The sequence below is a fragment of the Paenibacillus sp. NRS-1781 genome (genome assembly GCF_050467745.1).
In the GTDB taxonomy this organism is placed as follows: domain Bacteria; phylum Bacillota; class Bacilli; order Paenibacillales; family Paenibacillaceae; genus Paenibacillus; species Paenibacillus terrae_A.
The window spans coordinates 1-55,786 of sequence record NZ_JBITPI010000055.1 but is presented as its reverse complement, the minus strand read 5'-3'; the positions used below and the strand labels follow the sequence as shown (position 1 = coordinate 55,786).

Sequence of the window (55,786 nt, the reverse complement as noted above, 5' to 3'; positions counted from 1 at the left end):
ACGCTGCCTTCCGCAAGATTCGTCGCTTGCACCGAGCGCGCCGCCAGCTTTTCCGAGGTGATGCTTTCCGCTTGGAGCGCACGACCGGATACGCTATCCGGGGCCAGATGTCTCGTAAGCACCGAGGAAGCCTGTAAATGAACCGAGGTGACCGCTCCCGCTGCCAGATGTGTCGAATCCACGGCCGCCACAGCCAGGTGGCTGCTTTGTACGGCTTCATCTGTAATGTGCCCGGACTGCACTGCATGGGCAGATAGCTTGGTGGAGGTTACACTTTCCTCCGCCAGTTTGTCAGACGTAACAGACTCACTTTGCAAAGTATCGGTCGATATCGCCTGTGATGCGATATGCTCGCACTGAATGGTTCCGATGTGCAAATGGTGCGACTGGATGGACTCCGGTGCGATATGCACGGACTTCACCGCTCCCTCTGCCAGCGCTCTGTCCTGTACCGCTCCAACTGCCAGATGCCGGGGGTGTACGGCCTGCGCAGACAGATGCGGAGGACCGACGCTGCCTTCTGCGAGGTTCATTCCTTGTACCGAGCGCGCCGCCAGCTTTTCCGAGGTGATGCTTTCCGCTTGGAGCGCACGACCGGATACGCTATCCGGGGCCAGATGTCTCGTAAGCACCGAGGAAGCCTGTAAATGAACCGAGGTGACCGCTCCCGCTGCCAGATGTGTCGAATCCACGGCCGCCACAGCCAGATGGTTGCTTTGGACCGCCTCGTTTGAAATGTGCCCATACTGCACTGCATGGGCAGACAGCTTGGTAGAAGTTACGCTCTCTTCCGCCAATTTGACAGAGGTAACCACTTCATCCTGTAAGGCCGAGGTCCCCACGGCCTGGAATGCGATATGCTCGCCCTGAATGACTCCGTTTTGCAAATGCTCCGATTGGATGGATTCCAGTGCAATATGCTCGGACTTCACCGCGTTCTGAGCCAGTGCAGTTTCCTGTACCGCTCCGGCTGCCAAATGCTGGGTGTGTACCGCTTGCGCAGCCAAATGTGCAGGACCGACGCTGCTTTCCGCCAGGTTGGGCGCTTGCACGGACCGAGCCGCCAGCTTCTCCGAGGTGACGCTTTCCGCCTGAAGTATATGACCGGATACGCTATCCGGGGCGAGATGCTTGGTCAGGACCGATGCAGATTGCAAATGGTTGGAGGTGACGGATTCAGGAGCGAGATGATTCGTTTCCACCGCTTCAACAGCCAGATGATTGCTCTGTACAGCTTTATCCGTGATATGCCACGGCTGCACGGAACGTGCGGACAGCTTGGAGGAAGTTACGCTGCCCTCTGCCAATTTAGGAGCTGTAATCGCCAGATCATTAATTTTATCCGTAGCTACGCTCTCTGGCGACAGTTTCAGCGAGGTTACCGCATGATCCTGCAAATGATGGGAGTACACCGCTCCACTCGCCAAATGCCCTGTTTGAACAGCACCTTCACCCAATATGTCTGCGGTAACAGACTGCCCTTGCAAGGCCGAGGTTCCCACACTTCCGTTCCCGATATGTTCACTCAGCACAGAACCCACGGCCAAATGCGCCGAACGAACGGACTCAGTCTGTAATGCCTTACCACCCACACTTTTGTCCGCCAGATGGTTTTCACGAATAGCCCCGGACGCAATGTGTACATCTGCAATTTCTTGAGGCGCAATTTTATTTCTGGTTACCGCCCCTGCGGCAATTTTGCTTTCCGTAATCGCTTCGTCAGCAATTTTGTCAGGCTTAATAGCGTTCGAAGCAATGTGATTTTCCTTGACCGCCTGATTCGCCACATGGTGATCCAGAACTGCGCCCTTCCCTAATTTCTCGCTCGTGACAGCCCCAGACTGTAAATGATGCTCCGTAACTGCACCCGTTACAATATGATTTTCCCGAATAATTTCCGACTGAAGATGTAATGAAGAGACCGCCTCTGGAGCAAGCTGAGGGCCTTGTATAGCCGCTGTGGCAATATGTCTGGTAAGTACCGCCTCATCGGCGATTTTGTGCGGTAAAATGCTTTGATCCGATATTTTGGATGAAGTCACGGATTGATCGACAATTTGCAGCGAGCCTACAGATTGATCCGCCAACTTGTTGGACTGGATACTCCGGTCTGCCAAATGACGAGCTGTCACTTGACCCGTTCCAAGCTGCTCTTCCCCAATGGAGCCGGGACTCAGATGCTTTCTTTCAATCACTCCAGCCTGAATATGCGCACTGGTGACGGCCTCATACTCCAGATGACGCCCACTGACAACTCCTTCTTCCAGTTGTTCCTTGCCCACAATTCCGTCGGAAAGCTGCTTGCGATTAATCGAACCGGGTGCCAGATGCCGGGCAATGATGGCATGCTCCGTTAAATGTGCACTTTCAATGCTGCCAGCCTGAATTTTAGAGCCATCCACAGCCCCATCTCGCAGTTTGGAGGTGGTCACAGACTGATCCCCAAGCTTGGAGCTGTCGACGGCCTCATTGGCCAAATTGTTAGATTGGATTGTGCCGCTGCGAATTTTATCAGAGGTGATCGCCTGATCCTGAAGCATTTCTGAAGACACAATCCATTGCTTAAAGTGTCGGCTTTCAATCGAGCCATTCGCGATATGATCGCTGCTGATAATCTTATCGGCCAGCTTTTCCGGGGTGATGCTGCCATCACGAAGCTTCTCACCGCCAATGGAACGATCCTGCAACTTGCTGCCTGCCACCGATGCGTCCGACAGATGCTCCACCGTAATGGAATCCGGGGCAATTTTCGAAGATGTTACTGCACCGTCAGCTATTTTAATGGTATGAACAGCATAATCCGCCAGAGTTTCCGTTTGGACGCTCTCTTGCTTCAGCTTGCTGGAATCTATGGAGGCGGGAGCGATCTTCTCCCCGGTTACAGCCAGATCACTTAAATCGTCTGTATAGATGAAAGCATTGTTTACATGTGGCGCCTTTTTATTGTTCAATATTTCTTCGACGTCAATCGCCTCAAGCAATGGCTCTGACGGGGACTCAGACAGGGACTCAGACAGAAGCTCAGGCTCTTCGGGCACATCCATCAATACTTGAGTTTCCTCTGCTGCACCTGCATCCTTATTCTCCGTGTCGTCCCCGATTGGGTCTTCGTGCTCGGCAATGATCTGTAGCTCCGCCTCCTCAACCATTGGGGGAGGCGGAGAAGCAACCTGATGAAGTCTTGCTTCTGTCTCCCACTCCGCAGGCTGTGGCTTTAAGCGCTGTATCATACTTAATTCATTCATATCCGGGTCAATTACACGATAGAGCGGCTTTTTGCTTCTGGTGGTTTTTCGGCTCTTGTTCTTCAAGCAGCTCTCTCCCTTCTCATATTTATCGTTACGGCATCATATGCAGACTCTTAGGCACTTGCCACCCTGCAAACGGGATTCACTATTGCCCAGATAAGGGTCTATAAAATCCACGTTTGAAAAAATATTATTAAAAGTTAAAATAGTAAGGGTGAAGATTGCTACAAGAAGAGAGGAATTACAATAATATGATGATCAAACCAAGAACACGCGGCTTTATCTGCACCACTGCTCATCCGGTGGGGTGTGCCCAACATGTTCAGGAGCAAATTAACTATGTGCAAGCCCGTCCTGCTATCGAGGGACCTCGCAATGTGCTTGTGATCGGGGCATCTGCCGGATATGGCCTGGCTTCCCGCATCACGGCTGCATTCGGAGCGCGGGCCAATACCATCGGCGTATATCGTCCCAGTAATGCTACAGCTACACGGACAGCATCGGCAGGCTGGTACAATTCCGCTGCATTTGAAAAGGCTGCTCAGGAAGCAGGGCTTAAATCCTTTAGCGTGACAGGGGATGCCTTCTCGGATGAAATCAAAGCCAAAACAGTGGAAGTCATTCGCGAAGAGCTGGGGCAAGTCGATTTGGTCATTTACAGCATCGCTTCCGGTCGTCGCACGAATCCCCGTACAGGTGAAACGTTTAATTCCGTGCTCAAACCTATCGGCAAGCCGTACACCAATAAAACAGTCAACTTCCACACTGGCGAAGTGAGCAGCGTTACACTGGAACCTGCAACAGAAGAAGAAGTACAGGCGACTGTAGAGGTTATGGGCGGCGAAGACTGGCAGTTGTGGATCGAAGCCCTGCGTGAGGGCGGTGTGCTGGCTGATTCTGCGACCACCTTCTCCTTTTCGTATATCGGCTCAGATATTACCCAAGCCGTCTATAGAGAAGGCTCGATCGGAAGTGCAAAGAATCATCTGGAAGCCACAGCACAACAGCTGAACGCTCAGTTGAGAGCCACAGGCGGACGCGCCTTCGTCGCAGTCACCAAAGGACTGGTCACTCAATCCAGCTCTGCTATACCAGTCGTACCTCTGTATATTTCCGCTTTGTACAAGGTAATGAAGGAAAAAGGATTACATGAAGGCTGCGTGGAGCAGAGCTACCGTCTGTTTTCCGAGCGTCTCTATGCTCCAGAAACTCCTGTGGATGAGGAAGGACCTATTCGCATTGATGATTGGGAGCTACGAGAAGATGTGCAGGCTGAGGTAGCGAAAATATGGGACGAGCTGACGACAGACAACATCTACGAGCTGTCTGATCTTGAAGGATATCGCCACGAATTTTTTAAGCTGTTTGGCTTTGAATTTGAGGGTGTGGATTACGAGGCTGACATTGACCCGATCGTGGATATCCCTGCCGTTCGCTAAGTCATTCTAGTACCGATATTGTTATTATGTTAGAAAAGCAAAAAGCTGTTCTCCGACAGATGAGTATTCATCTCTGCATGGAGGACAGCTTTTGTTTGAAGCAAACATTGCAATTTTAAAATTCATTTGATATTGTACAAGTAGGCATAGCAAAATCCCTCTTTCCAATAAGAGGGTAATCACAGTTGGACAAGTCCTACCTTGCCTGACCGTACTTATTTGCTTAGCCTATTACATCCCACTCAAAAGGAGATGAACAACATGGCAAAAGACGTTATGTGTGAAGTGAATTCATGTACACACTGGGCTCAAGAAAATAAATGTAGCGCAAGCTCCATTTATATCGTAAGCAACAGACCTACAGACACTCACAAGTCCGAAGAAACGGACTGCAAAACCTTTGAAGCAAAATAAGGTTGGTTATTTCTGTAAAGCATTGGTTTACCCTAAAGGAGCCCCTAGCCGGGTTCCTTTTTCTTTTTACATTTTAGCAAGAATGAGAATTATTATCAAGTCCTTTTTTAACAACTGAGGATAAAATAATAACACGGAGGACAAAAAAAGAAGCGTCGCTCTGAACGATTCGCTTCTTGTGCTTGATTTTTTGTAATTGTTCCTGCTTGGTTGGCTTCATTCGCACATGCTGTGATATCTCGCCATAATGACCATTGGTTTTGCGGCTCTGTGCAGAGCAGTAGTTTCCGGCGCGCTTCGCCTTGCTTAGCGCTTTTTGTGTTTGAGTACGTGCCATATGACTTTCACTCTCCTTGATTGGACTCCATTCATCATAGCATCTGGAATCCCCATCGTGAAGAGTACAAGTGTATGAGCTCACTGATTTCATTAAATGTCGGAAAAAGGATTGGACTCGCCACTTGCGGCTGCCAAAACAACAACGACGATTATAAAAATGATGATCAGCGCATAGATCAGCGTCCCGATAATGCTGCATACCAATCCGGCAATAGCCATACCCCTGCCCTGTTCGCCATGACGGTTAATTTCCTTCAGGGAAAGACTGGACAAAATAATACCGATGATGCCGATAATGAACCCCAGATAGGGAATGACGACAGCTAGAATACCGAGCACCATGGAAGCAACAGCTTTACTGTTTGTAGGCGGAAGCTGTGGGGGCGGATTAAATGGGGCGTTATAACCATTCGTCTCCTGAAAAGGATCGGACGATTGGGGGTCTTTGTATAAATTACTCATTTGTCTGATTCAACTCCAATATGTAAAATAACAATATATACGTTCTAGGGTACCACAATCTTACAAATCAGGACAGTACTTATTTTTTAAAAAAATATTTATCTTTTAAGCCGTATGCAGCTATTCATTAAAATTCACAATACGTTTTACCGCAAAACAGTCGCTTTGCAGAGCGGACTGAAACATTCCACCCATTCGGATCGTCTATAGAGTAAATTTCAGAAAGGGGATTTGTTCTATTATGCGGAAGAATGGAATCTTGTTTTTGATTATCGTGCTGATGTTGATAACAGCTTGTAGCTCTAACGCTGAAAAAATAGTTATTTCTCAAAGTGGGCAGGGGCAGGATAAAATAATACTCTACAAACTACAAAAGGACGCCACACTGCAACAACAAACAAAAAAAGATGTAATTGCTACATTTAATGATACTTCGGACACTATGATATTGATCAATGCAATGAAGGAATCTGAAAAGATATCAGGAATAGTTAATACGGATTCTCCAAATTACGAAGCTACATTCCAAAAAGATGGAACAAAAGATTCTTATTATTTATGGATTAACAATAACGATCCAACCAGCAATGCTATGTATGTGAATAAGGACGATACTCATACTACGTACAAGATATCAGTCAACTCCACAAATTCGATAAAAAAATTACTTAAGGGAATTAAAGATTAACTAAAAAGGTCTGTTCTTTGGGTTTAAATAAAGAACAGACCTTTTTTGGATTTTATTTTAAAACATATTTTTCCAATACTGATTTTCGGAATTGTTCTTTGGAGTCTTGTTTATCCACCGATGAGCTAGGAGATTGAGATGAGGGTTCAATAGTAAACTTTCCGAGATCCATATTGATTACGCTATACTGTCCTTGTGTATTTTTCTTGAGAAAAATAATACTTTTTTCATTTTGCTTTAATTCAGTATAATCCTCATAGGCTATTTTTTTCTTGCCTTCGGCATCATCAATATAAGAAATCGGCTCCACGATAGACAATGGCTCTTCTACGTTTAATGCTGCCCCTTCGGGTGATTTAATCACTTTCTCAATTTTTATATTCGTAAGTGTATAAAGGTCTTGTATCGTACCATCATCAAAGCTTGTAACGATATGTTGTCGATCATCAAACTCCTGCAAAGGACTCCCTATCACAATAAGCTCTGCATTGGAGTCCAATTCGCTTACAGTTTTATAATCAATATAAGAAGCTTCTAACGAAATTTTGGGAGTATTTAATTCTGAAAATTGTGGAGAAGCATTGGTGGATGTAAAAAAAAGACTCCCTGAAGCAATCAGTCCCCCTACTGCTAATACAGAAATACCCAACTTTATTTTTTTATTAAAAGTCATAATAGTGCCCCTTCCTTAAATTAGTTATTATGCTAATTAGTTTCCCCACTTAGCAATTAAGGATTGCTTGTCATATGCTTGAACACCGATCGACTGAATACCTTGTTTCATAACAGAGCTGCTAGAAGTGGATGGATGCGCTTGAGATAACGTATGGCCAATCTCATGGGTTGCGTTGGAGGTTTTTTGTGCGGAATTCATACCGGAGGCCTGCATCTGGTTATGATAAATCACCACCGTGGCATATGCCCAGCTATCACTTACACCTCCTACACCACCAGATGTTTTATACGGTGTTGTCAATCCCAATAAACCAGATGTAGCTGTAGAACCGACATAATATCTGTCTGGAGTCCCACTTGTCGATGTCGTTTTACCAATGTTTACTGATCCAGATGCAGCGTTCCAATCAGAACGTGCGGTATCATAGGCACTGGTATAGCCATTCGTAGAAACAGAGGAATCATAATATGCATTAAAATTGGCTGAGCTTCTCCCTCCAGTAAAGCTAGTTGCAAAAGAAGTGGAACTAATAGAAATCACGGCAATAGATAATATTCCGACCATGGAAAAAAGTTTTTTCTTGGAAGCTAATAGTTTTTTCAAGGTTAGCACCCCTTTTAGGAAATTTGGAAATCTTACTATCATTCCTGACGTAACAGAAAACCACTACATCATCGGCAGCACTTGCTACACTACTAATATACAGTCTATCTTTACAGCAATCTACCATTTAAACAAAATTTTTCATTATTCGACATCAAATTGATTCTTTATTCCTACTTGAAATTCATCAAAATACTGAAATAGGAATACGATAGAGACACCCGAAAAGAATTGAAGAAGAATTTCGTGACCAGAAGTGTGATCAAGCAATCTAGAAATAGTGAATTGTAAGAAAAATACATGAATACATAAGCACATTTCGAGGTGATCGGGCATACAGTATTTTACCTATTACTGATAAAATGCGCTCCATGAGAGCATCCTGCCAAGGAGGTCGGAGCTATGGTATATCGTGCAACATCCCACAGAAGGTGTTCGCCTCACAAACGCTTAAATGCTGACATGCTCAGGAAAATATCCGCTGCCATGCTGCCATTTTACAAAGCTATTGCCACCCGCCGTACTTTTGCAGTCCAATGGTCACGTGCTGTGGTGCATGGCAATTTGGATCGGATGAAGGCCCTGCTCTGCTCGGTAGCGCCATTTGCCGCCAAGCAAGGACTGGGCACGAACGGCATCGGCTATTTTATCTCCTTTTTGGCCCAGCCACCGAAGCTGTATTATACAAACGGAACGACGATTCCACCCGGTACGGTGCAGTTTACATTTGAGCCGAGGGTTCACCGCGCCATCGCCAGAGACGTTTTTCCGCTGTATCTCGAATTGGCACGCAATTCATGCTTTGCTTCTGCTTTAGCCAAAGCCATCAACCGGAAAGACCAGCGTTCGGTTGCTCTGATGATCCGCAGCTTGATTCCATCCACTGCACTGAAATCCGTACAAATCGAGGATCATGGCTTTGCGTTGCTTTTTAAGTATCCTTACAGTAAATATCCATACCGAAATCTGCTCATTCAGGAGTTTTCTTAAAAAGGTCACTACAGTCGTTACAGATGTTTTTGCTTGAGCTGATCAATCAGCTCTTTCCCCAACTGTATAGCCATGTCCGTCAACATTCGGATTTCTTCCTTCGTTACATGATCCATATGCGCCCCGCAGCAAATTGCAAAGTTACCCGCAAACTCTTTTCGTAATCGAACGGCAATTTCTTCGGTAATATAAAATTCCTTGTGGGCTTGCAATTGAACGGTTTGGATCGGCTCCAGTCTGGCTCCTGCTGTAATCGTTCCCAGATGGGGCTGATCGCCGCCGGAAATAAGTACGACTATGTCCTCTCCCATAAAATAGGCATCCAGCACAAGGCGGATACGCCCGCTTTCCTTTTGCAAATGAATCATATGATTCTCTCCTGTCTAAAAAATAACATGTGAATAGATTCACTTTATGTGTTTCTATTCATTCTATCGCTTCCAAAACTGTTCCACAATTCAAAAAGACCCACAGCAGACCTCCGTAAATGGTGGCTTGCTGTGGGTCTTCTGTTGTTATTTTAAAAGGAACCTTCCGTGCATCTTATTAACGGATCGTGATGGTATGCGCAGCTTTACCGCTTGCGCCATTATTATCCGTCACCGTCAATTCCACGGTATACGTTCCGGCTGTGGTAAATTTATGCTTTACCTTGGAACCGGACGCTGTATCGCCATCGCCGAAGTTCCAGCTATAGCTGACGATTTCACCGTCTACATCACGTGAGGCTTTTCCGTTAAACGGAACGTTCTTGTTCTTCTTGGCTGAATCATTCGCCTGAATGATTGCAACTGGTTTCTCATTAGAGGTCGGCGGATTCGGATCAGGGTCCTGCCCTCCACCCTTCGTTACATACAATCTTCCGGGTGCTTCCGTCTCCACTTTATTTCCTGCTGCATCCTTTACCCGGATCACGATGACTCCACCCTCCAGGCTCAGAGAAGAGGAAGTGAAGTAAGTTCCTTCATAATGACCTGACGAGGTTTCGTTTAACGGAATTTCGTTTCGGGCCAAGCTGGTCAGATTGAAGGGCAATTCCACGCGGAAGGATGCCTCCAATCCAGACGCACTATCGAAGGATACCTGCACCGGTTGCCCTGGAGTGATACGCACATCCTTAGCAGGATTAATGTTTTCCAGCTTCGGCAAGGCTGTATCGACATACACCGAACGGGTAACCGTCGTTACGTTCTCCGCAAGATCTTTTGCAGTCACCGTAATCTGATTTTCCCCTTCATTGATAAGCAAGCGCTTGTTAAAGCTGCCGTCGCTTCCAAATTCGGCTGGCTCCCCGTTAATCGTCAAGTCGGTGAGGAACTCGTCGTACACCGTACCTGTTACACTGACGACGCCCGCATTTGTCCGGGCTCCTTCATCTGGCGAAGTCAAGATCAGTCCCGGTTTAGTCTGGTCAAGTATAACGACCACAGGCTCGGAACGATCTGTTACTTTGCCGTATACCGCCGCCTGAACACTCAGTGGATTGGAACCCGGCTGAAGATCGACTGCCAGACTGAACTGGCGATCCTTCACCTTGGTTGTGCCCGCCAGTTCATTACCGTTAAAGAGCTGGATGTCCGCCCCGTCTGCCGGGGAAGTACCTGTAACGGTAATTGTCTCTTCCTTCGTATACGTTGCCTTGGTCGGTGTTGTAATCGTTGGGGCATTAACCGGATATCTGACCATCGCCCGGATCATGTAATTGCCCTCAGTCTCCGGTGATTGACTCCATGCGCCGCTTACACCTTGCCAGCTACGAAGCGCATTCGGTCCACTCTCGTCTGTAGCAAGACCCGGGGACTGCGTGCCTGCGCTAGGCTGCGTATAGACGATATAGAAGTCGCCTTGAACCGTAACGGGTTCAGGGAATTGTACCGTCGTCCACTGTGTCTCATCCCTAACGGCTGTACCGTCAAATGGACCAGCCAGCAGACGTCCCGGTGCGCCTGTCGCACCAGATGCATCATAGACGGAGTATTGGAACGCCGTTCCTCCCGGATTCGGGAAGGCAGAGTTCCAGAACAGAAGCGACGCTCCTGTCACTTGAGCCACCTCTGATTCAGGTGTCATTCTGACTGCCCAGGAGTTGCCTGCCGCGTTAAAGGCTCTGGCATTTTCTCCAGTACCGTCATCATAAGCGATGCCCCCCTGGAAGCCGATAAATGGCTTCAATGCGACATTCGCTTCCACACTGCCGTTCGGAGGTGCTGTGACCGTGACACTGTCGCTGTAATAATTTTCTGCTGCAATGGATAATGTATATGTCCCTTCCAGCACATCCAGCGTAAATTCTCCAGCCTCATTGGTTTCTATCGTAGCAATGCGTGCATCCTCCAGCACCAGTACTTTCGCTTTTCGGATCGGTTCACCGGATTGCTTATCGGTAATGACTCCGTGAATCGTACCATGAGGTACCGCTTGGAGACTAAAGTTCGCTCTGATGACTTTATTATTCTCAATCGTGACCTGCTTCGTTTGCGGCTCATAGCCATAGGCTTCAGCCTTCAGCGTATAATCGCCAGCTACGTGAATGAAGCTGTATTTACCTGTGGTCGGATCGGTTTTCACCGAACGTCCGGTTTCCAGTACGGTAACTATGGCGCTGGCAGGAAGACTTTCGAGACCGACACGTCCACTGTCCACTGTGGCTTCCGTCGGCTTTACTTTTTCTTGGAATTCACTCTTTTCGGTGCTTGTAATTTTGTACAGCGGGAATTGTTCTTCCGCTTTTTCCAGTTTGATATTCGACTCAGGTACTACATCCTTGGTCACTGTCGAGGCCGGAATGCCCAGCACACGGAAATCGTCAATGTACCAACCGTTTTTGTTCACACTGTTATCCGATTTCAAGCGGAAGCGAATTTGAATCTCATTGCCGGTATAGCTATCCAGATTGTAGTAAACTGGAGTCCATTTTTTCCCATTGGTGTTATGAGAGAATTTGCCTAGCTCGGCCCAGGTGTCGCCATTATTTTTGGACACTTCCACATAACCGAAGTCATAGCCGGACTCAATTTCAAACCAGTGGTTGAAGGTCAGTGTTGCGTTCCGCACACCATTCAAATTTATTTTTGGAGAAACCAGCGAAAAGTCAGCTCCGCTCTCATAGTTACTATCGAGATCGGTTGCCCATACGTTTGGTCTCGATACTGCACTTTCTGGTCCCACTTCTGTGGGGATGCCACGTTCCCATTCATCCTTGGTACCAGAATGAGTCCAGCCATTATCCGAGTTGCCATCAAACGAATCGCTATACAGCGTATCCGGCACATCTACTCTCAGTGAAGCCTCATTCGACTTGGCTCCCTCGTTACCACTGTAATCCTCGGCCGCCACTGCATAATGATAGGTCGAGCCGCTGACCGTGATCGTATCGGTGAAGGTCAGTCCAGAGGTTGTACCCAACGAAGTGTAATTGCTGCCCGATTGGGTGGAGCGATACACCTTATACTGCTTCACGTCTTCATCGGATGAAGCATTCCAGGCCAGCGAGACGTTGCCAACTGTATCCGCTTCGGCAGTCAGATGACTTGGCGCGGCAGGTGCAACGGTATCCGGCTCCTGAAGCGACAGATCGTCGATATACCAGCCATCTTTTACAACTGTATTATCACTTGTAAAGTTGAACAGAAGGTATACCTTCTGACCTGCAAATGCTCGCAGATCGAGATATTGTGTTTTCCAGCCGTTGCTGGTGCCTGTAAATGATAATACCTGCTCAAATGCATTCTGATTGTTGGTGGTGGCTACATACACCTTGCCGAAATCAGAATTGTTTTCGATATCGTACCAATGCTTGAAGCTGAGCAACGCCCCTTTGGGGCTATTGGTCAGATCAATCGGAGGAGCGAGGAAATAGCTGTTAGAGTTGGGCGCATATTTGCCTTCGAGATTGGTCGCGAGGACCTTCGTTCCCGAATATGCACTTCCGGGGCCGCTTACCGGGGTTCCCCATTTCCAGACACTACCTTGTCCACCAACATTGATACCGGCAATATCCTTTTCAAAATCCTGTGTGTAGCCAGGTTTGACGCCTTTGGAGACATTAACCTTGTACACTTCGGTTTCAAAACCGTTATTGCCGTAATCATTCACTCGAATATAGTATTCCAGACCGGCGCTATCCACCAGGAAAGTCGGGATGGACGCTTGGTATGTACCGTCTTTGCTGTCGCCGGAGGTCCGTTCCAACGGAATATATACATAGTTTGACGTACCCGCTGTTTTGGCAAAGGCCTCAACTGCTGTCACCCCGACATTATCCGTTACATGAGCAGTCAGAGGTATGTCAATGCCCTCGAATGCCGCAGCAGACGGTGTATGCTCCAGAACAGGCGCTTCCAGATCCTCTCCACCTGTTACAACTTTACCGGATACGGAGCCCAAGCCCTGAACGACAGAGCCGACTGCATCCAGTGCATTAATAACACCATGTCCGTAGCCATTGTTCGGAGAGGTCGGATATGTGCTATCCGTGCGTGGTGTAGCTGTATTTTCCAGAATCTCTTCCAGCTGATCCACGGTAAGCGAATGATTCGCTTGCAGCAACAGAGCCGCAAGTCCCGCTACATGAGGGCCTGCCATGGAAGTTCCGTTATATCCGCCTTTATAAGCACCGCCAGCAACGGATGATCGAATATTTACACCCGGTGCAGAAACTTCGGGCTTCACTTCACCGTATGGCGACGGTCCCAGCAGTGAAAAGTTGGCCAGCTTGTCATTAAGATCGGTTGCTCCAGTGGCAAAGGATTCCGGATAGTTAGCCGGATTCGCTACCGATCCAGGGCCACCCGGATTGGAAAGTGAGGTGTTACCTGCGGAGAATTCAGGGAATATCTGTGCATCCCGCCATGCTTGAACCACAGGTCGGAACCATTCATCGAGGCCGGGTCCGCCGCCCCACGAATTGTTCACCACGTCCGGTGCAAGCTCGGGATGAAGATTGCCCTGGGCATCCCTTGGCGCAAGCAGCCATTGACCGCCATCGAGGATAATTGCATCCGTCGTTTCCGGATTAAAAATCCGAACCGCAATCCACTTCGCGCCAGGCGCAACGCCGACCCGATTCGTTCCATTTTCCTCGGAGCCGACCATCGTTCCCATCGTATGCGTACCATGGGAACTGTCTTCCTGATCGACTGGAAGCGTCGCATGACTATGCGGATCGTACCAGCTCAGCTCGGGATTCACGACATTGCCTGCCGCGTCCAAACCGCGCCATTTGCGATGCAGGGCCGGATGAGTATAGTCTACACCTGTATCGAGATTGGCCACGACGATTCCGGTTCCGTCGATTCCTTGTTCCCATACTTGGGGTGCATTAATATGTGATATATTCCATTCCACGGTAGATGGGTCTACAGCGTTCTTACCTGCATTGCCGGGCTTCGCCGATGTTTTACTATCGTCCTTTTCCAGCTCTAACGCTTTCTCTGCCGTTGCAGGTTTTGCCGTGTCTGCTGTCGCTGTTTCAGCAGTTTTGGCGGCTGTCCCCTCTGCCTGCTTGTCAACTGTCACCTTTTGCAGATAACGTGTTTCATTCGGCAAAATTTTGTCTACCTCAGGCAGCTGCGAAATATGGTCCAGCACCTCCTTGGTGCTTGTGACTGCCAGGGCATTGACAATAAAGTAGCTTTTATATTCCTTCACTCCGCCGCTCTCTGATTGTTTATCCAAATAATTTTCAAGCCCGTATTGGGTTCTTGAAGCAGTTTCACGCAGAGAGCTGATCACATGGCTGCGGACAGCCATTTTGGCGGCAGAGGGTGTTATTTTCTCAAGTGAAGCCTTTTGGAGAGCATTTTTGGAAACCTTGTTCGTGTCTACCTGCTCTTTTAATTTGACCAGATAGGTTACATAGTTGTTCTCCTCAAACTGTTTGGTCAGTTTTGGGGATACCTTTGCAGTCGTTACCTTGTGCGCAGCTGATTTCAACTCCAGCTTGGAGCCGTCCGGTGTGTTATTCGCCAAAGCGGGTTGAACAAAAGAAAAGGCCATAAGCAAAGATAGTCCGATAGATAGTGGTTTCTTAAATCGTTTAGGTTTAATCAATTACTTCTCCACTCCTTTTACTAGGTTTAATATTTCTGGTATAACCTGTACGAGAGTAAGACCTCATGCCTTCTTGCCTTGCACATCAAATCTACGGGCTGTACAACATGATAGGGTTGGCAACCACCTCCTTCATAGAATATAGAGGTCAGCATTTTGCATCACTTGATCCCCAACGCTCGAAAGTACAATTTGAAATCGCTCTTGGGATTGTTGCAAAGGTGCGTTTATTTCATAGGTGGATGTATTTCATAGATGAGTTTGTGAATCAAAGATAGCGTGCGATGAAATTCAGCAGATACCAAGGAGAACAAGCAGGAGAATGTCGAAGAGAGAACATGTTATAACACGACATGTTATATCGTTACATTTTATATTAAAAAATGATATAAAAACATATATTATGGATAGTATAAAGTTATCAAATCAGATATACAAGTGATTTTTTTTGCAATTCCCTTGAAATTTATAATTTTTGTATTTTCTATGTACGAAAACCCTTTGTAGCGGCTGCGTTAATGTTGCATTACACGGTTAGCAGGTGTATGCAAATCTCTGGACGAGCCGCTTCAAGGGATTTCCGAAGTTTTTCTAAATCACGATCAGACCATTCTAGTTAAGTACCGAATTGACCGCAGCCAACGCGTCGATCAGGCCATATCCATAGCCGTTATTCGGTGAAGTTTTATATTGGCTGTCTGTCAGCGGCGTCGCTGTTTTCGAAATAACATCCTCCAGTTGATCCACTGTCAAGGATGGTTTGGCCTGGAGCAGCAATGCCGCTAATCCGGCTGTATGCGGGCCTGCCATGGATGTACCGTTCCAGCCCCCCTCATATACTCCACCAGGAACAGAGGAACGGATGTTTACGCCAGGAGCTGTTATTTCAGGCTTCACTTCGCCATATGGAGAAGGACCACGCAAAGAGAAGCTCGCCAGCTTGTTGTTGACATCAGTCGCTCCAGTGGCATAGGCTTCCGGCAGATTCGCCGGATTGGCTACAGACCCAGGACCGCCCGGATTTGACAGAGTCGTGTTGCCTGCGGAGAACTCAGGGAAAATCTGTGCCGCTCTCCACGCTTTGGTGACAGGACGATACCATTCATCCTGCCCAGCTCCGCCACCCCATGAGTTATTTACCACATCCGGTGCAAGCTCAGGATGCTTCTTGCCATTTTTGTCTACTGGAGCCAGCAGCCATTGACCTCCGTCCAGCAGAATGGAATCTGTCGTGTTCGGATTGAACACTCGAACTGCAATCCATCGGGCACCAGGAGCAACCCCAATTTCATTCGTACCGTTACTATCCGAGCCAACGCTCGTCCCCATCGTATGTGTACCATGTCCATTTGCATCTGTTGGCAGTGATGCTCCGTTAACCGCATCATACCAGCTCAGCTCTGGGTTCACGACTTGACCGGAAGCATTCAAGCCGCGCCATTTTCTTTTCAGCGCCGGGTGAGTGTACTCTACGCCTGTATCGAGATTGGCAACGACAACCCCTTTGCCGTCAATGCCTTTGGCCCAAACCTGTGGTGCTTTGATTTTGGAAATATTCCATTCGGCTTTGCTCGGCGTTACAGCATCCTTATATACGGATTCCTCCACGGATTTTTGTGCATTCTCTTCCGTTACAGCCGTGTCTACAGCAGCTTGTTCGGCTGTCGCTTCCTCGACTGCTGTCTGGGCATCCTTATCTATTTCAACCTTTTGCAGCTCCCGTGTTTCATCCGGTAAAATTTTGTCTACCTCAGGAAGTGTGGCGAGATTATCCAATACCTCCTTGGTACTCGTTACCGCAAGTGCGTTCACAATAAAATAGCTCTTGTACTTTTTGACGCCTCCGTTATTGACTTCCTTTTTTAAGTACTCTTCCACAGGCTGTTGAGATTTTTCAGCAGTATCTATGAGAGAGTTCACAACCGTTGTACGTACAGAAAGCTTAGCGGCAGCGGGGGATATCTGGTCTGCGGAAGCCTTTTGAAAAGCATGCTTGGCAACCGACTCTGTATCTACCTGATCTTTTAATTTGACCAGATAGGTGACGTACTCGTTGTCACTGAATTGCTGGTTCAGCTTGGCTGAAACCTTGGCGGAAATAGTCGAAGCCCCTGCCACGGTGGTTGTGCTCGCATCTCCGTACACTGGAGAAATCAGAGAAAAAGCAAGAATAGCTGTAAAACTAGCCGATAACGTCTTTTTGATATTTTTCGACTTAATCAATACTTATCATCTCCATTTACTTGGTTTTGTGGTTCTTAAGAACAACCTGCCGACAGCCGTGTGAAAAGCTCACGAAATAGACTCTGGTCATCACCTCCTTCAAAAAATATAGATTCTAGCATGGAATCCATAGGTCATGATTCTGTGGTGAACAACCAAGGGTGCAGGACCAAGAGAAACAGTGTTCTGTTGGGACAAAGGCATCGCTGGCGCTTGTACAGCACCATGCTACCTACTATGTCCGTCCCCAAGTAAATTTTCAAAATTCAGCTTATATGGCTTTGGAAAAAGTAAGAGTAAACGTGAAGAAAAAAAGTAGGGTAGGGAGCCAGAAGTGATCGAGGAGTTTAAAACCTACGCATTAAAAACCAAATTAAAACAAAAGAATAATACAAATGGTATCTTTTGAATCTAGTATAATGTCATAAAAACAGATATACAAGCATTTTTTTTGAATTTTTTCCCTTTTTCTTCGAAAAACAAAAAACCTCTTCCGTTTTTACGAGCAGGTGCTATTCTTGATAGTGCCCTGCTAATCGTAAAAATAAAAGAGATTTTTCGGCAGTCGTTCTGCACTCCAATAGAAGAGTTCAGAGAGAGCTATCTGCCGCTATTTACAGGTATGGGAACCGGAACCGCTCCATCCGAAATGGATGGTTTTGATAGTGCTTGCGATCTGCCGCACAGAGCAGCGCATTCCCGAAAAGCCATCTGCCTGCACCCGCGACATGTATCCCGATCCACCAGTGCTATGGCTGCTGTGAGGGCTTCTCCTGTATGCTCGAAAAAATGCTCGTGTCCGATCATGTCGTAGCATCCGGTTTTGTGAAGTAATGTCTGCGGCTGCGGCTGGAGGCCGGAAACAAGTACCGTTCCACCGGATTTACGATATTTCTGAATCAATGCGGTAAAGTTAGACTCTCCTGTCATATCCATAAAGGGAACCTTACCCATACGCACCAATAAAATCCTTTGCTTATGACCAGCCTGACCTCCCATCCCCGAATTTTCCAATGCCGAAGCGGCACCAAAAAATAGAGGGCCTTCCACACTATAAATCGCTACCTGCGGGCAATCATGCTGCTCTGTAACCATATGGGCGCCGACTTTTTCATGCTTGACAGAAGGATCGGGTAACACCTTATCCACTGAAAGCGTACTGCTCATACGCTTGACGAACAGCACGACCGCCAAAATCAGACCTACTTCAACAGCCGTGGTCAGCGTCGTAAATACCGTCAGTAAAAAGGTGACAACCAGTACGATAGAGTCCGCTGTCCGCGTCTTGAGGATGTGTGCAAAATGTTTGCGCTCGCTCATATTCCAGGCGACCACCATCAACACCGGAGCCATACTCGCCAACGGAATATTGGATGCATACGGAGCAAAAACAACCAGAATGAGCAGCACAACCAAGCCGTGTACAATCCCCGACATGGGAGACACGGCACCACTGCGGATATTGGTGGCAGTGCGCGCAATTGCCCCCGTCGCTGGAATGCCGCCAAACAGCGGTGTAAGCAAGTTGGCAACACCCTGTCCGACCAGCTCACGATTGCTGTTATGCCGGGCTCCTGTCATGCCGTCAGCAACCACCGCCGAAAGCAGGGATTCGATAGCTCCCAGCATTGCAATGACAAGCGCGGGCGGCAGCAGCTTCACAATCAGATCCCAGGTCACGCTTGGAACATGCAGCTCAGGCAGAGATGCCGGAATTGCGCCGTATGCGGAGCCGATCGTTGCCACCTGACCCGGAAAAAACCAGGCTGCCACCAGCGTGGATAAGAGCAGGCCAACGAGTGAACCGGGTACCTTGGGCCATTTTTTAGGCACCAGAATAAGGGCGGCAAGACAGATGCCCGCCGTCAGAATACTGTACACATTCAGTGAAGGCAGGCGATGGATCAGCTCTGCCATAGAAGGCAGGAACGTTTCATGCCGCTCTACTCCGCGCAAGCCAAGAAAGTTAGCAATCTGACCGCTAAAAATCGTCACGGCAATGCCCGCCGTAAAGCCAATCGTTACTGGCTTGGGGATGAACTTAATTAACGCGCCTAGCCTCAGCACGCCCATTAAGATGAGCATAATTCCCGCCATAAAACCGGCTATAAGCAAATTCTCATAACCGTACTGCATGACAATAGCCAGCAAAATCGGAATAAACGCGCCCGTCGGTCCGCCAATCTGAAATTTGGACCCTCCCAACAGTGAAACCAAAACGCCTGCCACAATGGTTGTATACAGCCCGTATTCCGGCTTTACTCCTGATGCAATGGCAAACGCCATGCCGAGCGGAATGGCCACAATTGCCACGATACTTCCGGAAATCAGGTCCTTTCGCAAAGCTCCTGCGTTATATCCCTCGAACCTTCCCATCCACTTCATCCTCTGTAACCCTTCTTTTCTGTAGTAGCATTACTTCTCGTTCCGTATACCCTCCAGCAACGAGATCGCTTCGACCAGATGATTGTCAAAAATTTGCCGCGCCACCGCAAGCAGTTCCGTCAAAAGCGGGTCCCGTAACGAGTAAACGACCGTGGTGCCTTCCTTAATGCTGCTCACCAAATTTTTGGCGCGCAACACGGCCAACTGCTGCGATACGGCAGAGCCTTCGGAACCGAGCGCAGTCTGTAGCTCATTTACGTTCCGCTCCCCTTCACTCAACACCTCCAGAATGCGGATGCGCAGAGGGTGAGCCAATGCTTTGAAAAAGTCGGCCTTAAACTTCTGGAGATCGCCTTCCATGCTTGCTCCGTCCCCTCACAAAAATTGTTCTGTAAACCATCAACAATCTCTGAATATTTGAATATTTAGATAGTAACAAATTTGGGTCATTTGAACTATGATTTAACTCACACTTCACTATGATTAAAGTCACATCTTTCCATTCTTCCTCTGTTCAGGGTTGACAGCTTCCACAGGTTTCCATTAACATAGCAATTAACTTTAGGAAAAGGGGGCCGACAGACATGACTGAGCTTTACATGATGGTGACAGACAGGCAGCATGACAAAACCACATATTTGAATTTTCGTCTCATCGGCCCCGTTCGGGCGACATGATGGGTGACATCGCGTTGTCTGACAGCGTGATTAACCAGGCTTTTTTCTGTATTTAATGCTATTGGAAGAACAGGTTATTTTACGTATGAATGATGTATAGATCATGACGTGTAATGACACTTTCGGTGCAGGAAGCCGTAGACGACAAGTCTGCGGCTTTTTTTATTTTCTTTTTTAAAGCTTAATTTGTATGTAATTTAGATTTCAGGATTTTTGCAAAATCCTCATTGACATGAAGAAGGGAACTATCCAACCATATGAATATACAAAATACAACAGACTCATTCTTAGAAAAGGGACCTTATAGCCATCTGATGAAGCTTCCGGCTGGCGATTTGACCGTATATGCTTCTCAGCAGCTTTTCTCCTCGCTGGATTACAAGGTGTTCGAGATGGCTAATAACAATTTACAAATTCCCGGTATCCGCTATATGGGCTATACACCAGATGTACATGTAGGCATCGGAACCTGCATTGGTACGACTGCGGTATGGGGAATGGAGGACGGCTATGTGTCTCCCTCCATCGTCGGCAGCGATATCGGCTGCGGTATGCGCGTACACCTGACGAATTTGCACAAGGATGCCTTGAAGGAAATCAAGCTGCGCCGCAAGCTGGTCAAAACCATTGATAAATATTTGCCGATGGAAGCCCACCAGCGCGGACATTATTCAGATATCCGGCTGGAGCATATTGTACGCAAGGGCCTGCATGGGTTACCCAATAAATATATTCCGGACAGCTACACACCTAAAAAATCAACCTCACTCACCCATGTGGAGCACAGTAAATTCTCATTTGATGAAGAGGTACTTAATCTCGTCGAAGATCGCACGTGGCACCGGGCTCACCGACAGCTCGGCACGCTGGGTGGAGGCAATCATTTCGTTGAAATTCAGGCGATTGAGATTGCCGAGCACAACCGTGAAACAGCCGAAGCCTGGGGAATGTTCGACGGTCAGGTTGCCGTCATGGTCCACTCCGGTTCACGTGCCTGGGGTGGAGCGGTCAGTCAAGCCAGCTCGTCTGCCATTGCCAAAGCAATGGGTCGCCTTGGGCTTGGCACCTCTGATCCAAGGCTGGTATTTGCCCCTCTGGAGCATCCCGAAGCTGCGCATTACATCAATATGATGTACTCGGCGCTGAACTATGCGGTGGTGAACCGGCATTTGATCGCATATTCCGTACGTGAAGCCTTCCGTGATGTCTTTGGTACAAAGTGCGAGTTGCGCACCTTGTACGATCTGATGCACAATTATGGTTGGGAGGAGTCCCACCCGGATCACGGTAACGTGTTTGTGCATCGTAAAGGGGCTACCCGCGCTCTTCCAGCCGGACATTCCGACAATCCAAAACCTTACCGGGAAACTGGACATCCGGCCTTGATTCCCGGCTCTATGGGGACGTCCTCCTATATTATGGTCGGCCTGCCGGGCGGACAGGGTAACTTCCACTCCATTTGCCATGGAGCGGGCCGTATCCGTTCACGCTCCGCGACCAAACGGCTCGTAAGTGTGGACGAATTTGCCGGAGCACTTGGTGTAGGGACAGACGACGAGATTGTGGTCAATCAGTCATCGCTGGAAAGCATTCTCGACGAATCTCCCCAAGCCTACAAAAATGTAGATGATATTATTGAAAGTGTCACCGGGGCAGGACTCGCAGCCGTTGTAGCCAAATGCAAGCCGCTGGCCGCCCTGAAAGGAGCTAAATAATTGAGTATAGACACCCCAGCTATTTACAAATTTGATGAACGTACGGATGGGCGAATTACCGGCTATGCCGCTTATGCCCGTCTGATCGACGGCATCAGTGAAGCCCTATATAACCGTTATGGCGTAAAATATGAGCTGTATGCCAGCGACGATCCCAATATTGAGTATTGGGAGTTGCTGGAGGAGGACATTCGTTCAGGCAGCCCGGATCTGGAGCATGTGGCACGGGTCTTTGATCGCCTGGAGGAACGTACCATCCAATATGACGATGACGGGCCCACTCCAGAATACGGCGTGCACCTGTCGATGCGTAATAATGTATTCGCCTATCCCAAGTGGGGCATCGCGCTGGCGCGGGTTCCCTTTTTCCGTGAAAATGGCGTATATAATGAAGATTACGTATTTGCGACAGGCGATGAGGAGCTGCAAGGCTTCCTCGCGGGGGTACGCGGGCGTGAACGCAAGCAGAACATGAAGCGGGTCACCGTCTTTACGGACACAAGCCGTGGATTATCCCGGCACTCGGAGCCGATTACCCGTGCCATTACGCGGGATGACGTTATTTTGAAAACGGAAATCAAGCGCGATATTTTCCGTTCACTGGATCAGTTTTTTGAAGCAGATCGTACCTTCTATCAGACTTATAATATTCCATACAAACGCGGTATTCTGCTGTACGGCCATCCAGGCAACGGGAAAACGACGCTTGTCAAATCTATTGCGAGCAGCGTACCGGGTCCGGCCGCCTACTGGCAAATTACGGAGTATACAACCAGTGAATCGGTCAAAGAGGTGTTCGAGGCCGCTACCCGTCTGGCTCCGATGGTGCTGGTCATTGAGGATATTGATTCCATGCCGCAGGAGGTTCGTTCCTTTTTCCTGAATACACTGGATGGTGCTACTTCCAAGGAGGGTATCTTCCTGATTGGAACGACCAACTATCCCGAAAAAATTGATCCGGGTCTGATGAACCGGGCGGGTCGCTTTGACCGCGCCTATGAAATCAGTCTGCCAGACGAAGCGCTGCGACTGGCGTATCTCAAGCTGCGCAACTTCCTTGTTTTTGCAGGAGAGACAGGTACACAGAAGGCGGCAGCGATGACTGACGGCTTCTCACTGGCCCAGCTCGGCGAGCTGTATGTCAGCACCGCTCTGGAATGGCATGAAAGTGGAACAACAGATATTGAGCTGATTATTAAAGGTATGCGAGGCGAGTTGGATAAGAGCCGCAAGCAGGACTGGTTAAAAAATGTAGCCGAAGGACGAGTTGGCTTCTTCTGATTTCCTTTTAAACCAGCCAATGAGCATAATCAATTTCCAATCATTGACTGTATATAGAACCGTATGTTACGCTCATAAGCAATAAAGTATCGAAAGGGTGACCTTAAGCCAATGATCTACTAATCCTATTCCACCAAGAGAAAAAATCGTGTTCTTACGAATTTTCTGGATAGGATTAGTGTAGGCTTTTGATATTAATGATCAGAGCATTGCTTCTTTGACGGGAGCCGTGTGTCTTTTTGTTCATATATCTGCCTCCTATCCAGAAACCAATGGATAAGGAGGTTTTTTGTATGAAAAGAATATTGGTAATTCTGATGATTAATATATTCATTGTTATGGTGGGCGTTGGTTTAATTACCCCCATCCTGCCGGAGCTGATTATCGAATTTGGAGCCAGTGGACAGTCGATTGGATTATTAGTGGCAGCCTATGGCATTACACAATTCCTGCTATCTCCAATGACCGGACAATTGTCTGACCGATATGGGCGAAAAGTGTTCATCATCGCAGGTGTCATTATTTTTGCTGTAGCTAAACTTATATTTGCTATTGGAGCTGCACTTTGGATGCTGTATGTCTCTAGACTTCTGGAAGGAGTGGCAGCCGCCCTGATTGTCCCACCCATGATGGCATATGTGGCTGATATTACAACTTCTGAAGAACGAGCCAAAGGAAATAGCCTGCTAGCTGCAGCCATGTCTTTCGGCTTTGTCATTGGACCTGGACTTGGTGGTCTTCTTGCAGGCTATGGAACGAGGGTGCCGCTTTACGCAGCAACGGGAGCTGCTATAGCTGCAGTTATTTTTTCAGTGATTTGCTTACCTGAAAGTCTATCGAAAGAGCAAATGAAAGCAGCGCGAGCAACAATGATTCATAAGGAATCCATATTCAAGCAGTATGCGAAATCGTTGAAATCAAAATATGCGATGCTCTTTGTAATGGTCTTGGTAATGACCTTTGGACTCGCTAATTTTGAATCCGTTCTTGGTTTATATGTAACAAACCGTTTTCAGTTCTCACCGCAGCATATTTCAATTATTCTGACCGCAGGCGCTGTGATCGGAGTCGGGATGCAGGCATTGTTTGTTGCAAAAATAATTAATAAATTTGGTGAAAAACGAGTCATCAAAGGTTCTCTTCTTCTCACCTCTTTTGCTTATATCTTATTTCTTTTTGCCACGGATTTTTGGTCCATCATCCTTGTGACCTCCGGCATTTTCTTTGCCACCGCCCTGCTTCGTCCAGCCCTCAATACACAATTATCGAAGAGGGCCGGAACTGAACAAGGCTATGTAGCTGGTATGAATAATGCCTATATGAGTATTGGGAACATTGTAGGGCCTACTATGGCGGGATTCTTATTCGATGTAAATATGTTCGCTCCATTCATAGCTAGCTGTTGTATTCTTTTGATTACCTTTTTGATTGCATTAAAATTGAAATAAAACTTTTTTCTGTACCTTTACATCCAAGGTTTCGTATAATAGATTTCAATATGAAGATTAGTAATATTTACCTCGTCTTCGATTGAAAGGAAGGCATCATGGAAACCCAAAATTCAACCCTATCCTCTGCTTCACCCGAAGGAAGACGTTCAGCCTGGGCCACCTTCACTTCGCCTTTAAGGCAATCCAAAGCGTTCACTCTATTGTGGCTTGGTCATTGGATCGCTATGCTGGGAACCTCGGTCACCACCGTCATTTTGCCACTGGTTATCTATTCCCTGACGGGCTCGACTACAATCATGGGGCTGGCAATGACTGTCTATATGCTGCCTAACGTGCTTATTCTGCCCTTTGCGGGGATGATTGTGGATCGGATCGACCGAATCCGTCTGCTTCTGTTCACCAACATTGCCCGCTTTGGGCTGATGTTCGCTGCGGCGGTGTTGATGTTTACCGACGGGATGAAACTGCCGTATCTGTTCGTTGGCCTTGCCTTATATGGATTGATGGACGGTATCTTTAATCCAGCTTATTCTGCCCTGCGCGCACAGGTATTTACGCCGGACATTCGCAATGCGGCTAACGCGCTCAGTCAGATTAGTATTCAAGCCGTCCGCCTTCTCGGCCCTCCACTGGGCGGTTTCATTGTATCCTTCACCTCACCGGGGGTCGGCTTTGGTCTGGATTCTGTCGCCTATCTGATATCTTTTGCCTGCTTCTGGATGCTGAGCAGTCATTTGGCCTCGATCATCGGTAAGCGCCAGGCAAATGCAGAACAACAGGATCAGGAAGGTCAGCATTTTCTCAAGGATTTTATTGCGGGCTTTACGATTCTTAAAAGTCATCCGTGGCTGTGGATTACGATTCTGGCTTTTTCCTTCATTAATATTTGTTACTCAGGTATTATTGCAGTACTCATTCCGTGGCTGTTCAAGGTTCATCATAGCTACAGTCCAGTCGTGTATGGCGTTGCGATGGCAAGTAGCGGCGTCGGTGCCATGCTGGGTGCCTTTGTATACGGGTCGCGCAAGCACTGGAAGCATCGCGGCCTGCTCGCTTACCTCGGGGCTTTTGTCAGCGGGCTTGCTTTATTATTGTTGTCTGTAGTCACCTGGATGCCGGGACTGATTATGAGCATGATGCTTGAAGGGTTCGGCATTATGATATTTGCGATCATTTGGGAAACAAGCCTTCAGGAAATGGTTCCCGCCGAATCCTTTGGTCGAGTAGCCAGTCTGGATCTAATGTTTTCCTTTGCCTTACTTCCTGTAGGCTATCTGGCTGTGGGTGCGATGGCGGACAAGCTTGGCGGCATCTTCACGATCGGTCTGTTTTCAACCGTTGGCATGTGCATCGTGTTGGGCGTTTTATGTGTGCCTCATATCAGGCGGTTTCAATAAAAAAAGCTGCTCCCGCAGGTTCATTTGCGAACCTTGCGGGAAGCAGCTTCTTTTCATTCTGTAGCCTTATGTCCTATAAGGGCTAGTGGAATCAATTCATTATGTGTTAGCCTCTGCTCCGTCCAACGGAGCGGAAGACCAAGCTTACGATAACAACCAGCACAATCGCACCAATTAATGCAGGGACAATGTAGAACGATCCGATTTCAGGACCCCAGTCGCCCAGAATCAAGCCACCCAACCATCCACCGATAAAACCAGCGATAATGTTACCAATCACGCCACCCGGAACATCACGACCTGCGATAATTCCTGCCAACCAACCAATAATACCTCCAACAATCAATGCCCATAACCAACTCATTTTACTTCACCTCATTTAAGTTTTTATCGTTGTGTTCTATTATTAACCACTCGAACTCCATTTGAACACATTGAGCACAAATGGTTAATATTACCTAATGAACAGAACAATGACTTAGGAGCTTGTTACCATCCTACGTGCTTAACTGCCTATTTATAACCCTGGTGTGAAAAGTGTGTATAAATTACAGTTATCCTTGTATTCCTGCTTTTTTTGTGCCATCCTCACATTATGGCTTCATTGAAGTCGCTTCATGCATACGTTGCAAAAATATCAGATGATAAGGAGTGACCCCAACTGGAGTGTCGTGTCGGATGCGCCGCGTGCTGTATTGCTATTACGATTTCATCCCCTATTCCCGGCATGCCTGATGGAAAACCGGCTGGTGTCCCTTGCCCCCAGCTCACTTCGGATAACCGTTGCCGATTGTTTGGCAAGCCTGAGCGGCCAGCCGTATGCAGTGGATTTCATGCTGATGAAGATACGTGCGGAAGCACCAACGAAGAAGCATTTGAGCTGCTGAGAGAATTGGAAGAGTCTACTCAACCGGGTAAAGCTTGAGTAGACTCGTTCTATATATGAAGGAGGATTTTTCCACTATGAATTTCATTGAAAAAAGAATTGCCGAATTGAAGCTGTATCAACCGGATCTGACCGCTGCGAAGGACATCGAGCAGTTCTGGGACAAAACACTGGAAGATGTACTGGCTAAACCCGTGCGTGCGTTCAAAACACCAGTGGTAACGCCGTATCCTCATATTCATGCCTCACGGGTTACCTTTGAAGGTATAGATGATACGCCGCTGCATGCATGGTATATACGCCCCCAATTTGCCGGAAATCAAAAGCTGCCGTGTATTGTCCTTTTCCATGGCTACACAGGTGGCAAGGGCTATCCTGAGGATTACTCGTCCTGGATGATGCTTGGCTTTGCTGTATTTGCCGTAGATGTACGCGGTCAGGGTGGTGAAACAGGAGATCGTCTGGATGATCCTCATGGTACGGTTAAAGGCTGGGTAACGAAAGGAATCCTGGATAAGGATACCTGCTACTACAAAACGATAACGACAGATGCCCTCAGAGCCGTAGATTGGGTGGCAGAGCAGTCGGATGTGGATGCGAGCAAAATTGCAATCTCTGGGGCTAGCCAGGGCGGTGGACTTGCATTAATGGTAGCTGCACTGAGTAATAAAGCTGCTGTTACGGTGGCTGACATCCCCAATATGTGCCATATGGATTTTGGCATGATGAATTCTACCAGCTCGCTGACAGAGGCTGCCGAATTCGCAAACCGATTTCCAGAGCATTTGGAGCGGGTGCTACATACATTAAGTTATTTTGACGTGATGAATCTGGCTCCTCGCATTCATATTCCTGTCATGGTATCGGTGGGACTCAAGGATACCGTATGTATGCCGGAAACGATTTTTGCTGCTTATAATCGCATTGAATCACCGAAAACGATTGAAGTTTATCCATTTACAGGACATTGGGTGGAAGGCTTTCAAAGACGCAAAACTGCTGATTTTTTGGTGAAGGCTTTAACATTGGATTGAACTGGTTTCCGGTGCGCAAAAAAAGAACACCACGCGGTAATCTGCGCAATGCTCTCTTCTCTGCTGCACCGGGGCTAGTCCCGTTTGAGGGGCTTAAGGAGCAAGATCCTAGAATCTCACTCCACGTATACTAAAATATTACGATGCGGCTCGCTGTTCTGCTGCCGAATCCCCTGTCCATTTTTTCACCCAAATCCAATCCATAATGATCAGACCAAAAGGAATGAAGGACGCAAACATCATGAATAGAGGCCGCCGTAGAGACCAATTCAGTGCTGTTTTGCCATAGATCAAAGCGACGAGGAGCAGCAAGAAGCTGATCCGGTATATGTTACCGATCACCATGACTGTCTGGGTCATGCCCGCAGCTTGCAGCGGCTGATGGGTGAATAGGATTGCCAAATACGCTATACCTTGAATCCAGAGCATGAGTCGGACACGCCCCAAAGGTGTTCTTAACACACATTCGTTCCCCTTTCCAAAAGCCGGGATGTTCTCTCATCCTACACTTCCTTCATTATAACGAAAAGGTTCCTAAACTCCAACAGATTCAGATTCAGATTCAGCTTCAGCTCCAAATAATCCAGCTTCAAGTTTTGACCAAATGAGTTGTGTCTGATACAGTTGTGTAAGAGGTGATTGCAAAATGCTTAAACTGGGTATACTGGACCAGTCTCATATTCCTGAAGGCGGTACGGCTCAGGATGCCTTATCCCAGACAACTGCGTTAGCGCGTGAAGCCGACAAGCTGGGGTATAGCCGTTATTGGGTGTCTGAGCATCATGCATCCAAAATGCTTGCACACTCCAGTCCTGAGGTGCTGATCGCACATTTGGCTGCAAATACATCACGTATTCGCGTCGGCTCCGGCGGTATTATGCTGCCACACTACAGCGCATATAAAGTCGCTGAGAATTTCCGGCTGCTGGAGGCGCTTCATCCGGGTCGAATTGATCTGGGTCTGGGACGTGCTCCCGGCGGTTTGCCGCTGGCAACACGTGCCTTACAGGAAGGTAAGCACGCATCCGTCGAGCAATATCCACAACAGATTCTGGATTTAATTGATTATTTCCATGATTCCGTGCCTGCTGACCATCGGTTTGCCGGGCTTCATGCGGCACCGACGATTTCGACCATTCCTGAACTGTGGCTGCTCGGTTCCAGTGGAGAAAGTGCAAGGTTAGCCGCGATGATGGGCGCATCCTATGCCTTTGCCCAATTTTTCGGCACACCGGGCGGGGTGGAAGCTACCGCACGCTACCACGATCAGTACCAGCCTTCCATCCTGGGGGATAAGCCCCGCTCCATGGCGGCAGTTACTGTGTCATGCGCCGAAACTACAGAAGAGGCCGAGCAGTTGGCTTCCAGCGCCAGCCTGTTTTTCCTGTTGCTTATGCAAGGCAAAGAAATGACTTCACTGCCATCCGTGAAAACAGCGCTGTCCTATCCGTACACGGAGTTTGATCGCGAGCGACTGCGTCAGTCAGCATCATGGCGCGTTGTCGGTACACCCGATCAGTGTAAGGAGCAATTACTACGCTTGGCTGAGCAGTATCGTACCGATGAGCTGCTAGTTGTCTCATCCATTCATGACTTAGATAAGCGCGTTCAGTCCTATCGTCTGCTGGCCAAAGCTTTTGATTTGGCTTAAACACGATTGAACCTAGAAACACCGATATTTGGAAACGCAAAGAACCCCCGCCTACCTGTAATGGCAAACATGGGGGTTCTTTGTTAAGGGATGGTCCATTAGGACCAAGCCCTCTGTGCTATGGAGTAGTTCAAGCACCACTAAAGTCGAATATCATATGGTACTTTAGTAGTATGAACACTGGAACCAAAGTTCTGAAATCGCCCTTCTAAAGTTCCAGTACCCATATACTAAAGGAGCATACTCTATAATCCAATATTGAAAATGTTGGACCCAAAAGTACCATGTTCTTTACTCATTCCGGGTATGATCCCTGTTGTGCCTTAAGGCTCTATACCCCATACCAGCTTGCCCTGTTGATAAACGGTTGCACGGTCCCAGTTTGCGAAGGCGGTTTGGCTGGCACCATACGAATAATCGTTGGTTTCATCAAAATTGCTCCAGTTCCCAGCATGGATACGAGGTTGAATTTCTCCGCTTTCCCCGCCGGGCTGAATAGTACCCATTTCATCAGTAAATGAAATTTCCACATATTTATCAGCCTTTGCCTTCGGCTCTGGCAATGTTACAAACGTTGCTTTTACATTTTCATTTCCAACCTTGGCCCAGTCTACAAAAAATTGCTGACCTTGTTTGCTTTCATCTGTGTAATAGTAGCGAATTTTCAAATCACTCAGCTTGACAGCCGTTTTTCCTGTGTTTTTGATATTAAATTCAGGGCGAATTGCGTTATCCTTGGTATTCGTGTCTCCGGTGCGATATTGAAGCACAATCCCTTGATCGTCCCCGCCTGGTGTGCTTCCTCCGTTGCCGTTATCGCCGCCGTTATTCCCACCATTGTTACCATCTTCGCCACTGTCACCACCGTTATTGTCGCCTCCAGTATTGTTGTTGGAGCCTTCCAGAGTGGCTTGTTTGACGAATTTACCGGAAGCCGACAATTGTGAATCAGGCCATCCCCCTTTACGGTTAGCGCCAGGTAAAAGCGCAGCAGAGGTTTCATTTTTATCAGCCAACGACCAGTTTGCCCAACTGATTCCACGACTAGCCAGGAAATCTGTCCATACCTTAGACTCATTCAGGAACGGCCCCCCGTTACCCGAAGCATCACTGGTTCCCCATTCCGTAGCAAATATGCCCACGCCCTTGTTCAGCGCGTAATCGACGCGATCCCGCAGGTATTGTCCGTGCGTACCCGCATAGAAATGCACGGTGTACAGCGTATTTTTGTCTGGAAGTGGGTTATCTGCTGCATCGTGTACATCCTGGCTCCACGTGCCTGTACCCGCAATAATAATATTGTCCGGGTCCTTGGCCCTAATGACCTGGGATACCTCCAACGCATAAGGACGAATTTGGTTGTTCCAGTTCACGTTCCCGTTCGGTTCGTTGGCAAGCTCGTAGATCACGTTTGGCAAATTCCCGTACTGAGTTGCAAATTCATTAAAGAAAGCCTTGGCTTCATTTTTATGAATGTTCGGATCACCATCCGCGAGAATGTGCCAGTCAATAATAACGTATAATCCCAGCTTCTGTGCTGCCTCAATCGCTTCCTTCACTTTATTTTTTAATGAAGGATTGGCAATATAACCGTCCTCCTCGGTGTACAACGCAACCCGGAACAAGGAAATTCCCCAGTCGTCCCGCAGCCACTTCATGGAATCCTCATTCACCAAATCTCCAAACCATTGGACACCATGAGAGCTAATCCCTTTGAGCTGTACAGGCTGCCCGTTTTTATCCACCAGTTTGCCGTTCTTCACTGAAAGTTGCCCGTAACGCTCCACAGGAGTTGTACCGGCAGCCTCTGCCGTCTGCGCATTCCAGTTAAATCCGTTCGTTAACGTCAACAGTAACACCGCAGTTAACATCACCGCTACTCTTTTTGCGATCCTTGACAGGACCCATTGCCTTTTCATCATTGACACATTCCTTCCTTTTTATAAAGTGGATAAGCTTATCAGTACGTTGTTCTCCGCCTTTTTTCTCCCCTCCTTTGTACAGCAAGAGGATCAGGTCCAACATTAGGTGTCACTTACCTGTATATGGATGTTACTACTATTATAGTTAGTTCTATGTTACATTTCGACTTTATGGTGGAAAATGAACAGTAAGTCACGGTTTCGGGACAAAAGACCCACCTGAAAATTGCGAAATTTGACGAATTTTGCCACTATGAAAAAGGTTCTTAAACCTTCTAAAAAGCCTAAAAAAAAGACTGCTCCCCCATGCCCTTCGGCCCGGTATAGCAGTCTTATCATGATCATGTATGTGGATCGGATTGTGTTAAACATATCGTATTAACGTATGGTCTGCCTATTACCCCTGAGCGGCTGCCTGAGGTTTTTTGATCGTCTGATCTTCCTTCGTATCGCCGCCATCCGTCACTTGACCTGTCAGTATAGTCTCAGATGAGTTGCCCATTACCTTGTCGATCAGTTGCAGCCAAGGCTCTTCACTTCCACCACAGCTCTCAATATCACCGAGCAGGGAGTCCAGTGTAGTTCCTTCTTCCGGCAAATCAATAACTAAACTGTCTTCGTCTACCTGGATGGTGCAGCAGGTTTTCATTGTAAATCCCTCGCTTAATTCTTATTTGAGCATGCACACGCAAGCTCAGATAGGATGAATTCCCATGGATTAAGGGATAACCCCCCTTTGAATCCGTTTAAGACTATAAACCTATTGTTTTGAAATTGCAATGAACAAACCTTGAACTTTTTTCAGAATTAGCGAGGGACTACATAACATTTTCAATAAAGGCTAGACCCGAGTTACGATTTGATCTACCAAGCCATATGCTACCGCTTCCTCAGCCGTAAGGAAGTGGTCTCTATCCGTATCTTTTTCCACACGCTCCAGCGGTTGCTCGGTATGATCTGCCAAAATACGGTTCAACTGTTTCCGGCTCTTGATCAGACGCTCGGCATAGATCAGCACATCCGAAGCTTGGCCCTTGGCTCCGCCTAACGGCTGGTGAATCATAATCTCACTGTTGGGCAGCGCCATCCGCTTGCCCTTCGTGCCTCCGGTCAGCAAAATCGTACCAAAGCTCGCTGCCATGCCTGTGCAAATGGTAGATATATCATTTTTCACAAATTGCATCGTATCATAAATGGCAAACCCCGCTGAAATAGACCCGCCCGGACTGTTAATATACATCTGTATGTCCTTTTCGGAGTCCTCGGCCGTAAGATGCAGCAGCTGCGCTACAATGACATTTGCCATACGATCCTCAATCTCGCCCGATACCATAATGATGCGATCCTTTAATAGCCGGGAATAAATATCATAGCTTCGCTCTCCGCGACTCGTTTGCTCAATGACATAAGGAATGGTGCTCATTAGCCAAAACTCCCCTCTTGTTAAGCGGCCATCCTAGCCTGCATGTCATGGGAAGGATTAGAGTTTATTTGAGCGCCGGAAGAATAAAAGCTCTGATACAGCACAGATCCGGCAATCGCTATTGGCTCAGCCATATCGTTCAAGCCAAGCGCAATCCAGCGTTGTGCGTCTCCTGCACGAAAGGCCGCCAAATAAGCCTTAAGCCATTCCCGCTCCTCTTCATGCTCAGGTAGGGCTACAAACTCCAGCCCATTTCCCTCTTTGTGCTTCTGGGCAAGCAAAGCGCGGGCCCGGCCTAAGGCCGCTTTTACCGCACCTTCCGTCGTATTCAGCATCTCTGCCGTTTCTGACGCCGTATATCCCCATACATCCCGCAGCACCAAGATGGTCCGCTGCCATGTTGATACATGTGTTATTAAATATTGAAGCGCCAGTTCCAAATCTGGTGTGTAATTTTCTTCATAACAATGAGAAGGCTCATCATACTTTCGGGTATAATCTCCTTCACCATCCGTAGGCAGGCGCTTTTGAGCATTTTGCCTGCGAATATCATCAATCCAACGATTCCGCGCGGAACGGATTAAATAAGCCTCGCCATTTTCCAGCTCATGCAGTTTTTTCTCAGATTGCAGCATATGCAAAAAAGTTGCCTGCGCCAAATCCTCCGCATCCCATGTGGAGCCTGTCAACGAAAGACAGTAGCGATACAACGCTGGAAGTACTTTTTGGAATGGTTCATTTCCCATCAAGTGGGAAGATTCATTTTTCATCCGTTCGGATATCACAAAGGCCATATTTGGGGCCCCCCTTTGTTCAGTCCATTTGAGTTTGAGTGTTTCATTGAGGTAGACGGAATTACATATCAAAAGGATACGGTCGTTTAAAGGAAGTTTCAATTCATCAAACGAGTGTCTAATAGTCCCAGTGACTTTGTTCTTACTTTTGGACATATGTAAATTTTTATTTTAAATGAATACGTTAAAGCACCCTACTTCCATATTGAGGCTTGTCGAATTTTGAGACTAATCCACAATCATCCTTCCGGCTCCGCCGCCTTGCCAGCGACCTGCTGTGCGCTTCCCCCGTCCAGCTCCTTCCAGAATAAGAACTAACTGCCTGTGAAGCTGCACATGGGAATATTCCCTGTACTCCGTACCGCTTCGGTTGGCGATATAATGCTGGATAGATTCTCTGTCCACGGCTTCCAGGTTCAGGCACATGAGCGCAAACATACAATCCATCGGATCGGTTGCGCCACTTTTAAGCAGCTCGGATGCAAAATACCGCATCGTTTCCGGGCGCAATGTACTATGCTTCAAACCCGCAAGGGGAGCATGAATATCGCTCCATGTATTGAACTCGGTAGCCATGTCGGCAAAATCCTGATAGTCCGAGCGAAGCACGGCTCCATCCTTGAGCTTAAACCTGCCCAGCTCCAGCTCATCCAATCCGATCTCGGCCTCATCCTCCAGCACGATATCCGCATGATGAACAGTGAAATCCGGTCGATTCGTTTTTTCCATAAATAGCAGCTTCAACACCGACAGCCGCCCCGTGGCCGCATACGGCACTTCCTGCTCCTGCTCCAGCAGGTATAGCCTGTCCTTGTGCTTCACGATGCCTCTACCGATGATCAGCCTATCCTCAGCTACAGTTACGTTCATTCCGGTAATAATGCCATCCGAATAATCCTGATACCGGATGTCCAGAAAACTGCGAGGATAATCTCGCAGATTTTCCAGCATCTCGGTTTTAAGAATACGGCCTTTCTCAAACTTCGGAACGATATGGGTTAACATGGTTCCCCTCCTTTCACAATTCTTCTTTATTCAGGGGAACAGACAGCCGATTCACACCGGGCGCAGGAGGCGGAACAGTAACTCCATCATCGGTGGGCTGAGCTTTACTTCCTCCGAGTAATCCAGTAAACAGGCGAAAATTCTTTTCTAAAAATCTGCGTATATCCATCGTGCTCCCCCTGATTGAAAACTGCGATTCATTAGAATTTTAAGATCTATTTATCTACCTTTACATCCCGGCTCCCCGCTCGGCCTGCTCACGCAGGATATGATTTAGCTCGCGTTTATCCACAACATAGGTATGGGCGATCAGATCGTGAAGGGCCTGCTTTTTGGCCGTGAAAGCGGTCATGATAAAACCGATCATCAAAATGATGGAGGAAATTAACTTACTCCAGTAGCGTGCGCTGGCACGGCCAAAGCTCAGCTTCAGGTTATGCTCGTCTACCACGACGATTCCGAGGGCCAGCTTGCCAACCGTTGCTCTACATTTGGACGATTCCATAATGGCAGAATACAGCCATACAGCACCTAAATTAAATAAAATCTGTACAATCATTCTCACCGTAAATATCGGTGCCTCGCCAGCTGCGATCAAGGATGCTTCCGCCGTTGAAGGCCCCGTATCCCCAACTGCTTGGATCACAAACATGATCAAACCGATAATCATAAATACGAACCATAAAATAATACTGTCGATAATATGGGCCAAGACCCGTTTCCAAAAACCTGCGTATAACATCCTACATCCTCCATATATTGTATTTTAATTCCACAGTGTCTCCTGGTATTTCGCACTTCATAGTGTCTTCGTATCGCGCTGTGTGCTGTCTCTGTTGGTCTGTCCTACTTTGTACCGTCAAAAAAATCCAGCTCGGAGAGATCGTTTTCGAAGGCAAAAAAGCGCTTGGGTCCCAAATGCAGCAATTCATCCCGGCGGGTAATCGGCACCACGTAAAAGCCCCAACGGCTGTCACCAGCAAAAACAAAGTATTTCGTCTCGCCGTTGCGAATAGAGTCGGTATCATCCTGCGGAATATCCCGCCCATACAGCACGGCGATTTCCTCATACGGCATCGGCTCAAAGGCTTCTGACCGACTGCGGTACACATGGCGCTGACGCAGCTTTCCACCATTCGCCGTTAGGAAAAATTCCACCTCGGCCGCATGGGACGGCCTGGAAATAGAGCCGCGCACGCGGTTGCTTTCCAAGCTCGCAATCAGTTCCTTCTCGCGCCCCGTATGCGTCCATGCGCTGACGGTATACGGAATGGCCGGAATATGATTGGTAATGACAGGCTCAATCGTGCCCATTTTTTTGGCGTTCAGATAACGGATAGCTCCGCGCAGACAGGCCATTTTCAGTTCAGGAACCCGGCTCAGGTCTTCCGCCTTCTGACGGAACTCAATGCTGCGTCCCGGTACAAATTCCTTGAGCGCCTCACGAAACACATCAATTCGGCAAGACTGCCCGGTCAGCTTGATAATCGAATAATCCTGCAAGCGCCCCTCCTGATAAAAATCATCCAGAAACTTGCGAACAATATTATAGATATCCGCCTTGAGAAGCTGCTGTATTTCACGGATATTGAACACTACATCTGGCAATCCATATTCATCACGAAAACGTCCATTTTCGATGACTGAAACCAGCCAACGATCCATCACGGCAATGTTCAGGTCACTTTCGGCGGAAAATACCTGCTCGGATTCGAAGCGGCTGCGCAGGATACCTGTGCGTAAGAAAAATTCCTTTTTCATATTTTCCGCCGCGTTCCACAGCAGATGAAAATTGCTTAGCACCCGCTGATATTCATCCCGTGTGGCATGCTCATACTGTTTGAACGCCGTAGGCAAGATGGCCTCTGCCTCTCGATAACGTTCCTCCAGTCCGGCGTACACGGCATCTACGCCAAACTCATCCACATGGCGGTACAAATCCCCGGAAGGAATGCCGATCAAGGCATCGATATCAGTATCAGGCAATCGCGTTTCCGCAGCATAATAGCCTGCAAACACAATTTTCATGAACTGCATAATCCGATACGTCAGATTGTTTCCGCCAAAATTGGTGTCCCCATTTTCATATGTGGTGTGAATATCAAGCTTATAGGCAATGCGTCCATCCTCAATGCGGAATCGGCAGGATGATAAATCCGTTGTGCCTCCACCACAATCAATCACAAGAGCCTGATATTCCTCACCATCCGCAAACGTCCCTCGTTCCATCTGGTCTGCCAGTGTATTGTACAGTACAGCCAGCCCTTCATCCAGTGCATCCTCTGCTTCAATCCGATAATCCGGTAAAATATCGCTAAACATCTCGATAAACTGAGGCTGTAGCTTGACGGGTGCTGAAAAATGAAGGTTACGAAACCGGCACTTGAATTGCTGCTCGGCTGTGGCAATCACATAGCGGATAAAAGCCGCCAGAATGTCGCTGCGGGAAGCAGTCGCCGTATTTCCCTCGGAATCCATTAATTCCTCGGTTCGCTTATAGTCGTTGACCCAGCGCTTAATACCCCGTAGTACCGTCGCCCGGCTGCCCGCTACATCCGTTCCACGTAGTGCTTCCTCTCCGAATACATATACGATATGCTCCGGGTTAGAGCAGTCCGCAACACGAATGGCAGTCGGCAACACCTCGATCCAATCCCTCTCCGCTCCCTCCGGGCCGGGGAAGGACACATAGTTGATCGCATTCAGCCGTACCGTGCTGCTCATGCCCGCATCCGGGGCAGTAACGTAGGAGCTGTCCAGATATGCGCCTGCCGTTGTGTTGGAAGTACCAAAATCAACCGCCAGTACCGCATCTGTCGTTTCTGTACCACGAATAATCAGCTCTGCTACCGGAATACGTTGACCTTGAAGCTTCAATGGCAGCATCGGCTTATCTCCATAGTAGAGGTTATAAAAATATTCCGACTCCTGTCTTCGCAGAAACAACAGGCTGTAATTATGATTGGCCGTCTCCCGCAGTTCAGCATCGAGATGTCGCGAAAGATAATATACGCCTGTCCGACCCTCGTCCTTCACCAAATTCAAAATACCGCACAGGTCGCCTACCGCATTCACCAGCAGCACATTAGACGCATTCAGCCAGGGCAAGTCGGATTCAATCCTGTAATTGTCCATTCGACCAGTACGAACACCCTGATACAGCGTGATTTTGGCGGGAACCCGGATACCGCCGCTCTCCTGCCGTCGATCATTCCAATTTCGCCGCAGTGCTGATTCGATGCGCTCGAAGCCGTCAAGATTGGGCCGGGTAATGAGCAGGTGCTCCTCTGCACTCCGAAACCGCAAAATGACGCGGATCAACTCCTCATGTGCCAGACGATTAGCAAAGCCCTCGACCAGCCGCTCCTTATCGCATATCCCACGTAGCTGAAAGGTCGTCATTTGCTCTAGCTCCGCCCGCGTGTATTTCGCCGTGAAGCGAATGCCTTTTCGATCGGTGAGCGGGTCAAGCAACCTGTATGTATAGGGTCCGTTCATCGTTCACATGTCCTTTCTTAGCCATTTGGCCTTCAATAGAGGGCAATAGCGTCTATTTTCATCGTCGGGTCTGCATCCAAAATACCGAAATGGCGTGTCCAATACAGCTCAATCGTAAAACGCGCCGGAAGAAATAAATCCAGAATTAAATCCGCTTTAATCCGTGACAACTGCGTTTCCTCCTGCCCAATATAGATAAGCAATTCGTCCTTTTCCTCACAATTGGTATAAATGATCGAACGGTGGAAAACGCGGCGCATCGTTTCTTTTAACAAGTGTACAGCTTCCCCCGTCTCATACAGACGCAGCAATCCTTCGGCAATCGCATCCTGCTCCTCACGGTTTAACTGTGCAAAGCTTTCGCTCACCTTCGGGCCAAAAATGCCGTTCTCGATGTCACGCTGAACAAACCGGATATGGTACTCCCGCCGATTCATACCTTGATATAAATCAGTCTCTGCCAGAAAATGTATCATAATATCGAACAGCGATTCTCTGAGCTCCAGGTACTCTTCAGCATCCGGCGGAAACAAGTCCCGAAAAATAGAATAAAAGCGGTAGTACGGATTGATTTCCACCACCTGCTCCAGCTCGGATGTATTCAGCTCGGTCAGACTCAGCTCCATATAAGGGGAGTAGCTAACAGCGGGTACAAACCGGAAGCTATTCACATCTAACTCCTGTTCCCTCGCGCGCATAAGCAAATCCCAGACGTAATTCACAGCCATTCTCCTTCACATTTGTATTCCGGGAAATACATCTGCACTTCCGACACCAGAAAGCTCATCAAGTCGGATAAAATATAAGCGGGAAATGTTGGCGAAGCATCCGCAGAAGCGTGTCTGAACCCCAATCGCATGATCTGCTTGCCTTCTTCGGTCCGCACGTTGTCACTGACAAACGGATTTAACGGATACGTCTGAGTTTTGGATAAAAGCTTGCTCACATCATTTCTGCCTGTGCCTCCCCAAATGTCCACACGCTCCAATTCCAATCCCTGTGCAGCTTCAAAAGAATGTACAATGCGCGTAATTTCCGCTTTGGCCCGGACGATCACAGCCTGTTTACCTGCATAGCGGCCCAAAAAGCTGTCCTGCCGCCGATTGGACAACACCGGATAGGTCTGACGACTAAGCCGCGTTAGAACGGGCTTCGTAACCTTCAACACATTCCATTCGCCGGACTTATCACGTGGCGTTACAATTGTCAGTTCCTCTTCCGTGCGTTTGATATACCGAATATCTCCTTCAGCTCCGTCAATCAGGTAGCCATGCTCGGGCCCTGTTTTACTTAAAGGAAGCACATGCTCATAGTTCACATGATCTATAGCCGGTATTGGGAAACCACTGTTTTTCAGAGACAGTCGTTCAATGTTCCAAAGTGGAAAAACATCCACCTTCTTGAAACCATCGAATTCCTCCAATGAGATCGTAATTTCGTGAATTTCCTCATCAGCGTCGGGCTCGCCTTCTCCTCCAACCAGTACACAATCGACAAATTTATAAGCGTACGGGTGATTAATCGTTTTCCACGGCATGCCATTTTGCATGAACATCAGATACAGCTTCTCAATCTCTAAAATATAAGAACGATTGTGCTCCAGACGAAAACGAATCGGATAGCTTCCGGTTTCCGTTACCAATGTTCCCCCGAAAACCCGTTTGCTGCGTACAAGCGCGGTGATCTGCTCGGTCTCCATCTCCAAAAAAAGGGTGAAAAGCGGCAACGCTCCGCCTTCCCGAACGACCTCTGCCACACGGCTAATATCCATCACCTTGTCCTTGGTATCTGACGGCAACACTGGATATAAAAATTCATGAATCGGATCATAGTCCTCACGTGATGTCAATGACACATACACGTCAAACTTCTCTTCCGTATTCTCAATTTCCTCAAATACCCGCCGTTCCAACTGGCGGGTCATTTCTTCCTGATATTCGACGAGGTTCATAAACACTCCCGCCATCATATTTTTCAGCAAACGTCTCTGCTCCAGATCTTCCATCTTGCTCAAACGGTCCTGTACCAGTTCTTTCACGACGCCTCACTCCTTTTCCGGCTCCAGCATTCATTGAGCATGAAAACCTTAACTTCCGTTCGCAGCCCCCTAATTCTGGCTACCTGAATCAGACGCACCCTCTGCTTTGGAAGCAGAATCAGCAGTTCCTTGCTCCTTGCTGGCGGGTGCCTTCGTCGAAGAGGCATTCCCATCACTCGTGCTGCCGTTTTTTGTAGCTGCTGAAGCTTTCTTCTTCGCGTCCGCTGTACCCCCTGAACTCGTTGTCGCAGCATTCCCCGTAGCTGTCGCAGCCTTGGTTTGCGATGCTGTAGCAGCGGGCGCGGCAGCCGAAGCTTCGTCCGTTATGTCCCCCGCACTCGTATCGTTTAGCGCCCCGTCAGATAGTCCCGCTCCAGCAGCAAGCTGACCATTTTTCTGCTGGTCCGCACTCTGTTTCTCCTCTGCCTTCGCAATACTCCGCTCCAGTGCCAGCACACTTTCCAGCTTGCCGATTTCCTGATAAATCTCCTGTGCCCCGCTATAAGCGTCAATGGCTCCTTCATAATCCAGGTCCTTCATCAGCCGATCCCCTCTGGCCTGTAGCTTGCCAGCCTGAATTTCCTTGAGCTGCTGCTGGATGGCCGTCATTTTATCATTAGTCTCGGTAATCTTTTTCTCCAGCTCTTTTTGCGCAGATGTATAACCGGATTCCATGGCAGCTTTATTCGCCTTCGTATATAGCTTGAGTGCACTCGCGTAATCTCCGCCCTGAAATTTCAAATCTCCGTCCCTCATCCAGCTGGCTGTCTCGGCATAGGTGTCGAGTTGGTCGATTTTTTTCTCAATATCCTTCACATTAAACGGCGGGTACAGACCGGCACTTTTCCGCGCTTTATCATAGCTCGCTTCGGCTTTGGTAAAGTCTGCTTTTTCCACATATCCGTCTCCGTCAACCATAAGTTGAGATACTTTCTGCTCTGCCGTATACAGTCGCTTGTGAATCTTATCGTTAATTTTAACTGCCGCGTTTTTCGCTTCACTGTAGGACTTGAGTGCCTTCGCATAATCTCCTGCCCTGGCGTAATCATCCGCGGCCTGAGCCGATTCGACCATCGTTTCCAGCGCAGCAGCCTTGTTCGCAGCCATACGGGCCAGGGTAATCCACGCTCCTCCGCCTACGATCACAAAGGCGAGCAACGCAATCAAAATCCGTTTGATCAGCTTGCGGCGGTTCTTAGGCTTTTCCTGAAAAATCTTGTTCACATAAATGGCGGCAGCCGTATAATTGTTCACCGCCCGGCGCTGCTTGCTCAACAGAACCTCTTCCAGCGTATCCGTCAGCATAACCGGGTCCTTTGCTTCCTCCAGCGCACCCAACATTTCCGCCAGCTCAACATCTTCCCACATCCCGGATGTGGCAAGCAGCATGACATCTCCATCTGCAAGCTGCGTCTTTTTGGCATAATGAGCATGAACCCCATTCGGATTTCCCAGGTATTCCAGCAGATTGCCCCGTTCCTCATGCGTGCTGGTCGCTTCGTCGGGAATACGTCCGTCATCCGCCAATGACTGAGCCAAGCTATGATCCTTACTGCGAAAATTAAGCCGTCCATTGCGAAAATGATACAGTCTCACATTACCGCACGAAACATATACCATTTTGTTGTAGTTGGTCACCACCATGAGCAGACTGGCCTTGAGCCGTACACGGCGGCTTTCGAATTGCAGCCAGTCCTGCGCTTCACGCAGGTCTCTCATTAGGCGCCGCTTGGACATGGAAGGCTTCTCCATGAAGTTCTCCAGCACCGTTTTGACAACCATTTCCGCGCTGCGCAGCTCCTGATCCGAATCCAGACCGTCTGCGAGGACATAACAGGCCATGTCGTCCGTCTCCATGAATGCAAAATAGTCCCGGTTGTCTATGTAAGAGCCCGCTTCCGACACAAAGCCGGTACTAAAATCGCTGTTGTCCTTGCGCATCGCTACCCCCGTCTTTCTGGTTTCATCCTATCGCCAACATAACCACTGTCGCATTATCCTGACTTTTAAAGCCTTTATCATTAATCATATCAATCATCGCTTCCGCCATTTCCTGCGGTGCTTCACCCTTGCGCATGATCTCTTCCAGCTCAATCTCCGTCAGTGCCTCCTGAATGCCATCGCTGCACAACAGCACATGATCGCCTGCGTATAGGCGAATCGGCGCCGCACCAAGCTCCATGCTCTCAAAGCCCTCGTAGCCCAAATAATTAACCAATTGATTGCGAACCGGACTCGTTTTGGCCTCTTCCGAGGTCATTTGCCCAGCCAGCACGCGTTCCTCCAGCAAGGTTTCCGCCGTATGCTTGGAATTAACATTTTGAAAATGACCATTGCGGTAAATCGTAATCAGGCTATCGCCCACCGCTCCGTAATACAACTGATAGCCACAAATAATGACCGCCGCCAGCGTCGTTCCTCCACCCTGCCCATTCAAATTTTGCAAAATACCGCGATTGCTCTGAGTTGCCGCTTCTGCAAAATAACCGTTCAGGTTCGACGCATCCTCCAGTTTGGCGAACGCCTTCGTAAAGGTTGTCACCGCTAACGTACTGGACATGCGCCCATTAGCCAGTCCGCTGATGCCATCTGCGACAACCGCCAGCGTACCGACAGATGTCGTCATACTTGCAAAATAATCATCCTGCTCGCTTCGGCTCCCGATCGTTTGACCATTTCCGATCTCAATTCCACTCACGGTACGGCTGCCGGGACTTCGCGTCAGCCGCATGCGGATCATGAGAAGAACAGCGAATAGCACCGCAGCTCCGCATACAACAAAATAAGGCTGCATTTCGTTACCTCCCTGCACCATGCCCACTTCCGTCCTAGTTTTCGTTGTCCCACTCAAAATGGGCACCGCACAGCGGGATAAAGATAAATTTGCTATGTCCCAGCTGAATCACGTCATAAGCAGCCAGCTCTGCTGGTGAATATACCGCCTCGTTATTGTGGTACGCCAAGCCTGACGAGTCCCCTGGCAGCAAATAGAAATTACGCTTCTTCGGATCATACACAATGACCGCATGATTTCTGCGGGAAATTGTGTTGTCCCCAATAATACGGACATGCATTTCCTCGGCGCGTCCAATAAAGTTTTTCTCGGCCATAATCCGATAGTCCTGACCCACCTGCGCTCCTTCGATGCATACCAGCCATCCGGTTACCGGGTGAATCCCCGTGGTTTCGCCCAAATACGGCATCGTTCTGTCATCGTCTCCCACACCGTTAGTTTTTGCCGTTGGTTCAACATTTTTGGGTGCGGCTACATTTACCACCGTATTACAGTAAGGACACGTATTTCCGTGCTTTCGTGTACTGAACATGTGTCCGTTCGGGCATCTTGTCAAACTCATAATCGGTTCCTTCCCCCATTGTCATGATTGTCTTTTTCAGCTATTTAACGAGCAGTCTCGTATTGGCGATATATAATAAATCACCTGTGTAAATCCGATACGGCTCACCGCTTTCCAGCTTCTTGGTTACACTTTCGTTCGCAGGACGTAGCCCGGTACCGTTACCAGAATCCACATCCTCCACAAACCAGTCGCTGTTCACCCGGTTGAGCACCGCATGCTCCACGCTTACAAGAGATGCATAATCTGTACCTGCCAAATCAATATCCGCCTCGGAACGAGCCGTTGTTTTTCCGATCAGGAGCGACGTTTCGCCTTCGATATACCATTCTTTAATGGATTCGCCCTCTTCATCCATCAGTATCAGCTTGGCAATCCGATTGCGCTGTGTCTTTGGCTTCGCCACACGTTCAACTGACACCAGATTACGCAGTATGTATACAAGCACGCCGATTCCGATACCTACCACGACCACGGTTTTCAAACCGCTGTAGCCTGTACGACTAAACATATAAAAGGCGATCGCCAGCATCAGCCCGAACATGGCAACATCTATGATGAAAACCCATCTGTTCTGCGCCGTTTTCACTGCTTGCTTCCCCCGTTTCTATCCTGAAATCATCACTTTTTACGAATACCAAAAAACTGGTTAAACATCGCTGAGGTATCCGTCGGATCACCGGATTTTTTCGTCTTTTTCCCTGGTGATCCTTCCTTCGTTTTCGGATGAAAACCGAAAAATTGTTCAAAATCCGTACCTATATCAGCCGGATTAAATCCTTTGGCTGCGGGGCGCACACCGCCAGATGCCGTCCCTCTTCCTCTCTCTGGCTGCGGTCCGCCAGCTCCCTCTGCTTTTCGGATGAGCTCGGCATCGTATGCCTGCCGCAATGCTTCGTCACGCAAGGTATTGTAAGCCTCGTGAATCAGCTTGAACTTGCGCGTTGCCTCCTCGCTTCCCTGGTTGGTATCCGGATGATACTTTTTGGCCAGTTTGCGGTAAGCCTGCTTAATATCTGTCTCCGAAGCATCCCGGCTGACACCGAGCAGCTCATAATAGTTGGTCATTGTGTGATGTTCCCCTCTCCGAAAAAAACAAATATTAAGAGACCCGGGGGCCTCTTAATATTGATCCACCCTACGCTTGCACGTGGAGTGAGTGTGTGTTCAAGCTGCGCTTAACGTCAGGACGTCAAGCTTAAACCGGATATCCGCCGTCGATCGTAGCCAGCTCGGTTTTGTCTTTCTTTTGTTTGATGAAGAGTGTAAATGCACCTACACCTTCTGTGTCGCCAAAGTGCTCGTTGTAGTCTACAACGAATGCATTCGGGAAGTAGATTTTGCGCACAACTTGATCAGCTGCGATAACTTCCAGTGTTACTTTACGGTAGCTGTCTGCTTTTTCAGCAGGAACCAGGGACCACAAAGCCAGTTTCAGCGTGTCATCCGCGCTGTCGCCGTCTACAGCTGTGATAATTTTACCGCTGATGCGCAGCGTAGAGCCTACGTCAGTGGAGCGTGCATTGGAGTCGTCCGGTGTATCGGTGTCATAAATAACCGTTTGGATGTTATCCAAGCCCAGCTCGATTGTTTCTTGCCCTTCAACTTTCAATCTGAATCCCATGTGTGTTGCCTCCTTGAAATTAGGTAATATGATGGCGGGAGAAGCAGGGCTTCTCCGCAATTTATGTATAAAGGCGGTTCTGGATAGAAACGCCTCTAACATCTTTCGTAGCGCTCGGATCATGATTTGACCGAGCTGGTTCCTTTAGTAATCATGACTTCCAGGTTCTTCACATTGCCATTGAAGACCAGATCGATATGGCACATATTGCTTTTCTCATCAATAATGAAGCTCATATCGTCTCCATCCTGAATGATCGAGTTCACAGATCCTCTGCTGCCCAGCCATTTGCTCTTTTGGCTGCTCGGATTGTTACTGAAGAAGCGGATGATATTTTCGTGCTTGAAGTCTCCTGTCTGGTAGCGCAAAATACGTTCAATATATGTGCTGACCAGCGTTTTGTAGATGGAGTCAAAGCCGTCCTCGGACATCGCCATGCTTCTCGCCTTGTAAACAGTAATCCGGCGGATATCCTTATCCTGGATCTGAGCATTCTCGGATGAGAACACAAAGCCGAAGTTTTTACGGTTGATGGCATCCTTGATTGTGTTGGTGAACCCGGTGATTTCCTTGGCCATCGTCGTCACTGTGCGCAGACTGTTGTCTCCCGCTTCGATGTCGAAGCGTACGCCAGGGAAATTTTTGTTGACCGTTTTGAACGTCTCACGCAGGTACTCAGGACACTGATAAGAAGCGACCAAACCAGCGGCAACGTAGGCTGCACCCACATAAACCCCTTCGATCCACAGCTTGAGAATATCCTCTTTCTCCTTGGAGAGCTGCACACCGCTTTCGGTCTGTAGCATTTTGCTGTCGATAATGACACCCGATTTATCCTTCGGAATAATCGTGAAGTTCGGTACGCAAGGAATCGCAAATTCGCTGTATTCTCTGCGAACGAGACTGGCGCACTTGTCGACATATTTGTCGATGCCTGCTGTCGCCATACTGTTGAAAGTCGTTTCTTCACCGGATTCAAAATTAAAGAACATTTGAATTTTGTAATCCTTCACGACTTGCAGCAGCATCGAGAGCGATTCCATCGAATTTCCGCCCTGCTTAACGACCTTCTCGTTGCCCTTAAAGCGTTCACGTGAAACCTTCACCTTACCGGCTGCTTCCAGCTCGACGGATGGAACGATACCGAACCAGATCGTGTCGCTGAATTCATTTTTGGCATTCACGGTGTTCAGATACGTTTCCAGACGCGGGATATTGCTGCTTTTCACCAGCATGTCCAGCTTGTTATTGGCCACCAGCATGGTTGGCAACATACCTTTGCTCTTCGTTGCATATTGATCAAAGAACATTTTGACGCCGAGGATTTTTTCCACAAGCGGCTTAACCGCCTTTACGAAATCATCCTTGGCATTTTTATAGAACTCCAGATACGTGTTGTAGTTCTGAACTTCAACCGCTGTATCGACCTTAGTCTGAACAGCTGGCAGCGGCACAAACGTGCGTACCACCAAATCCTTCACATAGTCGGAAGGCGTATCCGTAATCGAGTTGTAATCTTCCTCGAACACCTGTGACAGATCGCCCGTGCTGTTCTCGTCCAGTAGCATCAGTTCGGTGCTGTCACTCTTCGGTGCTTCAATAATTTTCAGCTCGCCGCTTTCCCCAATAGAAAGCATACCCACCTGGATCAGCTCACCGGAGTTTTCCTCCTGGGCGCCACCGAGTAAAAGGCGGGTTTTGATATCTTCAATCGCCAGTGGCAGCATTGCCATAACATTGTTGTAGTTCTGACTCGCTTCCTCGAACATGCCATTCAGCTTGTCGCCCATGTCGAGTTTCTTCGGATCGCCGTCATCCAGCTTGTCGTATTCACCGTACATATAGTGAATTTCTTTGCGGACTTGACGAATATCGTCCATAACCTTTTTCGGAGAAATCATATCCAGCAGATTTTCAAACTTGAAATCCACATTTGTGATTCCTTGACTGCGCTTGGTATCAATGAGTGTAAACAACATTTTCAGAAAATCATTACTTTGATTCACACGAATCTCAGAAATACTGTCCTCATCAATACCCTCTGGCTTTTTGAGAGTGTAGACCACTTTTTGATTAGCAGCGTTAAAAAATGAGTACACGGTCGGTGAAAATTTATCCAAAAATTCGTCGAAGTTGCGCACCAGAAGATGCTCGTTAATTTCCTTGATTTTCTCATCACTCAAGCTGTCAATACCCTTCACATCACCTACAATTGTGATCAGGTCCAGCTTTTCCGGGTTGATTTCTTCAAAAAGCATTGTTCGGTTTGTTTGATAAATGATTTCCATCACTGTCGGCAAACGAATTAAAGTATGAATATACGTCGAAAGCCCCATACACGGACACAGGATGTCCAATTTAGAGCAATCGGATTTCCACGCTTAGTTCTTTTGCCTCCTCCCCCCTACATAACATTCAAATTGGCCAAAGGATTCGGCTCATACTGCATATGCAGTACAGGCATGTAACCTCGAAAATTAGTCCGAAGCGTTCATTTAACTTTTAATTACAAAATTAACAAACGGAGATATGTTGTTCAGATAACAAGGAAAATTGAGATTCTTCTATTCCGTGATCCTACTGTTATCCCAGTTTTTGCCGTTGATACGAGAGTTATCATACAAAGTACCCGTTAGTTTTGTCAATTTCTGTAGCCCCAGATTGAAATAGGGCAATTCGACTCATTTCATGCGTGAATACGTAATTTTTATGATATGTTAGACCTGTTTATTCAGGGAATTATTCACAAATGGAACCCAATTGCCGATAGAAATCCATTGGATATTTCTGATAAGCGTAAAAGTATCAAATTCATGGCTAATGTGAGGGTTAACAGTCTGTTTTTATCCTTTATCCCTTATATACCAAGGATTAGGAGAGTTGGCTCGCCCGCATTGGCCTCGTCGATGGAGGGGCTTATGTTCAGAATGAGGAAATTAGGAATCATTGTTTTCATGACTTTAGTACTATTTTTTCAAATTGGCTCAAATGGGGTCATTTGGACTGTAAATCAGGCCAATGCCGCATCTTTGGGAGCTGTTCCGGTCGAGGGTTATGATGCCGTTTTTGTATTGGATACCAGCTACTCCATGAGGGATACCGATCCTGAAGGCATTGCAGCCGAAGTTATCAATATGTTTATGGATTTGAGTGATGCAGACCGTACACGCGTCGGATTCGTCGCTTACAACCATCATGTAGTCGCCTCGAAGTCGCTGACTTCTATTGCAGTAGCAGCGCAGAAATCCCAAATTCAGCAGGAAATCAGAACGCTGAACCGTTCCGGTTATACAGATTTGGGACTTGGATTGCGTAAAGGCTCGGAACTGCTTGTCGCAGGGACTTCTAAAGGACGTCAGCCTTTTATGATCCTGTTATCCGATGGAGAGACTGATTTTGGAGCCTCTTCCGGTCCCCGCTCCAAAGGAGACTCAAGTAATGACGTATCCTCCGTCATTAAATCTGCCCAGACCAAAGGATACCCGGTGTATACGATTGGTCTCAATCATGACGGGACGGTGAACCGACAAGAACTGGAGCGAATCGCTTCGCAAACGGGGGGAGCTTCTTTTATAACGAGCAGCGCCGAGGATCTGCCAGAAATATTAAACCGTATTTTCGCCAGCCAGATTCGTTCCAAGCTCGTTCCAATCGCGGCCATTACAACCACTGGCGAAATGCAGGAATTAACCGTGGATATACCGGACTCCAGTATGGAAGAAGCCAATCTGGTGCTTTTGTCGGAGCATCCTCTTCAGGAAACACAGCTCTATTCCAATTCAGAAAATGTCCGCAGGTACAAATCGAGTCGATATGCAATTTTAAAGATTGAGCATCCACAGGCAGGGAAGGTAAAGCTGAAGCTGAGGGGTATTCGCGGAGATTTGGTCAAAATCAATTTGCTTGGCAGCTATCGACTGGAAGCCGAGGCCACCATGACAGGAAATAAGGAAACACAAGCCACTGGTAACAAACCCGTGCAGCTGCTTAAAGGACAAGCCATACCGTTCAAGGCTCAGTTGTTGCTGCCGGATGGTCAAAGGCTTACAGACGAAGCCGTATATAAATCGCTTCAAGCCCATATCATCGTTACACCCGTAAAGGGCGGTACAAGCAAAAAGGTACCTATGACTTACAAGTCAGGATTTTTCCAGGCCGAATACGCGTTCCCTCTAACGGGGGATTATACCTGGCAGCTATCTTTGGACAGCCCGCAATGGTATCGCAAGGGAGCAGTTCATACCGTCCATACGGCGAATGCTGCACCGCAGGCTTTAAAAGACCTGACGATTCGTCTGGTGAAGGAAGACGGGGATGCCCGTCGGAGTTTAAGCGAATTCTTTGCTGATCCGAATCATGACAAGCTCACCTATAAGCTGGATTCAGGAGCCTCCGGGGATGCGGCGAATGCTGAGATTAACGGCACAGATCTGCTGTTATCCGGGCTTCACACGGGCGACTCCGAGCTGAAAATTACCGCTACCGATTCGGAAGGAGCATCCAGCAGCGCTACGCTGACCGTTTCCGTAAAGTCCCGATATACAGCCATCAAATGGACGGTAGCTGTCAGTATCGTAGTGGCGGCACTTCTGTACTGGTTCTTGCGGCCAAAGCCGCAGTTTGCAGGAAGAATCGAAGGATATTTCCTCGCGACGGCAAGTGGACAGGAAATTCCGGTAAAATCATGGCCGCTCACCTCCTTTCCGGGCCGGAAGGTCAGCTTGCAGGAGTTATTCCGTACGCTTGACGTTCACGAACCTCTGCCCGAAGCGGAGCGGATTGTCTTTTCCGCGGGTAAAAAAGGGACGCTTGTAGTCAAGCATGATACACGCTGTGCCTTGCAGCACGGGAAAGTCAAAATTGCTCGCAATAAAAAGGCCGTGATGGAGTACAGCGACAAGCTCTACATTACGTTCGAGGACGGTGTTACTGAAATCGAGCTGCGGTACAAGGCGATCAAGCCCAATACCTCCGTGTACACCGATCATATTCAAGCTCCAACAGGATAATGGATAACGTCCGTCGGAAACAAAAAAGGGAAGCGCCGTCTCTTACGATTAACGAACCGTAAGAGTGGGGCGCTTCCCTTTTTTTATCCAATATTCCGCACGCAATGCGGCTTTAAACCATCTGAGCGAGCGGCAACGCTTGTTGGCCCGTACCTCCAGACCACGCCGAATCACGTACGGCAGCAGGGAAAGACCTGCATTTTCGATCTGAATCCGGTCAGCCTGATCTGCAAACAATCTGCCCGGCACATCCGGTGGAGGTGATCCTTTTTGGCAATAATACAGCGTGGCGGCTAAACTGTAGATATCCGACACGGGTCCTTGCTGCGAGCGGTTAGAGTAGAACTCCAGTGGAGAGTAGCCCGCCGTGGTGAAGATCGGATGCTCTTTGCCTTCAAAATGCACAGCCGATCCGAAATCAAGCAGCTTGACGTTGCCATTCTCACCGATCATAATGTTGCCTGGTTTAATATCCCGATGAATAATGCCTTTATCATGAATGTATTCCATGGCGTCAATTAAAGGCAGCAGCGCATGATACAAAAAAGCAGGCTCGCATGTTGGAGCATCCTCTTCCTTCAACACCCTGTCCAGCGTCTTGCCGGCACAATATTCCATGACCAGATAAGCGGTTCCATTTTCTTCAAAGTGATCTATATAACCGACAATACCCGGATGGCTTAATTCCTTGAGCATTTGCCCTTCACGCAAAAAATAATGCATAAACTCCACGTATTTGAATTGCATAGATGCACTACAGGTCACTGTTTTTCGATCCGATCCCCGCAAAGCAAGCGCATTCGGAAAAAACTCCTTAACAATGACCTTTTCTCGATTATCCAACAGCCTTGCCGTATACACGATGGCTAGCTCACTGCGGGACAAGGCGCTTCGAATTTGATATGTATTTCGCAGCTTCGTATTGCGGGCAAGCAAATTCCCGCTTGTATCCACGATCATGACTCGTCCTCCTGTCAGGTTCTTAGCTTATGTCTTTTGTATATATCGGCTTATCACATATCTTTTTATTATACCGTATAATCGAATAATGGAAAAACAAATAACCTGCCATAATCTCCCTCAGAGAAATGATGACAGGTCTTTTGGGATTCATCTGGTACTTAGTTCCTAATTCCTTTTAGCCCAGCTTCGTTTCAGGCTTCATGCTGCGCATGCTGTTGGTATTTTTCTTTCGTTGGCTGCGCAGATTGCCTTGATCCGGAGTTCGGATGGTAAGCGCAATCAGGAACGATACGACACACAGCACAGCAATCGTGGTAAAGGTCGGGATGAAGCCGCCGAGCAAGGCTGCGATAAAGGAACCCGCCAGCGCACCAAGGCCAAAGCCCTGATACACGATACCGTAGTTTTTGCTTTGATTTTTCAGACCGAAGAAATCAGCTACGATGGCAGGAAAGACTGTAATATTACCACCGAAGCAGAAGGCAATCCCTGCTACACAGGCAAAGAACAAACCGTAATTCAGCGGCACCAAACTCAGCACTGCAACTGCGACCGCTGTTGTTAGCAGCGCACCCGCTACCACTTTCAGACGACCGACTTTATCCGACAGCGCACCTAATATGATCCGACCCGCCGTGTTGAAAATAGCGACCATAGCAACCGCATTAGCGGCTGTAGCTACATCCAGTCCTGCCATCCGTACGCCGATATCCTTTACAACTCCAATCAGATACAAGCCACTCATACAAGCTGTGAAGAACATGACGAATAACAGATAAGCCTGCTTGGTGCGCAGCATTTCTTTTACAGTGTAATCACGCTGCACAATTCCATTTTGTACCGAAGGCTTGTTCGCGACTGCTGCTTCCCGTACCAGGAAGGAACCACCTACAATCATGATCAGCACGATCATTCCCCAATACAGAAACGCCTGCGATACGCCAACGGACTGAATTAACGAACCATTGATATACTTAAATATAAGACTGCCTGTTCCGTATGCCCCAACCGAAATACCGGAAATGAGTCCTTTTCTCTCGGGGAACCATTTGATCAGATTAGACAGTGATGTAATATAAGCCGTACCATCCGCAAAGCCTACAACAATCCCCGCCAAAATGTACAACAGGGACAGGGAGGTTACCTGTGAGCTAAGCATAAGTCCAGCGCCCAGCACGATGCCCGCACACAAAATTAGACGACGTAGTCCCCATTTATCCTGTAGCTTGCCTGCGAATAACGTAGCAAACGCCAGCGCAAAGCTGGTAATCGAAAATGTAATGGCGACCGAGCTGAGATTCCAGCCAAAGCGGTCCACCAGCGGTTGATTGAATAAACTCCATGTGTAAATCGTTCCTAAACCCATTTGGACAATAATCGTTCCAAGCACGACCAGCAGGCGGTTTCCGCTGTTTGTTTTCATATAACTCTCCTCTTTTCATTCCGGCTCTACAGCTTCAATTTGTTATCATGATAACCGGGAATCCAGTACGCTTTGCGCCTTGGGAGAAGCAAGTCTGTAAGGATTCTCTCTACATGGATCATTATAACGTTGCATGTATGCCAGAAATCGTTTGAGGAATGAAATGCACCTATAGCGGAATGAAATGCCTTTATAGCCGCATAATTTGCCGGAATTCCTTGGCCTTGCTGCGGCTTACCGGGATCTCCGCGTCCAGACCCCGCAAGCGCAGGAGATACGTATGATTGAACCAGGGTACAATTTCACGGATCTGTGACAGATTTACCGTGTAGGATCGGTGACAGCGGAAAAAGTCCTGCTGCGGCAGTCGGGCATGAAATTCCGAGATGCTCATCGGCATCGTATATTCCTCATGTCTTGTAAAGACACGGGTGACCTTTTCCTGTGCGCACGCATAATAAATATCGTTGGCATCCGTTACGATGATTTTGTCGTTTTTCAGCAGATTGATACGGCCCGGGGCGCTAACGATGCTGGTTTCAGCAGGTCGGGGCTGCGCAGGCTGGGCATTCTCCTGTACCTGAACGTTCCGCTGCTCATAAGCATTTTCCAGCTTGCGCAGCATGGCGGCGATCCGTTTTTCATCATACGGCTTGAGAATGTAATCAAATGCCTCCAGTTCGAAAGCCTGCGCAGCATGCTCTTTGTAGGCGGTCGTAAAAATAATATAAGGCTTTTTGGCAAATTTGCTAATGTTCTGCGCCAGCAGCATCCCGTCCAGCGAAGGAATGTTAATATCGAGAAAAATAGCGTCCGTCTCATGGTCCTGCAAAAAACGGAACACGTCCAGCCCGTCCTCAAAGCTGTTCGTCACTTCAATATGACTGTGGGTCTGAATAAGATACTCCAGCTCTTCACGCGCCGGAATTTCGTCTTCTACAATGATGGCCTTCATGATTGCTCCTTTGGTATGTCAAAATAAACTTCGGTGCCTGGCTCATGCTTGAGAATAATAACCCCTTCGCCATACATGAGCTTGAGTCGTCTATGCACATTATACAAGCCTATCTGTTTGGCCGGAACCCGATCATGATACAGGTTATCTACGACATCATCCCGTATGCCTACTCCTGTATCTGCCACAGAAATCCGCACCTTTTCTCCCCGATCCTTTACGGAAATGGTCACTGTACCCGGTCCCTTTTTCTTGAGAATTCCATGATTAATCGCATTCTCAACCAGCGGCTGAATAATAAGGCTTGGAATGCGCACGGACACCTCGTCCATCACATACTCCACCTGAAGCCGCTTCCCGAAGCGGGCTTTTTCAATTTCCACGTAATCAGACACCTGCTGAAGTTCCTTATGAATTTCGATCAAATCATCATTCAGCTCCAAATTATAACGCAGATATCCCGACAAATTAATGATCAGCTCTCGTGCCTTATCCGGCTTGGTGCGCGTCGTGGAGGCAATGGCGTTCAGTGCGTTGAACAGAAAATGCGGATTAATTTTAGTCTGGAGCGCCTTCAGCTCGGCTTTATTCGCCGCTTCCTTAATTTGCTCCACCCGCGATACTTCCATTAATGTGGAAATAATTTGGGACAAGCCAATCGCCATCGTTTGCAACGGATACGTGATTTTATAAGCTTTGCGGTAGTAAATTTTCAGGGTTCCGGTCACCTCACCCCGTTCCTCCAGCGGGATAATGAGCAGAGACTGGATTTGGGGTGTTTTATCGTCAGCAATATGGTTGCGAATCGTGATTTTACCGCTGCGGATCGTCGATTTGGTCACATCGCTAATGATCTCGTCGCCGATATGATAACGTTCCTCGCCAAAACCAACGTAGGCCAGTACATCTCTGGTATCCGTAATCGCCACCGCGTCTGCCTTAATATCCTCCTTAATGATCGAACAAATGGTATGTAGCGATTCGGCATTAATGGAGCGAAAATAAGGCAGCGTCTTGTTGGCAATATCTAGCGCCAGCTTGGCCTGTCTGGCCGCGATATTTTCCTTTTCCCCCTCGACACTCTGAATCAGCAGAACGATCAGACCGACGCTGACTTGTCCGATAATCATGGGTAGACCTATTTTAGAGACGATGTCCAAACCAAGCTCATACGGTTGTGCCATCACCAGAATGAGCAGCATCGTCAATGTTTCGCAGATCATCCCGGCGGCAATGCCGACCAGCCATCTCTTGGAACGGTCGACTCGGCGCCCGATATATCCCGATACCACACCTGCCAGAATACTCGTAATTAGACACGGAATTGAGGTCACTCCCCCGATATCAATCAGATAACGGTGGATACCCGATACAATACCTGTAATAATCCCGACCCACGGCCCAAACAAAATGCCTCCCGCCATAATCGCAATAATCCGGACATTGACGAGCGAGCCTTCGACTTCAATCCCGGTGTACGTGCCAAACAGTGCAAACATGCAAAAAATCATCGTTAATAGCGTCAGCTCTGCCGGGGAATGGCTGTTCTTTTGCAAGGTTTCCTTAAAACGGGGAATACGAGTAATAAAAAATAGACAAATCAGCAACAACGCTGCGCGCTCAAATAGCTGCATCAGCGTTTCCAAAAAGCCGTTCACATGCGTTCCTCCCAAATATAAACCCATCATCAAGCCTTCTCTACCCCACTCACTATTCACATATTTCAAGATCAATCATGTCATTCCGGGCCCGAATACTCGCCTTCCCGCCAATGGCAGTCAGAATGCCCTTCACCTTCGGATCGGCAAAAGCTTCGTGCAAATGCGTATCTCGTCTCCAGCCTTTAGTTTCGGCGCTTGTTTTCCTATGATCATGGTCATTCCCCCTATATACGAAGCATTTAAACTGCCACAAATTATACCATCAAATTCCATCAAATTATAGCTTTTAGAAATACACTCTCCATTTCCCCTCTCCTTCATACAGCAGTAAAAAACCGGGGATTACCGCTTGATAGCGATATTCCCCGGCTCATTAGCCCGATGATGAAGCTTTAAATATTCAAAATCGTCATAACCGCTGCGACGACAAAACCTACTCCATTAGACACACACATCGAGGGATTAGATAGTGCCGCGACATATGTAAATCGAGTAGGAGGCTACC

General features: G+C 48.0%; 45 protein-coding genes and 1 pseudogene. 12 read left to right on the top strand and 34 right to left on the bottom strand.

Translation table 11 applies throughout. The annotated features are described in order from the left end of the window. A pseudogene (locus tag ACIFO6_RS20285) lies at window positions 1-3,311 on the bottom strand (WIAG-tail domain); the annotation flags it as partial. A 188-nt stretch (window positions 3,312-3,499) separates the two neighbouring features. Here ACIFO6_RS20285 and fabV point away from each other — a divergent pair. Together fabV and ACIFO6_RS20275 are read left to right on the top strand one after the other, a co-directional pair. Next, the gene (gene fabV / locus ACIFO6_RS20280; RefSeq protein ID WP_430043289.1) at window positions 3,500-4,687 is read left to right on the top strand and encodes an enoyl-ACP reductase FabV; all 1,188 of its coding nucleotides are present in this window, start codon (window positions 3,500-3,502) and stop codon (window positions 4,685-4,687) included. A 261-nt stretch (window positions 4,688-4,948) separates the two neighbouring features. Next, window positions 4,949-5,101 (top strand): DUF1540 domain-containing protein, encoded by a 153-nt coding sequence (locus ACIFO6_RS20275; RefSeq protein ID WP_081473770.1) that lies wholly within the window; start codon window positions 4,949-4,951, stop codon window positions 5,099-5,101. Window positions 5,102-5,174: 73 nt separating this feature from the next. On the opposite strand, the gene ACIFO6_RS20270 is transcribed toward ACIFO6_RS20275, so the two are convergent. Beyond that, a complete protein-coding gene (locus tag ACIFO6_RS20270) occupies window positions 5,175-5,438 on the bottom strand; it encodes a hypothetical protein (protein WP_430043287.1) in 264 nt (87 codons plus the stop codon). Between the two features lie 92 nt (window positions 5,439-5,530). Next, window positions 5,531-5,902 carry a DUF4190 domain-containing protein gene (locus ACIFO6_RS20265; RefSeq protein WP_430043286.1) on the bottom strand — a complete coding sequence of 124 codons (372 nt, stop codon included), beginning with the start codon at window positions 5,900-5,902 and terminating at the stop codon, window positions 5,531-5,533. A gap of 274 nt (window positions 5,903-6,176) precedes the next feature. On the opposite strand from ACIFO6_RS20265, the gene ACIFO6_RS20260 reads away from it, so the two are divergent. Beyond that, window positions 6,177-6,590, top strand: a complete 414-nt coding sequence (locus ACIFO6_RS20260; protein WP_430043284.1) for a hypothetical protein — start codon at window positions 6,177-6,179, stop codon at window positions 6,588-6,590. Window positions 6,591-6,642: 52 nt separating this feature from the next. On the opposite strand, the gene ACIFO6_RS20255 is transcribed toward ACIFO6_RS20260, so the two are convergent. Further along, window positions 6,643-7,263 carry a hypothetical protein gene (locus tag ACIFO6_RS20255; RefSeq protein ID WP_430043282.1) on the bottom strand — a complete coding sequence of 207 codons (621 nt, stop codon included), beginning with the start codon at window positions 7,261-7,263 and terminating at the stop codon, window positions 6,643-6,645. A gap of 36 nt (window positions 7,264-7,299) precedes the next feature. After that, window positions 7,300-7,878: a hypothetical protein gene (locus ACIFO6_RS20250; RefSeq protein WP_430043298.1), complete on the bottom strand. Its 579-nt coding sequence runs from the start codon at window positions 7,876-7,878 to the stop codon at window positions 7,300-7,302. Window positions 7,879-8,271: 393 nt separating this feature from the next. On the opposite strand from ACIFO6_RS20250, the gene ACIFO6_RS20245 reads away from it, so the two are divergent. Then, window positions 8,272-8,859 (top strand): hypothetical protein, encoded by a 588-nt coding sequence (locus ACIFO6_RS20245; RefSeq protein ID WP_430043281.1) that lies wholly within the window; start codon window positions 8,272-8,274, stop codon window positions 8,857-8,859. A gap of 17 nt (window positions 8,860-8,876) precedes the next feature. Here the strand turns inward: ACIFO6_RS20245 and ACIFO6_RS20240 are convergent, their stop codons facing one another. The 5 genes from ACIFO6_RS20240 to ACIFO6_RS20220 form a co-directional block, all read right to left on the bottom strand. After that, window positions 8,877-9,227: a hypothetical protein gene (locus tag ACIFO6_RS20240; RefSeq protein ID WP_430043279.1), complete on the bottom strand. Its 351-nt coding sequence runs from the start codon at window positions 9,225-9,227 to the stop codon at window positions 8,877-8,879. A 178-nt stretch (window positions 9,228-9,405) separates the two neighbouring features. After that, a complete protein-coding gene (locus tag ACIFO6_RS20235) occupies window positions 9,406-14,910 on the bottom strand; it encodes a S8 family serine peptidase (RefSeq protein ID WP_430043277.1) in 5,505 nt (1,834 codons plus the stop codon). Window positions 14,911-15,522: 612 nt separating this feature from the next. Continuing rightward, window positions 15,523-17,133 carry a S8 family serine peptidase gene (locus ACIFO6_RS20230; protein WP_430043276.1) on the bottom strand — a complete coding sequence of 537 codons (1,611 nt, stop codon included), beginning with the start codon at window positions 17,131-17,133 and terminating at the stop codon, window positions 15,523-15,525. A 600-nt stretch (window positions 17,134-17,733) separates the two neighbouring features. Beyond that, entirely contained in the window at window positions 17,734-19,518 is a 1,785-nt protein-coding gene (locus tag ACIFO6_RS20225; RefSeq protein WP_430043273.1) for a SulP family inorganic anion transporter, read from the bottom strand. Between the two features lie 30 nt (window positions 19,519-19,548). After that, window positions 19,549-19,878: an ArsR/SmtB family transcription factor gene (locus tag ACIFO6_RS20220; protein WP_014282840.1), complete on the bottom strand. Its 330-nt coding sequence runs from the start codon at window positions 19,876-19,878 to the stop codon at window positions 19,549-19,551. A gap of 574 nt (window positions 19,879-20,452) precedes the next feature. Between ACIFO6_RS20220 and ACIFO6_RS20215 the strand changes: the two genes are divergently transcribed. The 4 genes from ACIFO6_RS20215 to ACIFO6_RS20200 all read left to right on the top strand — a co-directional run bounded on the left by ACIFO6_RS20215 (window position 20,453) and on the right by ACIFO6_RS20200 (window position 26,039). Continuing rightward, window positions 20,453-21,910 (top strand): RtcB family protein, encoded by a 1,458-nt coding sequence (locus tag ACIFO6_RS20215; protein WP_430043271.1) that lies wholly within the window; start codon window positions 20,453-20,455, stop codon window positions 21,908-21,910. Further along, window positions 21,911-23,191, top strand: coding sequence for an AAA family ATPase (locus ACIFO6_RS20210; RefSeq protein ID WP_430043270.1), 1,281 nt, complete (start codon window positions 21,911-21,913; stop codon window positions 23,189-23,191). A 293-nt stretch (window positions 23,192-23,484) separates the two neighbouring features. Continuing rightward, a complete protein-coding gene (locus ACIFO6_RS20205; protein ID WP_430043269.1) occupies window positions 23,485-24,639 on the top strand; it encodes an MFS transporter in 1,155 nt (384 codons plus the stop codon). 98 nt (window positions 24,640-24,737) lie between these two features. Next, window positions 24,738-26,039, top strand: coding sequence for an MFS transporter (locus tag ACIFO6_RS20200; RefSeq protein ID WP_430043267.1), 1,302 nt, complete (start codon window positions 24,738-24,740; stop codon window positions 26,037-26,039). Between the two features lie 106 nt (window positions 26,040-26,145). Here the strand turns inward: ACIFO6_RS20200 and ACIFO6_RS20195 are convergent, their stop codons facing one another. After that, window positions 26,146-26,403, bottom strand: a complete 258-nt coding sequence (locus ACIFO6_RS20195) for a GlsB/YeaQ/YmgE family stress response membrane protein (protein ID WP_430043265.1) — start codon at window positions 26,401-26,403, stop codon at window positions 26,146-26,148. Between the two features lie 297 nt (window positions 26,404-26,700). Here ACIFO6_RS20195 and ACIFO6_RS20190 point away from each other — a divergent pair, with 297 nt between their 5' ends. After that, entirely contained in the window at window positions 26,701-26,964 is a 264-nt protein-coding gene (locus ACIFO6_RS20190) for a YkgJ family cysteine cluster protein (protein ID WP_430043296.1), read from the top strand. Window positions 26,965-27,002: 38 nt separating this feature from the next. Further along, window positions 27,003-27,959, top strand: coding sequence for an acetylxylan esterase (locus ACIFO6_RS20185; protein ID WP_430043263.1), 957 nt, complete (start codon window positions 27,003-27,005; stop codon window positions 27,957-27,959). Window positions 27,960-28,097: 138 nt separating this feature from the next. On the opposite strand, the gene ACIFO6_RS20180 is transcribed toward ACIFO6_RS20185, so the two are convergent. Beyond that, window positions 28,098-28,421 (bottom strand): DUF3817 domain-containing protein, encoded by a 324-nt coding sequence (locus tag ACIFO6_RS20180; protein ID WP_430043261.1) that lies wholly within the window; start codon window positions 28,419-28,421, stop codon window positions 28,098-28,100. Between the two features lie 184 nt (window positions 28,422-28,605). Here ACIFO6_RS20180 and ACIFO6_RS20175 point away from each other — a divergent pair, with 184 nt between their 5' ends. Beyond that, window positions 28,606-29,610: an LLM class flavin-dependent oxidoreductase gene (locus tag ACIFO6_RS20175; protein WP_430043258.1), complete on the top strand. Its 1,005-nt coding sequence runs from the start codon at window positions 28,606-28,608 to the stop codon at window positions 29,608-29,610. Window positions 29,611-29,933: 323 nt separating this feature from the next. Here ACIFO6_RS20175 and ACIFO6_RS20170 read toward each other — a convergent pair whose 3' ends face one another. The 17 genes from ACIFO6_RS20170 to ACIFO6_RS20090 all read right to left on the bottom strand — a co-directional run bounded on the left by ACIFO6_RS20170 (window position 29,934) and on the right by ACIFO6_RS20090 (window position 47,558). After that, a complete protein-coding gene (locus ACIFO6_RS20170; protein WP_430043257.1) occupies window positions 29,934-31,532 on the bottom strand; it encodes a cellulase family glycosylhydrolase in 1,599 nt (532 codons plus the stop codon). Between the two features lie 397 nt (window positions 31,533-31,929). Beyond that, window positions 31,930-32,181, bottom strand: coding sequence for a hypothetical protein (locus ACIFO6_RS20165; RefSeq protein WP_283652900.1), 252 nt, complete (start codon window positions 32,179-32,181; stop codon window positions 31,930-31,932). A gap of 192 nt (window positions 32,182-32,373) precedes the next feature. Continuing rightward, a complete protein-coding gene (clpP, locus tag ACIFO6_RS20160; protein ID WP_430043255.1) occupies window positions 32,374-32,955 on the bottom strand; it encodes an ATP-dependent Clp endopeptidase proteolytic subunit ClpP in 582 nt (193 codons plus the stop codon). Between the two features lie 20 nt (window positions 32,956-32,975). Continuing rightward, a complete protein-coding gene (locus ACIFO6_RS20155; protein ID WP_430043253.1) occupies window positions 32,976-33,749 on the bottom strand; it encodes an RNA polymerase sigma factor in 774 nt (257 codons plus the stop codon). 228 nt (window positions 33,750-33,977) lie between these two features. After that, entirely contained in the window at window positions 33,978-34,754 is a 777-nt protein-coding gene (locus ACIFO6_RS20150; protein WP_430043251.1) for a DNA and RNA helicase, read from the bottom strand. 13 nt (window positions 34,755-34,767) lie between these two features. Then, the gene (locus tag ACIFO6_RS20145) at window positions 34,768-34,923 is read right to left on the bottom strand and encodes a hypothetical protein (protein ID WP_170970890.1); all 156 of its coding nucleotides are present in this window, start codon (window positions 34,921-34,923) and stop codon (window positions 34,768-34,770) included. Window positions 34,924-34,983: 60 nt separating this feature from the next. Continuing rightward, window positions 34,984-35,496 (bottom strand): RDD family protein, encoded by a 513-nt coding sequence (locus ACIFO6_RS20140; RefSeq protein ID WP_430043250.1) that lies wholly within the window; start codon window positions 35,494-35,496, stop codon window positions 34,984-34,986. A gap of 104 nt (window positions 35,497-35,600) precedes the next feature. Further along, entirely contained in the window at window positions 35,601-38,252 is a 2,652-nt protein-coding gene (locus tag ACIFO6_RS20135) for a molecular chaperone (protein WP_430043248.1), read from the bottom strand. Window positions 38,253-38,284: 32 nt separating this feature from the next. Then, complete coding sequence (locus ACIFO6_RS20130; RefSeq protein ID WP_430043247.1) at window positions 38,285-38,974, bottom strand: iron-dependent peroxidase; 690 nt, start codon at window positions 38,972-38,974, stop codon at window positions 38,285-38,287. Beyond that, window positions 38,971-40,290 carry a normocyte-binding protein gene (locus ACIFO6_RS20125; RefSeq protein ID WP_430043245.1) on the bottom strand — a complete coding sequence of 440 codons (1,320 nt, stop codon included), beginning with the start codon at window positions 40,288-40,290 and terminating at the stop codon, window positions 38,971-38,973. Before ACIFO6_RS20125 ends, ACIFO6_RS20130 begins: the two co-directional genes overlap by 4 nt. A 69-nt stretch (window positions 40,291-40,359) precedes the next feature. Then, window positions 40,360-42,231 carry a serine/threonine protein phosphatase gene (locus tag ACIFO6_RS20120; protein ID WP_430043243.1) on the bottom strand — a complete coding sequence of 624 codons (1,872 nt, stop codon included), beginning with the start codon at window positions 42,229-42,231 and terminating at the stop codon, window positions 40,360-40,362. 22 nt (window positions 42,232-42,253) lie between these two features. Continuing rightward, window positions 42,254-43,084 (bottom strand): PP2C family protein-serine/threonine phosphatase, encoded by an 831-nt coding sequence (locus tag ACIFO6_RS20115; protein ID WP_430043241.1) that lies wholly within the window; start codon window positions 43,082-43,084, stop codon window positions 42,254-42,256. Between the two features lie 34 nt (window positions 43,085-43,118). After that, window positions 43,119-43,646, bottom strand: a complete 528-nt coding sequence (locus ACIFO6_RS20110; RefSeq protein WP_430043239.1) for an FHA domain-containing protein — start codon at window positions 43,644-43,646, stop codon at window positions 43,119-43,121. Between the two features lie 40 nt (window positions 43,647-43,686). Continuing rightward, window positions 43,687-44,235 carry an FHA domain-containing protein gene (locus ACIFO6_RS20105; protein ID WP_430043238.1) on the bottom strand — a complete coding sequence of 183 codons (549 nt, stop codon included), beginning with the start codon at window positions 44,233-44,235 and terminating at the stop codon, window positions 43,687-43,689. Window positions 44,236-44,267: 32 nt separating this feature from the next. Continuing rightward, window positions 44,268-44,714, bottom strand: a complete 447-nt coding sequence (locus ACIFO6_RS20100; protein WP_430043235.1) for a DnaJ domain-containing protein — start codon at window positions 44,712-44,714, stop codon at window positions 44,268-44,270. A 130-nt stretch (window positions 44,715-44,844) separates the two neighbouring features. Then, a complete protein-coding gene (locus ACIFO6_RS20095; RefSeq protein WP_430043233.1) occupies window positions 44,845-45,270 on the bottom strand; it encodes a membrane-associated protease 1 in 426 nt (141 codons plus the stop codon). 119 nt (window positions 45,271-45,389) lie between these two features. Beyond that, complete coding sequence (locus tag ACIFO6_RS20090) at window positions 45,390-47,558, bottom strand: transcriptional regulator (RefSeq protein WP_430043294.1); 2,169 nt, start codon at window positions 47,556-47,558, stop codon at window positions 45,390-45,392. 618 nt (window positions 47,559-48,176) lie between these two features. Here ACIFO6_RS20090 and ACIFO6_RS20085 point away from each other — a divergent pair. Further along, window positions 48,177-50,279: a VWA domain-containing protein gene (locus tag ACIFO6_RS20085; protein ID WP_430043292.1), complete on the top strand. Its 2,103-nt coding sequence runs from the start codon at window positions 48,177-48,179 to the stop codon at window positions 50,277-50,279. Window positions 50,280-50,327: 48 nt separating this feature from the next. Here ACIFO6_RS20085 and ACIFO6_RS20080 read toward each other — a convergent pair whose 3' ends face one another. From ACIFO6_RS20080 to ACIFO6_RS20060, 5 genes are all read right to left on the bottom strand, one after another. After that, entirely contained in the window at window positions 50,328-51,239 is a 912-nt protein-coding gene (locus tag ACIFO6_RS20080) for a serine/threonine protein kinase (protein ID WP_430043231.1), read from the bottom strand. A gap of 178 nt (window positions 51,240-51,417) precedes the next feature. Beyond that, window positions 51,418-52,665, bottom strand: a complete 1,248-nt coding sequence (locus ACIFO6_RS20075; RefSeq protein ID WP_430043229.1) for an L-lactate MFS transporter — start codon at window positions 52,663-52,665, stop codon at window positions 51,418-51,420. A 190-nt stretch (window positions 52,666-52,855) separates the two neighbouring features. Next, on the bottom strand, window positions 52,856-53,620 hold the full coding sequence (locus tag ACIFO6_RS20070; protein WP_430043227.1) for a LytR/AlgR family response regulator transcription factor: 765 nt from the start codon (window positions 53,618-53,620) through the stop codon (window positions 52,856-52,858). After that, window positions 53,617-55,278, bottom strand: a complete 1,662-nt coding sequence (locus ACIFO6_RS20065; RefSeq protein WP_430043291.1) for a LytS/YhcK type 5TM receptor domain-containing protein — start codon at window positions 55,276-55,278, stop codon at window positions 53,617-53,619. The genes ACIFO6_RS20070 and ACIFO6_RS20065 overlap by 4 nt, the downstream gene beginning before the upstream one ends. A gap of 52 nt (window positions 55,279-55,330) precedes the next feature. Then, on the bottom strand, window positions 55,331-55,534 hold the full coding sequence (locus tag ACIFO6_RS20060; RefSeq protein ID WP_430043226.1) for a hypothetical protein: 204 nt from the start codon (window positions 55,532-55,534) through the stop codon (window positions 55,331-55,333). Between the last annotated feature and the right edge of the window lie 252 nt (window positions 55,535-55,786).

Bases quoted from the DNA above. Each gene is read 5' to 3' on its own strand.
- fabV (WP_430043289.1), top strand. From the start codon at position 3,500: ATGATGATCAAACCAAGAACACGCGGCTTTATCTGCACCACTGCTCAT.
- ACIFO6_RS20275 (WP_081473770.1), top strand. From the start codon at position 4,949: ATGGCAAAAGACGTTATGTGTGAAGTGAATTCATGTACACACTGGGCT.
- ACIFO6_RS20270 (WP_430043287.1), bottom strand. From the start codon at position 5,438: ATGGCACGTACTCAAACACAAAAAGCGCTAAGCAAGGCGAAGCGCGCC.
- ACIFO6_RS20265 (WP_430043286.1), bottom strand. From the start codon at position 5,902: ATGAGTAATTTATACAAAGACCCCCAATCGTCCGATCCTTTTCAGGAG.
- ACIFO6_RS20255 (WP_430043282.1), bottom strand. From the start codon at position 7,263: ATGACTTTTAATAAAAAAATAAAGTTGGGTATTTCTGTATTAGCAGTA.
- ACIFO6_RS20245 (WP_430043281.1), top strand. From the start codon at position 8,272: ATGGTATATCGTGCAACATCCCACAGAAGGTGTTCGCCTCACAAACGC.
- ACIFO6_RS20240 (WP_430043279.1), bottom strand. From the start codon at position 9,227: ATGATTCATTTGCAAAAGGAAAGCGGGCGTATCCGCCTTGTGCTGGAT.
- ACIFO6_RS20225 (WP_430043273.1), bottom strand. From the start codon at position 19,518: ATGAAGTGGATGGGAAGGTTCGAGGGATATAACGCAGGAGCTTTGCGA.
- ACIFO6_RS20220 (WP_014282840.1), bottom strand. From the start codon at position 19,878: ATGGAAGGCGATCTCCAGAAGTTTAAGGCCGACTTTTTCAAAGCATTG.
- ACIFO6_RS20215 (WP_430043271.1), top strand. From the start codon at position 20,453: ATGAATATACAAAATACAACAGACTCATTCTTAGAAAAGGGACCTTAT.
- ACIFO6_RS20205 (WP_430043269.1), top strand. From the start codon at position 23,485: ATGAAAAGAATATTGGTAATTCTGATGATTAATATATTCATTGTTATG.
- ACIFO6_RS20200 (WP_430043267.1), top strand. From the start codon at position 24,738: ATGGAAACCCAAAATTCAACCCTATCCTCTGCTTCACCCGAAGGAAGA.
- ACIFO6_RS20195 (WP_430043265.1), bottom strand. From the start codon at position 26,403: ATGAGTTGGTTATGGGCATTGATTGTTGGAGGTATTATTGGTTGGTTG.
- ACIFO6_RS20185 (WP_430043263.1), top strand. From the start codon at position 27,003: ATGAATTTCATTGAAAAAAGAATTGCCGAATTGAAGCTGTATCAACCG.
- ACIFO6_RS20175 (WP_430043258.1), top strand. From the start codon at position 28,606: ATGCTTAAACTGGGTATACTGGACCAGTCTCATATTCCTGAAGGCGGT.
- ACIFO6_RS20170 (WP_430043257.1), bottom strand. From the start codon at position 31,532: ATGATGAAAAGGCAATGGGTCCTGTCAAGGATCGCAAAAAGAGTAGCG.
- ACIFO6_RS20165 (WP_283652900.1), bottom strand. From the start codon at position 32,181: ATGAAAACCTGCTGCACCATCCAGGTAGACGAAGACAGTTTAGTTATT.
- clpP (WP_430043255.1), bottom strand. From the start codon at position 32,955: ATGAGCACCATTCCTTATGTCATTGAGCAAACGAGTCGCGGAGAGCGA.
- ACIFO6_RS20155 (WP_430043253.1), bottom strand. From the start codon at position 33,749: ATGGCCTTTGTGATATCCGAACGGATGAAAAATGAATCTTCCCACTTG.
- ACIFO6_RS20150 (WP_430043251.1), bottom strand. From the start codon at position 34,754: ATGTTAACCCATATCGTTCCGAAGTTTGAGAAAGGCCGTATTCTTAAA.
- ACIFO6_RS20145 (WP_170970890.1), bottom strand. From the start codon at position 34,923: ATGGATATACGCAGATTTTTAGAAAAGAATTTTCGCCTGTTTACTGGA.
- ACIFO6_RS20140 (WP_430043250.1), bottom strand. From the start codon at position 35,496: ATGTTATACGCAGGTTTTTGGAAACGGGTCTTGGCCCATATTATCGAC.
- ACIFO6_RS20135 (WP_430043248.1), bottom strand. From the start codon at position 38,252: ATGAACGGACCCTATACATACAGGTTGCTTGACCCGCTCACCGATCGA.
- ACIFO6_RS20120 (WP_430043243.1), bottom strand. From the start codon at position 42,231: ATGCGCAAGGACAACAGCGATTTTAGTACCGGCTTTGTGTCGGAAGCG.
- ACIFO6_RS20115 (WP_430043241.1), bottom strand. From the start codon at position 43,084: ATGCAGCCTTATTTTGTTGTATGCGGAGCTGCGGTGCTATTCGCTGTT.
- ACIFO6_RS20110 (WP_430043239.1), bottom strand. From the start codon at position 43,646: ATGAGTTTGACAAGATGCCCGAACGGACACATGTTCAGTACACGAAAG.
- ACIFO6_RS20100 (WP_430043235.1), bottom strand. From the start codon at position 44,714: ATGACCAACTATTATGAGCTGCTCGGTGTCAGCCGGGATGCTTCGGAG.
- ACIFO6_RS20095 (WP_430043233.1), bottom strand. From the start codon at position 45,270: ATGGGATTCAGATTGAAAGTTGAAGGGCAAGAAACAATCGAGCTGGGC.
- ACIFO6_RS20090 (WP_430043294.1), bottom strand. From the start codon at position 47,558: ATGGAAATCATTTATCAAACAAACCGAACAATGCTTTTTGAAGAAATC.
- ACIFO6_RS20085 (WP_430043292.1), top strand. From the start codon at position 48,177: ATGGAGGGGCTTATGTTCAGAATGAGGAAATTAGGAATCATTGTTTTC.
- ACIFO6_RS20080 (WP_430043231.1), bottom strand. From the start codon at position 51,239: ATGATCGTGGATACAAGCGGGAATTTGCTTGCCCGCAATACGAAGCTG.
- ACIFO6_RS20075 (WP_430043229.1), bottom strand. From the start codon at position 52,665: ATGAAAACAAACAGCGGAAACCGCCTGCTGGTCGTGCTTGGAACGATT.
- ACIFO6_RS20070 (WP_430043227.1), bottom strand. From the start codon at position 53,620: ATGAAGGCCATCATTGTAGAAGACGAAATTCCGGCGCGTGAAGAGCTG.